Here is a 57671-nt window from a genome sequence, read left to right as displayed (position 1 = left end):
CGGCAACTGGCAGCGCGAGGCGGAACGGTTCGCCCCCGACCTGCGGGTGTGGGTGCATCACGGCGTGGGCCGGCGAGCCGGGGCCGAACTCGACGAGACGGTCGCCGCCGCGGATCTGGTGGTCACCACCTACGCGCTGCTGGCGCGCGACGCCGAGGAACTGGGCAGGCAGCACTGGGACCGCGTCGTCCTGGACGAAGCGCAGCACATCAAGAACGCCGGTACGCGGCAGGCGCGGGCGGCGCGGTCGTTGCGCGCGCGGCATCGGCTGGCGCTCACCGGCACCCCGGTGGAGAACCGGCTGGAAGAGCTGCGCTCCATCATGGATTTCGCGGTGCCGAAGGTGCTGGGCAGCCCGCAGTCCTTCCGGGCCCGTTTCGCGGTCCCCATCGAACGCGAGCGCGACCAGAACGCGATCAGCCGGCTGCGCTGGCTCACCCAGCCGTTCGTGCTGCGCCGGGTGAAGACCGACCCCACGGTGATCAGCGATCTGCCCGAGAAGCTCGAGATGACCGTGCGGGCCAATCTCACCGTCGAGCAGGCCGCCCTCTACCAGGCGGTCGTGGATGACATGCTGGCGAAAATCAAGGACGCGAAGGGCATGGCGCGCAAGGGCGCCGTGCTCGGTGCGCTCACCCGGCTCAAGCAGGTGTGCAACCATCCCGCGCATTTCCTGGGTGACGGGTCGAGCGTGCTGCACCGCGGGGCGCACCGTTCCGGCAAGCTCGCTCTCGTCGAGGACGTCGTGGACGCGGTGCTGGCCGACGGCGAGAAAGCTCTGTTGTTCACGCAGTTCCGGGAATTCGGCGAGCTGGTTGCGCCCTACCTCACCGAGCGGTTCGGCGCCGAGATCCCGTTCCTGCACGGTGGCGTGCCGAAGAAGAAGCGCGACGCGATGGTCACCCGTTTCCAGACGCCGGACGGCCCGCCGCTGATGTTGTTGTCGCTCAAGGCCGGTGGCACCGGCCTCAACCTCACCGCCGCCAATCACGTGGTGCACCTGGACCGCTGGTGGAATCCCGCCGTGGAGAACCAGGCCACCGACCGAGCCTTCCGGATCGGCCAGCGGCGCAACGTCCAGGTGCGCAAGCTGGTCTGCGTGGACACGATCGAGGAGCGGATCGACGAGATGATCAACGGCAAGCGGCAACTCGCCGATCTGGCCGTCGGCGCGGGGGAGAACTGGATCACCGAGCTGAGCACCGACGAATTGCGCGACCTGTTCACCCTCGGAGCGGCGGCGGTGGGCGAATGAGTCCATTCGTCGACTACTCGGAGTACGGGAAGAAGCTGCCGGTGCGCGGCGGTGTGGAGGCACGTAGCAGGCGCGGCGGGTTCGGGCGCACCTGGTGGGGCAAGGCGCTGGTGGAATCGGTCGAGCGGATGGCGGAGCCGGGCCGGTTGACGCGCGGCCGCAACTACGCCAGATCCGGTCAGGTGGTGAACTACCGGATCGAGCCGGGCGCGGTGACGGCGGAAGTGCAAGGCAGCCAACCGAAGCCCTTCACGGCGGTGTTCACCGTGCGCCCGTTGCGCGAGGACGAACTCGAGGTGCTCATCGAGACCATCCGCGCGGCTCCCGGCATGCTCGCCGAGATCGCCTCGGGCGCGTTGCCGACCGGACTCGGGCCGCTGCTGCTGCCGAGCACCGCGGCCGACCTCGATTTCACCTGCACCTGCCCTGATCCCGGTTGGCCGTGCAAGCATGTGGCGGCGGTCTGCTACCTGCTGGCCGAGCGGCTCGACGAACGCCCACGCGAGATCCTGACCTTGCGCGGACTCGACCTGGACACCTTGATCGGCGGCATCGAACGCGAGCCGAGCCCCGCCGTCGATGACGACCCGTACGGCGAGAACATCGCCTTGCCGGCTCTGCCCTCCGTCGAATTCCGTGCGGCTCCGGAGGATCTGGATCCGATGCTGCTGCGCAGGGCGCTGCGGATGACCTCGGCCGACGAGACCACCGCCGCGACCGGCCTGCGCGAACTCACCGCCCTCTATCGGCTGTTGGACCGGTGACGTTGGTCGGCACCCAGCATCGGGGCTGTCGGTTACCGCCGGTCTGTCGGGGCGGGATCGATACCGGCGGAGCGAAGGGACCGGAGACTTCCCGACGCCGGGTGCCGCTATCCAGTCTCGCGCCGCGCGACCCGATGCGGAACTGCCCCAGTAACGCCCGGACGCTGCCCTTGCGCCGAACTTGGCGAACCGGCACCCCGCACCGCCGGATCGTCGCACCCAGCTCCGCCGAGTCGAGATAAGCGATCCGACCTGCGCGAACCTGCTGTTATAGGCTGACAGCGTGGCAGGAAGGAGCCCAACGGCCGGGTCGCCCCGCGACGACCTCGGTACTCCGGTGGAACTGCGAACACCCCCGCGCCGGGTGGTGTCGCTCGTTCCGTCGCTGACCGAGGCGGTGGCGTGCACGTGTCCGGAAGTCTTGGTCGCCGCCACGCAATGGTGTACGCATCCAGCCGATCTGGCGGTCGAACGGGTCCGTGGCACAAAGAATCCGGATGTCCGCCGCATCGTAGAACTCGCCCCCGACCTGGTGTTGTGCAACAAAGAGGAGAACCGCCGCCTCGACGTCGAACGTCTGCGCACGGCGGGAATCCCGGTGTGGGTGACCGAGATCGAGACCGTCGAGCAGGCCATGGTTTCGCTCGCCCGGCTGTGCGTGGAGGCGCTCGGCGTCGACATCCCGGCTTGGCTCACCGAGGCCCGGTCCGCTTGGTCGGCACCGCCTCCTGAACCGGCGCGCGCCGCCGTCATCCCGGTCTGGCGGAATCCGTGGATGGTGGTCGGACGCAATACTTTCACCGGCGACATCGCGCACCGCCTGGGCCTGCGCTTGGTGCACGACGATCGTCCCGATCGCTATCCGCGCGTCACGGAGGCCGAGCTGATCGAAGGCGTCGAGCTCGCGGTGCTCCCCGACGAACCCTATGTCTTCACTGAAAGCGATGGACCGGAAGCATTTCCGGATATCCCGGTCGCTTTGGTCGAAGGCCGCGCCCTCACCTGGTACGGGCCGTCATTGGCGACCGCCCGCGAGACGCTCACCGCGCAACTGGCCCGCGCGACTCACAATTCGTAGTCGAACCACATGTGGTGTGTGCCGTCGGCGTCCACATGCAGTCCGCCCGTGCCCGTGATGCCCGCGAGGTCGCCGGTGCCGCTGCCGGGCACGATCACGCAGAATTCGTTCGTACGGTCGGCCCCGCTGGTGCTCGCGACGTGCAGGAAATTGAAGGTGCCCGCGACGCCGTCGAGCGTGCCCTCGAACGACTCCATCGCGGTGTAGCTGCCCACACCGGTGGCCTGGTCGAACGCGGCGGTGAACACGGTGGACGAGCGGCCTTCGATCGCGCCGCTGAATTGCTTGGCGATGAGGGCGACGCCGACCGGCAACGCGGTGGTGATCGTGGGATCGGGCACCACCTCGGTCGGGACGAAGGAACTCACGGAGAACGTGCCGGTGGCTTTCACGCGGCGAATGCTAGCCGCGGGCACCGACAACCGGGTCAGTCCGCGATCCGGTACACGCGCTGCGCGGTGGTGCGGAAGACCTGCTCGAGTTCCGTCCGTCCGCCGCCGTGGCCGGTGACGGCGGTCGCGATCACCTCGATGCTGTTCGCGATGCTGGTGACCGGCTTGTCCACCGGGAAGTTGGAACCCCAGATGAGACGGTCCGCGCCGAAGACGTCCACGGCGTGTTCGACCAGCGGGCCGATCCGGTCGAGCAGCTGCGGCACCGGCGTCGGTGTGCCCCGCGGCGGGATCGGATGGCCGAGAATCGGCATCATCAGCCCGCTCACCTTCGCGATCACGTTCGGGCGCGCGGCCAGTGCGGCGAGATCGTCGCGCCACCGCACCAGGAGCTCCCTGCGTAGTCCCGGATTGCCGCCGGTGTGTTTGCCCACCGCGCCGAAGATCCCCGCGGGCGTGCCGAGGTGGTTCAGCACGATCGGCACTTCGGGATACCGTTCGGCCAGCGCGGTGACGTCGGGGATGGCGTGCGAGTACACCCACGCCTCGAACGACAGGCCGCGCTCGGCCAGGTGCGCGAAGCCGTCCAGGAAGTCCTTGGTGGCGAGTTTGCCGGGGGCGTCGGTGAACGATCGCACGCCGGGATCGGGATGGTGCGCGACCATGGTCCGAATACCGCGCAGCAGCGGTGAGGCGGCCGCGTGTGCGTCGAGCAGCTCCGCGAACCCGGGGTCCGCCGGGTCGCCGCCCGCGAGGATCGCGCCGAGCCGTGGCGCCGCCTCCAGCGGCAGTCCGGCCACCCAGGCGGTCTCCCCGGCTTTACCCAGGGGTCCCGGCTGCGACCATTCGACCTCGATGTGCGCGATCACCTCGATCGGCGCGTTCCCGGCATCGGCGCGGTAGTCGAACGGCAGGTAGGGCCGCAAGTAGGCGACCGGATCGCCGACGAACTCGCGGTCCCGCCGCGGGGCCAGCCGCTTCGCCGCGTCCACCGGAACCGGCAGCAGCCGGAACAGTTTCGCCAGCGTGCTGAAATCCCGCGGTGTGGTGAACGGGTCCCACTGGTGGATGTGTGCGTCGATGATCCGAATACCCGAGAGGTCCATACCTGTCATCCCAACCGCGCCGAAGGTTTGCTCGGCGATTGTCACATGTCCGCGCGCAGCGGGCGGGGAACCCGCGGCGACCGTCTCGCTCGGCGATCCGTGCCGCGGGCCCGGCTCGCGAGCGCGGCCGGGCCGCGCCGGGACGCCGACCGAGCCTGCTGCGGAAGGTTCTGCTCACACGTTGCGGCGGTACTGCCCGCCGACGGTGAAGAACGTGTCGGTGATCTGCTGCAACGTGCACACCCGAGCCGCCTCCATGAGCACCTCGAAGATGTTGTCGTCGGTGCGGGCGACCGCTTCGAGCCGGGCGAGCGCGGCGTGGGCGGCGTCCCGGTTGCGCTGCTGGAATTCGCGCACCCGCCGCAGCTGGGACTGCTTCTCCGCTTCGGTGCCGCGCGCGAGCCGCAGCTCCCGGTGCGGCTCGTCGTGGGAGTTGCGGAAGGTGTTCACGCCGATGATCGGCAGCGAACCGTCGTGCTTGCGCTGTTCGTAGCGCATCGATTCGTCCTGGATCTTGCCGCGCTGGTAGCCGGTCTCCATCGCGCCGAGCACTCCGCCGCGTTCGCTGATCCGCTCGAACTCGGCCAGCACCGCCTCCTCGACCAGATCGGTGAGTTCGTCGACGAGAAAGCTGCCTTGCAAGGGGTTCTCGTTCATCGCGACCCCCCACTCCCGGTTGATGATGAGCTGGATGGCGAGCGCGCGTCGCACCGATTCCTCGGTCGGGGTGGTGACCGCCTCGTCGTAGGCGTTGGTGTGCAGGCTGTTGCAGTTGTCGTAGATCGCGATCAGCGCCTGCAGCGTGGTGCGGATGTCGTTGAAGTTCATCTCCTGCGCGTGCAGCGACCGCCCGGAGGTCTGGATGTGGTACTTCAGCTTCTGCGACCGCTCGTCGGCGCCGTAGCGATCGCGCATGGCGACCGCCCAGATGCGGCGCGCCACCCGGCCGATCACCGAATACTCCGGATCCATCCCGTTGGAGAAGAAGAACGACAGGTTCGGCGCGAAGTCGTCGATGTGCATACCCCGCGCGAGATAGGCCTCCACGTAGGTGAATCCGTTGGCCAGGGTGAAGGCCAGTTGGCTGATCGGGTTCGCACCCGCCTCGGCGATGTGGTAGCCGGAGATCGACACCGAGTAGAAATTGCGCACGCCGTTGCGCACGAACCATTCCTGGATGTCGGCCATCATGCGCAGGCTGAATTCGGTGGAGAAGATGCAGGTGTTCTGGCCCTGGTCTTCCTTGAGAATGTCGGCCTGCACCGTGCCGCGCACCGTGGCCAGCGTGCGGGCGCGCAGATCGGCGGCCTCGGCGTCGGTCGGCGGCCGTCCCTGCTCGGCCGCGAAGCGGTCCAGCGCCTGGTCGATCGCGGTGTTCAGGAAATAGGCCAGGATGGTCGGCGCGGGGCCGTTGATCGTCATCGACACCGACGTGCTCGGTGCGGTCAGATCGAATCCGTCGTAGAGCACCTTCATGTCGTCGAGCGAGGCGATCGATACGCCCGAGGTGCCGACTTTGCCGTAGATGTCGGGCCGCTCGGCGGGGTCGTGGCCGTAGAGCGTCACCGAATCGAACGCCGTGGACAGTCTTTTCGCGTCGGAATGCTCGCTGAGCACTTTGAACCGGCGATTGGTGCGGAACGGGTCGCCCTCGCCGGCGAACATGCGCGCCGGATCCTCGTTGTCCCGTTTGAACGGGAAAACCCCGGCGGTGAACGGAAACCGTCCGGGCAGGTGCTCGGCGCGCAGAAAGCGCAGGAGCTCACCGTGGTCGGTGAAGCGGGGCAGGGCGACACGCGGAATGGAATTGCCGGACAGCGTCTCCCGGCGCAGCCGGGTGCGCATCTCCCGGTCGCGCACCCGGACCACTTGTTCTTCCCCGCGGTAGGACTCGGCGAGCGCGGGCCACTCGGCCAGCAGCGCGGCGTTCGCGGGCGTCAGGTCGGCGCGGGCGCGTTCGGCGAGCTCGGCGACCGCGGTGTCGTCGGGCAGCTCGGCCGCGACTTGCTCGAGGCGTTGCAGCCGTTGCGCGGCGGCGACCTGGGCGGTGGTCTCGGCGTGGTAGCCGCGCACGGTCTCGGCGATCTCGGCGAGGTAGCGCACCCGTGCGGGTGGGATGAGCTGGGCGAAACGCGTGGACGTGCGGGTGTCCACTCTGGGCAGCGCGCCGGGCTCCAGCCGCAGGCCGTGTCCGGCCAGCAACCCGGTCAGGTGCTGGTAGAGCGCTGTCACCCCGTCGTCGTTGAAGGTGGCCGCGCTGGTGCCGAAGACCGGCATGTCCTCCGGCGCGGCGTGGAACTCCTCGCGGTTGCGGATCAGCTGCCTGGCCACGTCGCGCAGCGCGTCCGCGGCCCCGCGGCGCTCGAACTTGTTGATGGCCACCACGTCCGCGTAGTCCAGCATGTCGATCTTCTCCAGCTGGGAGGCGGCGCCGAACTCGGGCGTCATCACGTACATCGACACGTCGACGTGGTCGGTCACCGCGGCGTCGCCCTGCCCGATGCCGGGCGTTTCCAAGACGACCAGGTCGTATCCCGCTGCCTTGCAGGCGGCCACGATGAGATCGATGTTGTCCGGCAATTCGTGTCCACCGCGGGTGGCCAGCGAACGGAAGAAGACGTGCTCGCCGTCGAGTGCGTTCATCCGGATGCGATCGCCGAGCAGCGCGCCGCCCCCGCGCCGCCGGGTCGGGTCGACGGCGAGGATCGCGACGCGCACTTTATCCTGCTGGTCCGATCGCAACCTGCGCACCAATTCGTCGGTGAGCGAGGATTTTCCGGAACCACCCGTGCCGGTGATGCCGAGCACCGGCACGGTTCGCGCCGCCGCGGCCTCGGCCAGCTTCCGCCGATCGGCCTCGGGCAGCGCGTCCGCCTGCAGGCAGGTGATGACGCGCGCCAAGGCGGCGCGCTCGCCGGCGAGCACCGCGTCCGCCGCGGGCGGCTCGGCCGCGAGGTCGATGTCGCAGGCGCGGATCAGCTGGTTGATCATGCCGGGCAGGCCGAGCCGCTGGCCGTCCTCGGGGGAGAAGATGGTCACGCCGGATTCGGCCAGTCGCGCGATCTCCTCCGCCACGATCACGCCACCGCCGCCGCCGAAGATCCGCACGTGCCCGGCCCCGGCCGTGCGCAGCGCGTCGGCGAGGTATTCGAAGTACTCGACATGGCCGCCCTGATAGGAGCTGACCGCGACGCCCTGGGCGTCCTCGGTGAGCACGGCGTCGACCACCTCGCTGACCGAGCGATTGTGGCCGAGATGGATCACTTCCGCGCCCTGGCTCTGCAGGATGCGGCGCATGATGTTGATCGCCGCGTCGTGCCCGTCGAACAGGGCCGCCGAGGTGACGAAGCGAACGGGGTGGGCGGGCGTGTAGAGCGCGCTGTTGTCGGCCACGGGACTCCTCCGGGGGATTCCATTGGCGCCCGATACTAGGACGTCAAACTAATCGTACGGTGACTGTCATCACATCGCCAGCGGTCGCCGCCGGGTGGTTCGCGTCGCTGCCGCGGTGCCGGTTCCGGATGACGGCTTTCGGTAGCGATCGACCTCGCAGGCGCGCACCGAGTTCTGGCGCGCGCCTCGGCGTGACGAGTAGACGGCGGTTGTTCGTGCGGCTTCCGCGCTCCGGCCGATTGTGTTGTCATGGCGGCCGACTCGGACATACTGGGCCCATGGTGAGCGACGACAGGGCGGAAGCCGCGATAGGGCGGTTGGTCGCCGAGCGCGTGCTGAACCGTGACCAAGCCGACGCGGTGCTCGCGGCGCTCGCCGTGGAGCGGGCGGCGGCGGTGGCGCGCGGGAAGGTGCTCGCCGAGATCGCCTCGTATGTCGGCGCCGGTTTGCTGTTCGGTGGGATCGCCCTGGTCGCGGCGTCGTCCTGGGACGCGCTCGACCGGCCGCTCCGGGTGGGAGTGCTCGCCGTCGTGTCGGCTGGTCTGCTGCTCGGGGGCGTTCTGCTCGCACGGGTGCCGACCGGTCGCGCGAGCGCGAACAGTGCCAGGGCGAGGCTGGCGGCCGTGCTCTTCGCGCTCGGATCCGTCGCGCTCGCCGGGTCTGTCGGCACCGCGCTCGAGCATGCGAGCACCGATGCCGCGTGGGTATTCGCCTGTGCGGCGGGAGCGGTGATCGCCGTACTCGGTTACCTGGCGCTGCCTACAGTGATCGGAATGCTGGTCTGCGCTTGCTTCGTGCCCGCTGCCGTGGCGGGGCTGGCGACCGAGGTGTTCGGTCTCGACGACAGCTGGGGAAGTGTGGCGGTGCTGGTGCTCGGCGGGATGTGGTTCGCGCTGACTCGGGTCGGCGCGTTGATCGACGTCCGGGTCGGCTACCTGATCGCGATCGTCACGTCCGTCGCGGCCGCGCAGACTCTCGACATCGACGGCCGGATCTGGGCCTACGGGATCACGGCGCTCATCGCCGTGGTCTGCTTCGCGCTGTACGCGACCCAGCGGTCGGCGGTGCTCGTCGTCGGCGGCGGTGTGGCCATCGCGGTGGCGGCGGGGGAGGCGGTCTCGGACTGGACCGGCGACTCGCTCGGCGCGGCGGCGGTGGTCGTGGCGATCGGCGCGATCACGCTGACGTTGGGCGCGTTCCGTTTGGCGCGACCGCGGCGGGAGAAAGAAGGCGATCCGGCCGTTCCCGTGCCGAAGCCGTAGGGGGCGGACGAGCCGATGGCTCCGCCGATCGCGCAGGCGGCCATCGGGCGGTGGCGCCGGATCGGTGACATCAGGCTCGGCTACCGCTGGCTCGATCGGGAAATCCGAAGGTCGTGATCCACGGGCCCCTGGGTACGCTCCGCCGCTGGGCCGCCTGGGTACGCCCCGCCTGTGGATCGTCTGGGCAGGCTGTGCCGCTGAGCCGCCTGGGCGGGCCGGAGGCGCATCGGAACCTTCACCTGGGGAAGGCGTGGGATGAATCACATCGACCCCGGGGCATTGCTGATACTTGGACGTCCAACTATAGGATGACCGCATACCGCATTGCGGTGACCCGATCGCTACGAGAACAGGACTGGCATGGTTCGCGAACTCACCCATTTCATCGGCGGGCAGCATGTGCCGGGCACGTCCGGCAACTTCGGCGACGTCTTCGATCCCAATCTCGGCCAGGTCCAGGCGCGGGTGCCGCTGGCGAGCAAGGCCGAGGTCGAGGCGGTCATCGCCGATGCCGAGGCGGCGCAGCCGGTGTGGGCCGCGTTCAACCCGCAGAAGCGGGCGCGCGTGCTGATGAAGTTCCTGACCTTGGTGCAGGACGAGATGGACTCCCTGGCCGCCCTGCTGTCCTCCGAGCACGGCAAGACCATCGCCGACGCCAAGGGTGACATCCAGCGCGGCCTGGAGGTCATCGAATTCGCCACCGGCATCCCGCACCTGCTCAAGGGCGAGTACACCGAGGGCGCGGGCACCGGCATCGACGTGTACTCGATGCGCCAGCCGCTCGGCGTCGTCGCGGGCATCACCCCGTTCAACTTCCCGGCCATGATCCCGCTGTGGAAGGCCGGTCCCGCGCTGGCCACCGGTAACGCGTTCGTGCTCAAGCCCTCCGAGCGCGACCCCTCGGTGCCGCTGCGGCTGGCCGAGCTGTTCCTCGAGGCCGGTCTGCCCCCCGGTGTGTTCAACGTGGTCAACGGCGGCAAGGAGGCCGTCGACACGCTGCTGCGCGATCCGCGGATCAAGGCCGTCGGCTTCGTCGGCTCCACCCCGATCGCGCAGTACATCTACGAGACCGCGACCGCGAACGGCAAACGCGCCCAGTGCTTCGGCGGCGCGAAGAACCACGCGATCGTCATGCCGGACGCCGACCTCGACGACGTCGCCGACCAATTGATCGGCGCGGGCTACGGGTCCGCGGGCGAGCGCTGCATGGCCATCTCGGTGGCCGTCCCGGTCGGCGAGGAGACCGCCGACCGCCTGGTGGCCAAACTGACCGAGCGGGTGCACAAGCTCAACGTCGGCCGGTCCGACGACCCGGGCGCGGATTACGGCCCGCTGGTCGGGCGCGACGGTGTGGACCGGGTGAACAACTATGTCCAGATCGGCGTCGATGAGGGCGCCGAACTGGTGGTGGACGGCCGCGGCTTGGTCGTGGACGGCGCCGAGGACGGCTACTTCGTGGGCGCGACGCTGTTCGACAAGGTGACCCCGCAGATGCGGATCTACCGCGAGGAGATCTTCGGCCCGGTGCTCAGCGTGGTTCGCGCCGAGGACTACGAAGAGGGTCTGCGGCTGGCCAACGAGCACGAGTACGGCAACGGTGTCGCGATCTTCACCCGCGACGGCGACACCGCCCGCGACTTCGCCGCGCGCGTGCAGGTCGGCATGGTCGGCATCAACGTGCCGATCCCGGTGCCGATCGCGTACTACACCTTCGGCGGGTGGAAGCGTTCCGGCTTCGGCGACCTGAACCAGCACGGCCCGGACTCGATCCGCTTCTACACCAAGACCAAGACGGTGACGCAGCGCTGGCCCGCGGGGCTCAAGGAGAGCAACGCGTTCGTCATCCCGACGATGGACTGACGCGGATGTTCGCACTCGACGACGACGAGAAGGCGATCCGCGACACCGCGCGCGGCTTCGCCGACGAATTCCTCGCCCCGAACGCGCTGGAATGGGACGAGCAGAAGCATTTCCCGGTGGACGTGCTGCGCAAGGCGGGCCCGCTCGGCCTGGGCGGCATCTACGTGCGCGAGGACGTGGGCGGCTCCGGGCTGCGCAGGCTCGACGCCGTGCGCATCTTCGAGCAACTGGCCACCGGCTGCCCCGCCATCGCCGCCTATATCTCCATCCACAACATGGCGACGTGGATGATCGACCGCTACGGCGACGACGAGCAGCGCCACCGCTGGCTGCCCCGGCTGACCGCGATGGAACTGCTGGCCAGCTACGCGCTCACCGAGCCGAGCGTCGGCTCCGACGCGGCGGCGTTGAGCACCAAAGCCGTTCGCGATGGGGACGACTACGTCTTCAACGGCGCCAAGCAGTTCATCTCCGGCGCGGGCGCCACCGACGTCTACGTCGTCATGGCGCGGACCGGTGACGCGGGGGCGCGCGGGATCTCGGCGTTCATCGTGCCCGCCGACACCCCTGGCGTCTCCGTCGGCGCCAACGAGAAGAAGATGGGCTGGAACGCGCAACCGACCCGTCAGGTGATCTTCACCGATGCCCGGGTCCCGGCGGCCAACCTGCTCGGCGCGGAGGGCGACGGGTTCCGCATCGCGATGAACGGGCTCAACGGCGGCCGGCTCAACATCGCCGCGTGCTCGGTCGGCGGCGCGCAGGCGGCACTGGACAAGACGGTGCCGTACCTCGCCGAGCGGCACGCGTTCGGCAAACCGCTGTTGCGCAACCAGGCGCTGCAATTCGACCTCGCCGACATGCGCATCGAATTGGAGGCCGCCCGCACGCTGTTGTGGCGGGCCGCCGCGGCACTGGACGCCGACGCGCCGGACAAGGTGGAGCTGTGCGCGATGGCGAAACGCTTCGCCACCGACGCGGGCTTCGAGGTGGCCAACAAGGCCCTGCAACTGCACGGCGGCTACGGCTACCTGGCGGAGTACGGCTTGGAGAAAATCGTCCGGGATCTGCGCGTGCACCAGATCCTCGAAGGCACCAACGAGATCATGCGGGTGGTCGTCGCCCGCGCACTGGTAGGAGCGGCATGAGCGGTCAGGCCCGGAGGCGGCAGCGCAGCGTGACCACGCAGGGCCCCGCTCATGCCGGAATCGGACACGGCATGAGCGGTCAGGCCCGGAGGCGGCAGCGCAGCGTGACCACGCAGGGGTCCGCTCATGCCGGAAAGGACACAGCATGAACGAAGCGGAAGTTCTGCTCGAACGGCGCGACGGGCTCGGCCTGATCACGCTGAACCGGCCCAAGGCCATCAACGCGCTGAATCACTCGATGGCTCTGGCCATCACCGAGGCGCTGCGCGAGTGGGCCGAGGACGACGCGGTGCGCACCGTCGTGGTCACCGGCGCGGGGGAGCGCGGCCTGTGCGCGGGCGGCGACATCGTCGCGATCCACGCCGACGCGAAAAGCGGCGCGAATACGGCGGATTCGGCCACCGGGCGGTTCTGGCGCGACGAGTACGTCCTCAACGCCTTGATCGGCCGCTATCCCAAGCCGTACGTGGTGATCATGGACGGCATCGTGATGGGCGGCGGCGTCGGGCTCTCCGGGCACGGCAGCCACCGCATCGTCACCGAGCGGTCCAAGATCGGCATGCCCGAAGTCGGCATCGGTTTCGTCCCCGACGTCGGCGGCACCTACCTGCTCGCCCGCACGCCCGGCGAGATCGGCACGCACGTCGCGTTGACCACCGCCCGCATGGGCGCGGGCGACGCCATCGCGGCGGGCTTCGCCGACTACTTCGTCGCGTCGGCGGATCTGCCCGCCCTGCTGGAGACGCTGCGCTCGGAGAGCGCCGACATCGCGATCGCCAAGTTCGCCACGGACGCACCGGAATCCGCGCTCGCGGCCGGGCAGAGCTGGATCGACGAGTGCTACGGAGCCGATTCCGTCGAGGAGATCCTCGCGCGGCTGCAGGCGCACGAGTCGCCCGAGGCGCAGGCGGCGGCCACCGAGATCCTGGCGAAATCCCCGGTCGCGCTGAAGGTCACGCTGCGCTCGTTGCGTGCGGCGCGCACCGCGCCGAGTCTGGAGGCGGTGCTGAACGAGGAGTACCGGGTCTCCATCGCGTCCCTGTCGTCGCACGATCTGGTCGAGGGCATCCGCGCGCAGGTGATCGACAAGGATCGCAACCCGCAATGGTCGCCCGCGACGCTCGAGGCGGTGACGGACGCGCAGGTGGACGCATACTTCGCCGAGCTGGGCGATCGAGAGCTGGGTCTGGCGACCCCGGAGGTGGCGTGATGAGCAAGCGAATCGGATTCCTCGGCCTCGGCCACATGGGCGGGCCGATGGCGGCCAACCTGGTGCGGGCGGGCTACGAGGTGCTCGCCTTCGACCCGGTGCCCGCGGCGCGGGAACAGGCGGAGCGCGACGGCGCGACGGTGGCCGGTTCGGCCGCCGAGGCGGCCGCGGCGGACACCGTGATCACCATGCTGCCCAACGGCAAACTCGTCCTCGACGTGTACGCCGAGCTGCTTCCGGCCGCCGCGCCGGGCACGCTGTTCATCGACTGCTCCACCATCGACGTGGCCGACGCCAAGGTCGCGGCCGAACGCGCCACCGCCGCCGGGCACCGCGCACTGGACGCACCGGTCTCCGGCGGGGTCGCCGGTGCGGCGGCGGGCACGTTGACCTTCATGGTCGGCGGCGCCGCCGAGGACTTCGCCGCCGCGCTGCCGGTGCTCGAGGTGATGGGCGGCAAGGTGGTGCACTGCGGCGGCTCCGGCGTCGGCCAGGCGGCGAAGATCTGCAACAACATGCTGCTGGGCGTGTCGATGATCGCGCTGTCGGAGGCGCTGGTGCTGGCCGAGAAGCTGGGCCTGAGCCATCAGTCCTTCTTCGACGTGGTCTCCACGGCTTCCGGCCAGAGCTGGGCGCTGACCAGCTACTGCCCGGTCCCGGGCCCGGTGCCGACCAGTCCGGCCAACAACGACTACCAGCCCGGTTTCGCGACGGCGCTGATGTCGAAGGACCTGGGTCTGGCCGCGAACGCGCTGCGCGAGAACAACGTCGACGGGCAGCTCGGATTGCTCGCCGCCACGATCTACGACCGCTTCAACCAGACGGACGCCGGACGGGACTTCTCGGCTATCGTCACCGATATCCGTAACCGTTCCGACCAAGAGGGTGCTGAAGAATTGAGCGCATCGCAGAGCGATTCCGTGGGGGGCGGCGGCCGGGCGACCGGCGGGCGTGACTTCGAGACGATTCTGCTGGAACGCAAGGGCCGGGTCGGGTGGATCACGCTGAACCGCCCGAAGGCGCTGAACGCACTGAACGCGCAGGTCCTCGACGACGTCATCGCCGCGCTCGACGAGCTCGAGCACGACGACGAGATCGGGGCCATCGTGATCACCGGCTCGGAGCGCGCCTTCGCGGCGGGCGCCGACATCAAGGAGATGCAGCCCAAGTCGTACATGGACATGTTCATGGACGACTACTTCGCCCGCTGGGACCGGCTGGCGCAGTTCCGCAAGCCGACCATCGCCGCGGTGGCCGGCTACGCGCTGGGCGGCGGCTGCGAGCTGGCCATGATCTGTGACCTCCTGCTCGCGGCCGACACCGCGAAGTTCGGACAGCCGGAGATCAAGCTGGGCGTCATCCCCGGCATCGGCGGCTCGCAGCGCCTGACCCGCGCGATCGGCAAGGCGAAAGCCATGGACCTGGTGCTCACCGGCCGCAACATGGATGCCGAGGAGGCCGAGCGGGCGGGGTTGGTCTCGCGGATCGTGCCCGCCGCGCAACTGCTGGACACCGCCCTCGAGGTCGCCGAGACCATCGCGTCGATGTCGCTGCCGGTCGCCATGATCGCCAAGGAAGCGGTGAACCGCTCGTTCGAGACCACCCTCGCCGAGGGCTTGCGCTTCGAACGCCGAGTCTTCCACTCCCTGTTCGCGATCGAGGACCAGAAGGAAGGCATGAGCGCCTTCGTCGAGAAGCGTCCGGCGAAGTTCACCAACCGCTGACCTCGTGATTCCGCCCGGCCCGGTCCGTCCGGCCGGGCGGAATCGTCGCGTTATCCGAAGGCTCCGGGCGTGGGCACGACGATCTCCGCGGGCGGGGGTCCCTTGTCGCCTTCCGGCCGGGGCGCCTCCTTGCTCGTGGCGAGCAGTCCGGCGATGGTGGCGCCCAGCGCGAGAGTGACCGCGGCCGCCGCGATGAGCTTGCGCCGGTCGACGCCCACCGGGACCAGGGTGGCTCCGGCGCGCAACCGCGCCATCCGCACGTCGCCGCTGCGGCGTTCGGCGGCCAGCAGCACCGCGCCGCGCGCGGAGACGATCTCGGGTTCCGGGTCGTAGACGATCGGCAGGTCGATCAGCTCGGCCAGCTCGGCGCGAATGCTGGGACTGCGGGTGCACCCGCCGAGCAGCACCATGGCTTCCGGTCGCACTCCGGTCTCGTCGATGACCTGCCGCACGAACGACACCGAGTGGTGGATACCCGCCGCGCAGAGTTCGGCCAGGTCGCTGCGGGTGACCACGGCCCGGTCGCCGGTGCCGTCGTCGATCGCCGTGACCACCCTGGCCTCGCTGAGTTCCTCGCGGTGGCGGCGGATGGTCGAGGTGTCGGTGAGCACGCCGTCGCGGGCCAGCCGCCAGCGCAGCAGCGCGTCGTAGCCGTCGCCGCCGAGCACCGTGCTGCGCTTGCTGGACAGAATCGTGTCGGTGCGGCAGTCGGCATGGGTGATGGTGAGCCCCGAGCTGCCGAGGTCGTAGAGGATCACCGAGCCGCTGTCCGGCAGTTGCCCGGTGAAGCGCAGATAGCGCAGCTGGGCGAGCGGCTCATCGACGATGGTGACGCCGCGGCCGCGCACGCCCGCGCGGATGGCGTCGGCGTGCAGCGGACAGCGGCAGGTCACCGCCGTGCCCGAGATCAGCTCGTCGCGCCGGTCGGCGGCGCCGTTCATCCGGCGGATCGCCTCGAAGACCGACTCCTCGACACCACCGCCCGCCCGCCGCGGCACTTCGCAGCGATCGATCGGGGGTAGGTGTGGCTGATCGGAGTGTGTCAGCATCGCGTGGGCGCCGCCAGCGCCCGCCGATACCCCCAAGACCAGCACCATGTTCTCCATGGTGGACCTTTTCGCCTCCGCTGCCAAGACGGCGTGCCCGGCAATTCGCCGGATGGATGCCCGATTGTCACCCGCCGATCGGTCGAGTGCGGTATGCGACCGACCGGTACGCCGAATCAGTCTGTGGCCGTGGCCGACCAGCGCGCCGTTCCCTCCGCCGTCTCGAAGTCGCCCGCGGCATGTCGGAATTCGGCGAGTAGTTGCAGGAGCGTGTGCAGCCGCTCCGGTGGGAGACCGGGCAGCGCGAAAACTTTCGCGTTGAGTTCCTCGGTGGCTCTGGCCACCAATTCCCGTCCCGCGTCGGTGATTTCGATCAGAGTAGCGCGGCGGTCGCTGGGGTGCGGCACGCGCTCGACGAGCTTCGCCGCTTCGAGCCGGTCCACGGTGTTGGTGACGCTGGTGGGATGGACCTGCAAGCGGGCGCTGGCCTTCGCCATCGGCAGCGCGCCGGTCTTGCTGAAGTTCAGCAGCATGAGCAACTCGTAGCGGGAAAAGGTCAATCCGGTGGGCTTGAGCGCCTCGTCCACCCGGGCCATCACGATTTGCTGGGCCCGGACCAGCGACGTCACCGCGGCCATGCCGTCGGCGACATCGCCCCAGCCGTGGCCGACCCACTGGCGGTGGGCTTCCTCGATCGGGTCGTTCGGAAGCGGGCGTGGCCGAGACATGTTCCGATCATTCCATGTCACCACGGGCGGACGGGGACATCCGACCAGCCTTCGGATCACCGTGAGCGCAATGGTAGGCGGGGCCTACCCGCCCCGGGCACTATCTAGTGCGAGGCGGGCGTGGCTGAGTGGTTTAGGCAACGGTCTGCAAAGCCGTTAACGCGGGTTCGATTCCCGCCGCTCGCTCCAAGCCCTCGATGCCCGGCTCGGTGTACGCCACCGCCGAGCCGGGCATTTCGAGGCACACCATCGAGCGTCGCTTCAGGCGGCGTCGTTCGGTTCGGCGTACGCCACGGCCGTGCCGACCACTTCGAGGCGCACCCGCTGCCCGGTCACCGGGGCGGCGACGCTGGCGCGGCGTACCCGGATGGGGGCGCTCGCGCCGTCCAAGTCGATCGTCAGGACGACATCGGCGCCGCGGAAATCGACGCCACGAACCCGGCCGGTCTCCGACTCGTCCTCCGAAGCGATATGCGCGACAAGCTGTTCCGGGCGCAGCATGACGGTGGCCGGTCCGCCCGCAGCGCCGCGCTGCACCGGAATCCGGCCCAGCGCGCATTTGGCCACGTCGGCCTCCACCACCGCGTCCAGCAGAACGCAATCGCCGAGGAACCGCGCGGTGAACAGGTCCTTCGGCGTCGCGTACACCTCCTCCGGCGTGCCGACCTGGGTGAAGCGTCCCTCCCGCATCACCGCCACCTGGTCGGCGAAACTCAGCGCCTCCTCCTGGTCGTGCGTCACCAAGATGCTGGTCATGCCCGCCTCGCGCAGCGTGTCGGCCACTGCCTGCCTGGTCGTCGCGCGCAGGCCCGCGTCCAGTGCGCTGAACGGCTCGTCCAGCAGCATCACCGACGGCTTGCGCGCCAGTGCGCGGGCCAGCGCGACGCGCTGCTGCTGACCGCCGGAGAGTTGATGCGGCCTGCGGTCGGCGTAGGACGCGTCCAGCGACACCATCTCCAGCAGCTCCTGCACCCGCCCGCGGCTGCGGCGCCCCGAGCCGGGCAGGCCGTAGGCGATGTTCCGGCCGACAGTCAGATGCGGGAACAGCGCCCCGTCCTGGGCGACGTAACCGATGTTGCGGCGCTGCGGCGGCACCGAGATACGCTCGCCGACAACGGTTTGCGTTCCGATCGAGACCGATCCCGCGTCCGGTGACTCGAATCCGGCGATCACGCGCAACAGCGTGGTCTTGCCGCACCCGGACGATCCGACCACGGCGGTCGCGGTGTGATCCGGCACGTCGAGGCTGATCCCGCCGAGCACCCGGGTGTGCCCGAAGGTCTTCGACACCTCGGCGACGACAACGCGACTCATATCCCGGCCGCCTTCCGCGAATTGGTGAACAGCAGGTAGGTCACCGGCACCGCGGCGACGATCATGATCAGGGCGTACGGTGCGGCGGCCGCGTAGTCCAGTTCGCCGGACAAGCCCCAGAACCGCATCGCCAGCGTGCGAGTTCCGTTGGGCGCCAGCAGCAGCGTCGCGGTCAGCTCGGTCGCTACGGCGACGAACACCAGTGCGGCCGCGGCGGCCGCGGCCGGCGCGGCGAGCCGCAGGGTGACCAGGAAGAACGTCGCGGGCGCCGATTTGCCCAGCGAACGGGACGCCTCCTCCAGGCCCACCGGCACCTGCGCCAGCCCGGCCCGCACGCTGACCAGGGCCCGGGGCAGGAACAACAGCAGATAGGCGGCGATCACCATGCCCGCCGTCTGGTAGAGCGCGGGCGCCCACCGGATGGTCACGGTCACCATGGCCAGCGCGATCACGATGCCGGGCAACGAACTGGTGATGTAGTTGGCGCCCTCGATCAACCGCGCGAACGCCGAGGTGGAACGGACCGCGATCCAGGCGACCGGGAACGCGCACAGCGTGGTGAGCAGCGCGGCGACGGCTGCCAGGGCCACCGTCTGCCCGAGCGCGTTGCCGATGTCGGTGAGGTCCCACACCGCCGTTCCGCCGATGCGCAGCCAGCGCCCGATGGTCCACAGCGGCACGCCCAGCGCACCCACTGTCACCGCGACGAGCGCCGCCAGCACCGGTACCGTGGCGAGGCGCAATCGGATCGGGGTCGCGGCGCGCGGCGCCCCGCTGCCGATCCGCGCGTAGCGCGCCCGGCCGCGCAGCCCGGCTTCCGCGCCGAGCAGCGCCAGGCAGCACAGCACGAGCACACCGGCCAGCATGCTGCCCGCCGGACCGGCGAAGCTGGACTGATACTGCTCGAAGATCGCCGTGGTGAACGTGTCGAACCGGACCATCACGAAGGCGCCGTACTCGGCGAGCAGATGCAGCCCGATGAGCAGCCCGCCCCCGAGGATCGCCAAGCGCAACTGCGGCAGCACGATCCGGGCGAACGCCGCCACCGGCCCCGAGCCCAGCGCCCGCGCCGACTCCTCCACCGCCGGGTCCAAGCGGCGCAACGTGGCCGCCGCGGGCAGATAGACCAGCGGGAAGTAGGACATCGTAGAGATCACCACACCGGCCCACAGGCCGTGCATGGTCGGGAAGACGCTGACCCAGGCATAGCTGTTGACGAATGCCGGAACTGCCAGCGGGGCCACGAAAACCGGCCCCCACCACGACTTGCCCGGCACGTCGGTGCGTTCGACCACCCAGGCCAGCCCGACACCGAGCGCCACGCAGATCGGCACGGTGCACAGCACCAGCGCGGCCGTGTTGCTCAGCAGCTCACCCACCCTCGGCCGGAACACCAGCTCCGCCGCCTGCTCGAAGCCCGTGGCGAAGACCGTCGAGACGATGTATCCGAGCGGCACGAACGTCGCCGCCACCAGCAACAGCGCGACGCCCGTGACCAGCGGCCCGGGTCTGCCGACCCGGGGCGCGGCGACAACGGTCCGCAGTGCCACGGCTACAGCAAGCCCGCTTCGGTCATCAGCTGCGTGACCTTCTTCGAGTCCAGCTTCGACGGGTCGACCGCAGGCGCCTGGAGATCGGTCAGCGGCGGCAGCGCCGGGTTCGCGGCCACGCCCGCGGCCACCGGGTACTCCAGCGACGTGCCGTCGCGCAGCACCTCTTGTCCGGTCTTGCCGACGATGAACGCCAGGAACTTCTGTGCCGCCTCCTGTTTCTTGCTCGCCTTCAGCACGCCACCGCCGGAGACGCTGACGAACGCGCCCGGGTCCTGGTTCTTGAAGTAGTGCAGGGCGGTGTCGGCGCTGCTCTCCTTGGTGTTCGCCTGGTCGCGGTACCAGTAGTAGTGGTAGATGACGCCGCCGTCCGGGCTGCCGGAGTTGACCGCCTTCATGGTGGCGACGTTGTTCGGGAAGGGCGTCGCGTTCTCCTTCATGCCCTTCAGCCAGGTACGGGTGACGTCCTCACCCTTCAGTGCGAGCAGGGCCGCCACGATGGCCTGGAAGTCGGCGCCGGAAACGCCCGCGCCCCAGCGTCCTTTCCACTGCGGCTGCGCCAGATCCAGCAGCGAGGCAGGCAGCTGACCCGGCTGCACTTTGTTCTTGTTGTAGACGAAGACGGTCGAGCGTGCGGCGACGCCGGTCCACTTGCCGGTGGACGGGCGGTACTGCGCGGGCACCTGCTCCAGGGTCTCGGCGTCGACGTCGGCGAACAGGCCCGCGTTCTCCACCAGCGCCATGGCGGGGGAGTTCTCGGTGAGGAAGACGTCGGCGGGCGAGGCCGCGCCCTCGGCGACCAGCTGGTTGCCCAGCGCCGTGTCCCCGCCTTGGCGCAAGGTCACCTTGATGCCGGTCTCCTTGGTGAACGCGTCGGCCCATTCCTTGGTGAGCGACTCGTGCTGCGCGTTGTAGACGGTGATCTCGTTCGCGTCGTCGGAGGAATTCGAGCACGCCGTGCTGCCGAGCGCCGTCATCGCGAGGACCAATCCAGCGGCAATCGTCTTCCATCTGACCGGCTTCATCCTCGTCCTTCCGACGCTCTCGCATGCCTATGTTGAGGCTTACCTAAGGAAGATACCGCGTCCGACGTGCGCAAACGTTCTCGGATGTGAAGAACCCTCTCGTTCGCTACCGCAGCCCCGAGAAATCGCGCAGCACAACGTGATTGCGGTCCGCGCAGGTGCCGAGCGTGTAGTCGGGAAGCAGCCCGAAGTACTCGCCGCGGGTGAGCGCGCTCCAGCGCCGCGCGTCCTCGGTGCGAGTCTTGTAGAAATTGACCATGTAGCCGCCCTCGTAGACGCGCAGCAGGCTGTAGCCGCCCGGATACTCCTTGACGGCGGCGACCTCGAGGAATTCCACCGCGCACGGCGCGTCCGGCCTGGTGCGGCGATTGCGGTGCGTGTGGCCGCTGTGCTGCAGGAAGACCCCGGGGCTGTGGGTGTAGAGCGCTTGCAACTCGGCGCTGTCGCGTCCGTCGAGCACGAATCCCGGACCCGCGAGGTTGGTCAACCCGGACTCGGCCGTGACCGGATGATGGCCGAACAGCAGTGTCGGGCGGTCCGGGTCGGCGCGCAGGCGTTCGGTCAGGTGATCGAACTGCGGACGTTCGATGGAACCGCCCGCGCCGTCGAGCCTGCTGGTGTCCACGCCCAGCACCCGCAGGCCGCCGATCTCGTGTTCGACCAGTTCCTGCCGTGCGGAGAAGACATCGGCCCAGCAGTCGTGATGGTCGGCGGGCGCGGGTGCGCAACCGGCGTACTCGCCGCCCGGGTGCGGGCGGTCGTGGTTGCCGCGCACGGCCAGGTAGTCGTGGCCGAGCGCGCCCCACGCGTCGAGGCGGGCCCGCACCGTGCGAGTGTCGGATTCCGAGGCTTCGGCGGTCAGGTCCCCGGCGAGCAGCAGGAGTTCGGCCGCGCGGTCGGGGCGGCGCAGGTCGTCCAGGACCGCCGCCAGCATGACCTCGGGATAGGGCGCGAGACCGGGGCCCTGCCGGACGCCGGGCGGCAGGTCGCCTGCGATCAGCCCGCTGACCTGCTCGCCGTAGTGCACGTCGTTGGCCAGCGCCACGGTCCGCAGCCGGCGGCCCGGCGGTGGAACGAGGGTGGTGAACTCGCCGCGCGCTTCCGGCGCGGCGGGGTCGGCGGTGGTGAGCGACAGCGCGGGCGTGGCGCGCAGACCCGCCGACCACGCTTCGAAGCGGTAGGCGCGGCCCGGTTCGAGTCCGCCGATCTCGGCGTAGTGGAAGGGGGTCGGGCGGTCGTCGGTGAAGACCGGCAGCGGTGCGCGCGCGGAATCGGCGGGACCTATCCGCACCTGGGTGTCCGCGTCGACGGGGATCAGCCGTCCGCTCGGGTCGGGCGCGAGCGTGGTCCACGTGAGGATCACCGAGGTATCGGTGATCGTCACCACTTCGAGATCGGTCGCGACGATCGTATTCGGTTGTGCCGAGGATTTTTCGGTGCGGCCGGCGAAGGGGAGGAGGGTGGCGAGGGCGAGTGCCCCGAGAACGGTTCTGCGGCTCGGTCCGCAGCAGCTCATGCGCGGGTGCATGCGATCAGCGCGTGCCCTCCGCGGAGCAGATCTTCCACTTGCCGTCTTCCTTCTTCAGATGCTCGGTCGTGCTGGTCTCCGTATCGGGTTGCCGTCCGGGCACCTCGACGGTGAGCTTGCCGGTGACCTTCGCGGTAGCCGTGTCGTCGATGACGACGATGTCCTCGATCCTATCGATCGTGACCGACACCGAGGTGCTGTCGAATTCGCTCTTCTCCTGTTCGGTCATCGCCTCGAAAGTGGCGCGTTCCCGCGCGCACGCCAGCTCGGCCGCGGCGCGGAAGCCGCGCGAGTCCAACGTCTCGTAGAAATCGCGGATCGCCAGTTCGATCCTCTTCTCGTCCGTGGCGAGCGGACCCCGTCCCTGCGAGGTCAGGAAGAATCCGGCGATCACCGCGCCCGCGATCACCAGGGCCACGATCACCACCAGGGCGACGATCAAGCCGGTATTGCTTTTCCTGGGCGGTGGTGGGTAGCCCCACGGCGGGTACCCGGGTGGCGGATAACCCGGGCCCGGTGGTGGCACGGGCTGTCCTGGTCCGGGGTAGCCAGGCGACGGCTGCTGCGGGTGGTGCGGTCGATCATCCGGCGGTTGCCCGCCCGGCGGATAAGCCATCTCGTCCTCCGGTCTACCCCCGGGTGCCAGGATCGTGTACGGCAAAGGCGTGCCCGGGTGACCGGAAACCAAACCAGGCCGGATAGCCGCGACGGGTGGTGCCGCCGAGGGAGAGCGTGCCCTCCGGCCGGCGGACGGTCTTTCAGGCCGCCAATGCGGCGTGCCAGCGTGCGGTGTCGGTGTACTGGTGCAGCCGCGTGATGCGGCCGTCGTCGTCGACCTGCCACAAGTGCACGAATTCGGCGTCGTACTCGCGGCCGGTGGCCCGCGCCGCGCCGCGATAGTGACCGGTCACCACGATGGTGCCGTCGGTGGTCTCCTGCCAGGTCTCGTCGTACGGCGCGGTGTCGAACTCCCGGGCGACCGCGCCCCAGACGCGCGCCAGCACCGTGAGCGGGCCGTGGAAGACGCCGCCCGCGCCGCACGGCAGGCCCGGCGCGGTGCGCGCTTCGAACTCCGGATGCAGCAGGGCCAGGATTCCGGGTCCGTCACCGGTCTGTGTCGCGGCGTAGAAACCCTTGACGACCTCGAACTTCGCGGACATTTCCACTCCTTCTAGTATGTTCCTTCTAGAAGGATCATACTAGAAGGAGTGCTCCGTGGCGGTGTGGTCGTCGTCATGTCATCCACTTTGCGCCCGGGTTGCCTGGTGCTTGCCGCATATGTCCGGCTAACATTCGAACATGGGTTCGATCAGCGATGAAACGCCGCGAACCGAAGGAACGGAACCCGAGCTGGTCTACCCCAACCGGACCGGCCACTACTACCGCACCTTGACCTACCCGCCGCGGCCGGTGTGGGTGCGCCTGGACGCGATCCTGGTCCGCGACCCCGGGACTCCGCGCCATGTGAACGGCGCGGGAGTCATCATGCGCGGCGAGCGCCCCGGAACCTTGACGCATTGGTTGCCCACGGTCGACGGGGACTGGATGGGGCGGGTGACCTACAGCATCCAGTTCGCCGACGGGCGTCCCGACCTGCACGTGCGCGACCAACTCGTCCCGGCCTACGCCCTGCGTCCGCGTCGCGCCGAGCAAACCGAACCGGAGCCGACCTGATCGGCGGTCTGCCGCGTAGGCGGGGTGTTCTCGCGTGGCGGCTCGGCAGGCGGGCGATCGGAATCGGAGCCGATCTGGTGGGCGGTCTGCCGCGCTGGCTGGGTTTCCTTCGCGGCAGGCAGGCGATCTGAACCGGAGCCGATCCGGGTCGGCGGTCCGTCACCAGGCGGAGTGTTCTCGCTTGGTGGCCCGGCGTGCGGGCGATCCGAATCGGAGGCGATTCGGTCCGCGGTCCGCCGCCCAGGCCGGGTGTTCTTCGCGTGGCGGCTCTGGGTGTGAGCGCATCGGACCGGACCGACCTGGTCGGCAGTCCACCGCTCAGGCGTGCCGTACGCGGCCGGAGTCGTAGTCGCGCTGACTCCCGGCGTGCCGGGGACTCTGGACCGAGTCTGTTGCGCAAAATCCGGCAGGTGGAACGCTGCGCCGGGCCGGGTCTCATTGCTGCGCATTTGCCGTTTATTCGTGCATCTGCGAGACCCCTGTGAGGAGCCCTTCCGTCCTGGTTTGCCAGGACGGCCAGGCGTGGCGCGGCGGGTTGTCCGGCCGGTTGCCGATCGGTTGTCGCGGTGGGGGGCCGGTGATACGTTGCCCGGCATGGGATTTCAGTTGCCGCATCCCGAGGTGCTGTGGGCGCGCGTGACCGTCTTGGACGTGATCACCGCCGCTACCCACACCGATCGGGCCGCGAGCGGACAAGAGATCGGGCAGACGGCCGGAGTGGAAGGCGGCCGGCTGATCAACGACGACGGTGAGGGCAATTGGTACTCGTTGGTCAGATATCCCGGCGACCGTGCGCTGCTATTCGGAAGGGATGAGGACAACGAGGTCGCCGGGACCTCCTACGATCCGCTGGGCGCGGCGCCGGCCTGGGTGCGCTCGGTGGAACCGACGACGAAGCTGCCCGCCGGCGTCGAAGGCCTGGTGAGCTTCGTGCGCTGGTGGGAGTTCGGCCGCTGGCAGCACACGCCGACCGACCTGGACGACGGCCTGGAACTCGGCCTCAGCGCCGCCTCCAGCCGGGAGGACTTCACCGGCAGCGTCATGAGCGCCGCCATCCACGCGAAGTGGGTGGAGATGGACTACGAGGCGGGCAAGCTCACCGCGCTCACCGTCGACCCCACCGCCCTGCACGCCTTGTGCGACGCCGCCGAGAACGGCACCGTCACCAAGGCCCACTTCTACTTCCTCCAGCCCGGCTTCACCGCCCCCGCCTTCACCTACCTCACCAAGGCGGGCGTGCTCAGCGCCACCGACAAGCCCACCGAACCCTTGCCGTGACCCTCTGATCGCACACCCAACCATTCGAGAAGGGCTCCGGCTTCCGGAGCCCTTCGCTCATATGACGGCGGCATTCGAGAGATCCCTTGTCCACGTCCCAACGCCATCGGCTGGTCGATCGCCGGATTCGACGTTCGGGAGGATGGCCTTGCCGCGACGGTCGGTCGGCTGGGTGTGGTGGCTGTGCCGTGACGGTCGGCGGGCTGAGTGTGGTGGGCGTGCCGTGCGAGCGGACGTCGCTTCGTTGGGCCGAGTCATTGCGCATCGCCGCGAAGCCGACCGGCTGACAGCGGATCAGATCGCGTACATGCCGATCACCGGCTTCCTCGACGGCTCGAGCGTGGCCAGCAGCGTGCGCATCACGTCATCGCCCACCGCGACGCACCCTGCGGTCGGCCTGCCCGCCTCGACGTGGACGAAGAAGGCCGAGCCCCGCTGCGGCACGACCGGAAACCGGTTGTAGTCGATGACCAGCGCGTAGTTGTATTGCGGGTCGGTCCGGCCGAGATTCTCGCTGACGGTGGTGTCGAACGGGCACTCGCCCTCGGCGCAGCGATATTTCTGGTTGTACAGCGGGCTCTCCGTGTCCGACACCCACCACCAGGTATTCGACGGATCCACCGACAGGTAGGGAAGCTTCGCGCCCGCGTGCGGTAACCGGCCGAAGCCCTCGGTCAACGCGAACGTGCCCTCCGGCGTATACGCCGCCCCCTCCCGCGCCTCCCGGGAAATCCCCGCCTTGCCCACCCAGGCGGGCACCGCCAACGTCCGCTCCCATCGCCTGAACCGGTTCCGCTGCCACAATTCCAACGTCCCCCGATCGGCTCCCGCGGGGGCCGTCACCCAGACGACTTGAGTGCCCGGCACCACGTCCGGATCGAACGGCGGCCTACTCCCGCTGATCCCGGCCACCACGACGATCCCGACCACCGCGACCGCCACCAGAACCCCAGTCACGCCCCAGCGCACTACCCACCCGCGCCGGGTCCCAGCGTCAGCCAATCCTGTTCACGCTCCTCCGCGTACCCATACGCCCGCCACCTCACACAGTGCCGACGCCATCGTATTCACCCCCGCCTCCAGCAGGTGAGTCGACGAGCGGCACATGGCTGCGGCAAACGTCGAGTAGACCTCTCCGTGGTGTGCCACTTGCGCTATCGGCGTGGGGCTGAGCGCGGCGGCCTCCCGCGGTCGGTCGAGCGCCCGTGCTTACCAGTTGTTAAGAATTTCTTCAGGCCGTCCTGTGAGGGTCGCGCGACAGTGATTCTTTCTCGCGCAGGAGTCTTGATGATCGCAACCCGTCTCACCCTCCTGGGACTTCCCCTGCTCGCGCTGGCCGCGACTGCTGGTCTGGCCACGGCTCCCACTGCCGTGGCGCAACCCCCGCTGCCGACCTATACCTGCAAGTACACGCCCATCACCACCTACCTCGAGGTATTCAGCTCGATGCGAGCGCGCAAGTGCGTCGCGTCTCGGGGCGCTCCGCTGGACGGCAATTACTTCTATCCGGTCCGGATGGAGAACAGCGTCACCGGTGAGAAATGGGAATGCGGTGGCGCGTTCCCGCACCTCGGCAAGCCGATCCATCCGGAAATGGGATCTTACGAGGCGGAGGCGGTGCTCAACGCCGGTGTGGACGCGAGCAACTGTCGTCCGATCTGACCGCGCGGTGCGCGCGACAGCTGCTGATGAGTGCCGAGAAGTATTGATTTCTATTTCGAACAGGAACCGCGATGAACACAACCCGCACAGTCCGACTCGGGCTGCCGATACTGCTGCTGGCCGCTACCGCCGGTCTGGTGGCGGCCCCCGCCGCGGAGGCCCGATCTCTGCCGACCTACACCTGCGGCTACACGCTCGATCAACCGCAGTTCGACTCGGTCAGAGGTCGCGAATGCACGGCCTCGGCCGGCGCTCCATTGATCGGCCACCACTGGATCACCTTCCAGATGCGAAACAGTGGATCGGGTGAGACATGGGTGTGCAACAGCGTCGAGGCGGCTCTCGTCCCGTATTACCTGGACAACAAAATAGATCCGGACTATGCGGACTTCGAACGGGCATACGGTCGCGGCGCGGACGCGAGCGTCTGTCACCGGCTATTGGACTGACGCGGCATCGAAAGCACAGCCGGGGGTGGGGGGTTTCGCCCGTACGCTTCCTCCGTACCAACATCGGGGTATGGTCGACCCTGGCCGGTGACTCGACGCCCGTACCTGGGCGCTGTCGAATCTCCGGCCTGCTCCTGTCGCCTCGATGGAGGCGTGGGTGCACGCTTTACTGTCGCTAGAAAGGATCTGCCGGTGATTTCGGCAATTACATCCACCGCCCCGCGCCGGATATTGGCCCGCGCAATCGTCGCTGGAGCGATCGCCGCTGTTCCGCTGACAATATCGACGATTCCGGCCTCGGCCGCTCCGGCGACGTCCGCCGCGGTCGGCACGGAAATCGGGCACGACCGCTGGGACGACCGTCTCGACTTCCGAGGCAAAGACTGGCCGGGCGATCACGACAACGGTCGCGGCAATGATCCGCTCTGGCGTCTGCTCCACGGCGTCCTACCGAATGGCGTGTTCGGCAGCAGCTGAGCGCGGCCGAAGGCTTGCACGGCGATGGCTCCTGACCAGAGGAATCCGGTCGGGAGCCGTTGTGTGGCGTGCCCTCGGCAACCGGCGGCCTGCTGCCCCGGAGGCAGGTCGCAGGCGGAATTCGGCAACACCTCGCGCAACGCGCGTGGCGACGGCCGAGCGGTATCGCTAGCTGTGCTCCAAGATCGAGAGATACAAGCGCGTTGCTACGGCTTCGGCATCCTCGGTCATGGGGTCGGAGTACGTTCGTGCTCCTGGAAGGTCGGCGGCGTGCGACCGGGCGGCAGTCGCGAGGACGGACATCAGGCCGGACGAACGCTGGATCGGTGACTTCACCGCCCAGGCGAGATGCTTCACTCCCGATGGAAGCTGTTCTTCACAGGCCAGGCGAAGGGCGAGTTTGTCCACGGTCATGCCGTCACGAATCGCGAAAAGTGATGAAGGGGCGAATCGTTCGGCGATCTGCCACCATCGCACGGTCTGGAATACGTGGACCAGCCGATCGGCGTACTCATCCAGTAGGGCTGGATAGAAATGTGGGACGAGCCGTTCGTATCTGAAGTTCGCGGCCGACTCCGTTCGAATGATTCGGTCGAGCTCGTCTCCGGCGTCGAGCGATGCCACTGGATGGGTGAGTCGCTTGCCGCCACCGAGGATCGCATCCGCGCCGCTACCGTTCAAGATCGGGCCCAGTTGTGCGATCTTGTCGAAACCGCTACGAGCGGCGAGTATCGGGATGCCTGCGGTTACCTCCCACAGTTCCGATGTGCCGAGTCGCCGCATCGTGTCACGAGACAGTTGGCTGACCTCCTGTGGTGTCAGGCGGATGAGGTCATGCCTTAGATCCAGGGCTGCGGCCGCGGTTGCTGCGTTCTGTTCGTCTGATTGGCCTTCGGTCGAGATCGTGATCGCTGTCGGTTTCGCGCCCAGTGCGACCGCGACGGCCGCGACGTAGATCGAATCGACGCCGCCGCTCAGCAGCACGACCGGCGTTCCTCCGAACTTGTCGAGAACGGCAGTGATCCGCGACCGGGTTTCTTCGGCAATGAGGTGAGCGGCCTCGCGCGGATCGGTAAGTGTTCGCAAGTCGGGTCGAGGGCGTCCGATGTCTCCAAGCAGGTCGGTGACGAACTGGAGCGGTTCGGAAGTCTGCGGGGCCAGGCGGGTTGGGTCGGTCATGTCCACCGTTCCAGATGCGTTGTGTAGGTCCGGCGTCCGTGGGTGGTTCGATCACTGAAGCGGACCGTCGAAACGACGTCGAAAGTCTGGACTACGCGATCGAACGGAAGTTGTTGGCGCATAACGTGGCTCGGGCAATCAAACCGAAGGCGGGCAAGAAGCGCAAGCCGCTGACCTACACGCCGGAGGAAGTGTCGAAGCTGTTGGCCGGTCTCGAGGCGGATCGGGACGGGCGTCTGTGGTCCTGGCGCGGTGCGGCCTGCGGCGGAGTGAACTCGGCGGGTTGCGCTGGAGCGGAGTGGATCTCGAGCGCAAGACGCTCGTGATGCGCATCGGGCGTGCGTCGGCCGGTGGCGAGGCGGTGGAGGGCGACCCGAAGACGGAGGCGTCGGTACGTACCCCGCCGATGGATGACGAGAGGGGGGAGGTTCTTCGGCGGGCGCATCGTCGGCAAGCGGCCGATCGGTTGCAGCTCGGGGATGCGTACGGGGACGGTGACTCCGTCGCGTGCAACGAGGACGGCGCGCCGTACCATCCGCACACCCTGACGCATCGGTGGGCGAAGGCGGTCGAGAAGGCCGGCGTCCGGCACATCCGATTGCATGATGCCCGTCACACCTGCGGCGCGACCATGCACCTGCGCAAGGTGCCGCTCGCGGTGATCGCTGCCTGGCTGGGCCATGCCGACGCCTGTGTCACGTCGAGGATCTACACCCATTCCCAGGACGAAGCGCTGAGGGAGGCGGCGAGGATTTTCGGCGAGGTTGTGTCGTCTCGTGTCATCGAGGCGGGCTGACCGTGGGGACGAGAAAGGCCCCAGCCAGCTAGTGTGCTGGTCATGGGGCCTTTGTCGTGCGTGCCCTCGGCAGGATTCGAACCTGCGGCCTTCTGCTCCGGAGGCAGACGCTCTATCCCCTGAGCTACGAGGGCGGGATAGGGCTCGGTCGGGGCCTGGATGGCGGTCCGATCGGGCTGGGTCAGCCTATCGTATCGGCGGCCGTCCGCCAAAAAGGGCAGACGGCGGGAGGGTTTCGGGTCAGGGGAGTGGGGCGGCTCCGCGCGCGGTGAGCATGGTGGTCATCAAGTCGGATTCACCGCGCTGGGTGGTGGCCATGGTTTCGGCGAGGGTGCGCACCGCTGTGGTGTCGGCGTGCTGAGCGGCGTAATCGATCATCGGCAGGCCGCCCTGGTGGTGGCGCAGCATGAGCTGCAGGAACGTCGTGTCCAGCTTGGGTCCGGTGGCTTGGCGCAGCGCGGCTAGTTCGGCGGGCGTGGCCATGCCGGGCATGGTGGAGACCGGCCCGGAGTGGTGCGGCATATCGGCTCCGGAATGGTCGTGGCCGCCCATCGGCTCGCTCATCCAGCCCATGAAACCGTCCACGCCCTGCGCGGGTTCGCCCCACAACTGCAACCAGCCCTGCATGCGCCCGATCTGGCTCTGCTGGGTGGTGAGGATGTCGTAGGCCAGCCGCCGTACCTCGGTGTCGGTGGAACGAACCAGCACCACGCCCGCCATTTCGACGGCCTGCGCGTGATGGGCCGACATGTCCTGGCTGAAGCCTGTGTCGACCGGGCCCGGCTCCGGCTCCTTCGCACCGTCCAGCGGAATCCTGGCGAGCACGCCGATCGCGAAGCCGATGAGCATGGCGCCGATGATGCCGAGAGCCAGCAGTGCCGTGCGTTGGCGGCGCAACTGTCCACCGAAACCGGAATCGCCTGTCGCTTCGCCATCCGCTCCGGTGGCTCCGGAATCGCTGGATCCGGCAGCTGCCGCACGCGGGCCGGACGCGGCGGGTGCGTCGGCTTCGGCGCCTGGTTGCCGATCGAATCCGGCGGCTCCGTGCTTGCTGGACCCGACGGCGTCAACGCCGGACCGGGCGGTAGCTCCGCGCTCGTCGATCTCGGGAGTGTGGTGACCGGCCGAACCGGTGACTCCAGGCGCGCCGGATCCGGTCGGGGTCACGCCGTCATCGGACCCCGAAGCTTCGCGATTGCCGGACCCGGTCACCGCACGAGCCCCGGATCCGAGGGCTGCTGCGCGGCCGCCGGACTCGGAAGACGCGTCGCGACCGTCGGCCCCGGTGACCTCAGGGGTGCGGGACTCGTCGGACGCCGCGCGATCGTCGGATCCGGTGACTTCGCGATCGCCGGCACCCGCGGATGCTTCGCGCCCCGCTTCCCCCCGCTCGCCGGGCACTACTGCCCCGCGCCGGGTGCGGGCTGGGCAGGCGCGGGCTGCGCAGGCACCGGAGCGCCGGGCATGCCGGGGAGCCCCGGCAGACCGGGAACGCCCGGCACACCTGGCAGCCCGCCGGGCGCGCCACCGAGTTCGGACTGGTCCGGCTGCAGGCCCTTGCCGTCCATCGGCACCGCGTCGGGTCCGGGCGGCGTCGGGTCGAACGGCGGCGGGTTGTCGGTGTCGAAGACGATGGTCGAGCAGTCCGCGCCGACCTCGGGGTAGGTGTAGTTGTTCAGCCGCAGCGCGGTGATGAACTGGCCGACGCGCTTGTCGTCCGCGCTGTCCAGCTTCAACTGATGACCCCAGGACTGCAGCGACACCGGGGAGTCGAGACCGGGGTAGGGCGACATCATCGTGTACGGCTTGCCCTCGACTTTCGCCTTCAGCGTCGCGATGCCGTCGGCGTTCACCTTGTCCGGGTTGTAGGCGATCCACACCGCACCGTGCTCGAGGGAGTGCACCGCGTTCTCCACCCGGATCGGCTTGCTGTAGACCACGCCGGTGCAGGTCGCCCAGGACTGGTCGTGCGGGCCGCCGAACGGCGGCGCCTGGTCGTAGGCCACCCGCTGGTTCGCGCCGATGTGCAGACCGGCGGGGTATTCCTTCTTCACCACGCCCGGGATCCCGTCGGACGGGTCCTTCTTCTGCGCGCTCGGGGTGAACTTGTCCAGATCGGCCTTTTCCCGGTACTTGGGGACCAGGTTGTAAGCCAGGGCGCCGATCAATGCGATGATTACTACGGCCGCGCCGATGGCCAGCCAGGGGATCTGCCGGTTCTTCTTCGGAAGCTGTCCTTGTCTGCCCCGCTTGCGGGGAGCGGACAACTTCGCCGCGGCCTTGGCGGCCTTGGCCGATTTGGCGCTGGGACTGCTAGGCATCGCTCAGTGTGCTCTTTCGACGTTGATGGATCCGCTGGCTGCGCAGTGCCCACCCCGAGGTGTACACCCGCCAAGACCATAGGATAGAGACTCGTGACTCCAGCTGACCTTGCAGATCTCCTTCGCTCGACCGCGGCGAAGGTGCTTGTCGAACGCGGACTGGACCCCGCGGTCCTGCCCGACGAGGTCACCGTGGAGCGTCCCAGGAACCCCGAACACGGCGACTATGCCACGAACGTCGCGATGCAGGTGGCCAAGCGCGCCGGCACCAAACCGCGTGACCTCGCGACCTGGCTGGCCGACGCGCTCGCCGCCGACGACGGCATCGCCGCCGCGGAGGTCGCCGGGCCCGGCTTCCTGAACATCCGCCTCGCGGCTTCCGCACAGGGCGCGATCATCGAGCGGGTGCTCGCCGCCGGCGCCGCGTACGGCACCGCCGAGGCGCTGAAGGGCACCCGGATCAACCTGGAGTTCGTCTCGGCCAACCCGACCGGCCCGGTGCACCTGGGCGGTACCCGGTGGGCTTCGGTCGGCGACGCGCTGGGCCGCATCCTGGCCGCGCAGGGCGCGGACGTGGTGCGGGAGTACTACTTCAACGACCACGGCGCGCAGATCGATCGGTTCGCCGCCTCGCTGGCCGCGGCCGCCACCGGCGCGCCGACCCCGGAGAACGGCTACGCGGGCGCCTACATCGGCGAGATCGCCGACAAGATCGTGGCCGCGCACCCGGATGTGCTGAGCAAGCCGGAGCCAGAGCGCCTCGAGTTGTTCCGGGCCGAGGGCGTCGAGCTGATGTTCGCGCACATCAAGGAGTCGCTGCACGAGTTCGGCACCGATTTCGACGTCTACTTCAACGAGAGCTCGCTGTTCGCCTCGGGCGCGGTGGAGCAGGCCGTGGAGCGGCTGAAGAACTCCGGCGACCTGTACGAGAAGGACGGCGCCTGGTGGATCGCGAGCTCGGAATACGGTGACGATCAGGACCGGGTGGTCATCAAGAGCGACGGCAAGGCCGCCTACATCGCGGGCGACATCGCCTATTTCCAGGACAAGCGCGCCCGCGGCTTCGATCTGTGCATCTACATGCTCGGCGCCGACCACCACGGTTACATCGGCAGGCTGAAGGCCGCCGCGGCCGCCTTCGGCGACGACCCGGCGACCGTCGAAGTGCTCATCGGGCAGATGGTGAACCTGCTGCGCGACGGCGTGGCGGTGAAGATGAGCAAGCGCGCGGGCACCGTGGTGACGCTCGACGACCTGGTCGAGGCGATCGGCGTGGACGCGGCGCGGTACTCGCTGGTGCGTTCGTCGGTGAACTCGAGCATCGACATCGATCTGAACCTGTGGACCAGCCAGAGCAACGAGAACCCGGTCTACTACGTGCAGTACGCGCACGCGCGGACCGCGTCCATCGCGCGCAATGCCGCCGAGTTCGAATACGGTTCCGTCGCAGCGGATCTCGCGCTGCTGTCGGCCGAGGAGGAAGGCGAGTTGATCCGCACCCTCGGCGAATACCCGCGCGTGGTGGCGAGCGCGGCGAGCCTGCGCGAACCGCATCGGGTGGCCCGCTACCTGGAGGAGCTGGCAGGCGCGTACCACCGTTTCCAGACCAACAAGAACCTGCGCGTCCTGCCGCTGGGTGACGACCCGGTCTCCCCGACGAACGCCGCCCGGCTGGCTCTGGTCAACGCCACGCGCCAGGTCTTGGCCAACGGCTTGGGCCTGCTCGGCGTCAGCGCCCCGGAGCGCATGTGACCGGCCGGTCGACCCGAGGGAAGGAAACGACAGTGAGTGAGCGCAGCGAGGAGCGGAAATGAGCGCGCATCCCGCCGGTCCCCGGCACGCCGAGATCCCGCACGCGCCGAATCTGCCGGAGCGTCCGAGCGACCCGCGGCAGATGATCGACCTGCCCGCGAACGTGTGGCCGCGCAATGCCACGCGCGACGACGCGGGCGTGGTCAACTTCGCGGGCGTGCCGGTGTACGAGCTGGCCGAGCGATTCGGCACCCCGCTGTTCGTCGTCGACGAGGACGACTTCCGCTCCCGCTGCCGCGACATGGTCCGTGCTTTCGGGGCGAACGCGCGCGTGCACTACGCGTCGAAGGCGTTCCTGTGCGGCGAGGTCGCCCGCTGGATCCGGGACGAGGGCCTCTCGCTGGACGTGTGCTCGGGCGGCGAGCTCGCCATCGCGTTGCACGCGGGCTTCCCGGCCGAGCGAATCGCGTTGCACGGCAACAACAAGTCGGTCGCGGAACTGGAAGCCGCGGTGTCCGCGGGCGTCGGTCACGTGGTGGTCGACTCGCTCATCGAGATCGAGCGCCTGGAAGCCGTCGCGAGCCGCGCGGGCGTGGTGCAGGACGTCCTGGTCCGGGTCACCGTCGGTGTGGAAGCCCATACCCACGAATACATTTCGACCGCGCACGAGGACCAGAAATTCGGTTTCTCGATCGCGGGCGGCGACGCGATGGAGGCGCTCGCGCGCGTCTTCGACGCCGACAACCTGCGCCTGGTCGGCCTGCACAGCCACATCGGCTCGCAGATCTTCGAGATCGACGGCTTCGAGATCGCCGCGCGGCGCATGCTCGGCCTGCTCCGCGAGGCGATCGACAAGTTCGGCATCGAGCGCACCGCGCAGATCGCGACGCTGGATCTGGGTGGCGGACTCGGTATTTCCTATCTGCCGTCGGACGACCCGCCGCCGCTGGACCAGTTCGCGGCGAACCTGCGCGAACTGGTGGCGGCCGAAGCCGAACGCGCGGGGCTGCCCACGCCCACGATCGCGGTGGAGCCCGGCCGCGCCATCGCCGGTCCCGGCACGGTGACGCTCTACGAGGTGGGCACCATCAAGGACGTCTCGCTCGACGGCGGTCTGCGCCGCCGCTACGTGAGCGTCGACGGCGGCATGAGCGACAACATCCGGCCCGCGCTGTACCAGGCCGACTACGACTGCCGCCTGGTCTCGCGGTCGTCGCAGGCCGGTCCGGTGGTCGCGCGCGTCGTCGGAAAGCATTGCGAGAGCGGCGACATCGTCATCCGGGACACCTGGATGCCCGCCGACGTCGGCCCCGGCGACCTGGTCGCCGTCGCCGCCACCGGCGCGTACTGCTACTCGATGTCCAGCCGGTACAACCAGTTGACCCGCCCCGCGGTCGTCGCGGTGCGGGACGGACAGCCGCGCCTGATCCTGCGCCGGGAAACGGTGGCGGACCTGCTCAGCTTGGAGGTGGAAGCGTGACGGCCAGCGCGAAGAACGGCGTGTGGGGGACCGATCGCCCGATCGGGGTCGCGGTCCTCGGCATGGGCAATGTCGGCACCGAGGTGGTCCGCATCCTGCGCGAGCACGCCGAGGACCTGCGTTCCCGCGTCGGCGCACCGGTGGTGCTACGCGGGGTGGCCGTGCGCAGCCTCGACACCGACCGCGGCATCCCCGCGGATCTGCTGACCACCGACGCCGACGCCCTGGTCGCACGGGACGACGTGGACCTGGTGGTCGAGGTGATCGGCGGCATCGATCCGCCGCGCCGCTTGATCCTGGCCGCGCTGAACGCGGGCAAATCCGTGGTGACCGCGAACAAGGCGCTGCTGGCCGACTACACCGGCGAACTCGCCGCCGCCGCCGAGCGCAGCCGCGCCGACCTGTACTTCGAGGCCGCCGTCGCGGGCGCGATCCCCGTGGTGCGCCCGCTGATCCAGTCGCTGGCGGGCGATCGGGTGAACCGGGTCGTCGGCATCGTCAACGGCACCACCAACTTCATCCTCTCCGCGATGGACGAGACCGGCGCCGACTACTCGCAGACGCTGGCCGAAGCCACCCGGCTGGGCTACGCCGAATCCGATCCGACCGCCGACGTGGAGGGTTACGATGCCGCGGCCAAGGCCGCCATCCTCGCCTCGCTGGCGTTCCACACCCGGGTCACCGCCGCCGACGTGTACCGCGAGGGCATCTCGCGCATCTCCGCGGAGGATCTGGAAACCGCCTCGGCGCTCGACTGCACGGTCAAACTGCTGGCCATCTGTGAGCGCGTGGACGCGGGTCCCGGCGAGCCGGGCCCGGAGGACGGCGGCAAGGAGCGCGTCTCGGTGCGCGTCTACCCGGCGCTGATTCCCCGTAAGCATCCGTTGGCCGCGGTGAACGGGGCGTTCAACGCGGTGGTCGTCGAGGCGGAGAACGCCGGACGGCTGATGTTCTACGGGCAGGGTGCGGGTGGCGCGCCGACCGCGTCGGCCGTCCTCGGCGATCTGGTGATGGCGGCCCGGAACAAGTTCTACGGGGGTCGCGCTCCGGGCGAATCGGTTTATGCTGAGCTACCGATCGCGCCGATCGGCGATACGCCCACCCGCTATCACGTGAACCTGCAGGTCGAGGACCGTCCTGGAGTCCTGGCCGCGGTGGCGGGCGAATTCGCCGCACATGGGGTGAGCATTTCGACCGTCCGTCAAGAAGGGCACGGCTCGGGTGCGCGCCTGGTCGTGGTGACCCACCACGCCGTGGAGTCGGCGCTCGCGGACACCGTGGCCGCCCTGGCGGAAATGGCATCCGTCACATCTGTGACCAGCGTTCTGAGATTGGAAGGCACCGAAGAATGACCACAGCGTCGCGCAGCGACTCCATGAGGGGCGGCGGCCGGGAGCCGGAGGGCCATACGTCGGGTGTCGCGCCCCAGGCGGGAGTGCACTCCCGCTGGCCGGGCCTGATCGCGGCCTACCGCGACCGGCTCGCGGGCGCGGCCGACTGGGAGCCGGTCACGCTGTACGAGGGCGGTACGCCGCTGGTGCCCGCGGCGCACCTGTCCGAGATCACCGGTTGCGAGGTGTACCTGAAGGTCGAGGGCCTGAACCCGACCGGCTCGTTCAAGGACCGCGGCATGACGATGGCGATGACCGACGCCAAGTACCGCGGCCAGCAAGCGGTCCTGTGCGCGTCCACCGGCAACACCTCGGCCTCCGCGGCGGCGTACGCCACCCGCGCGGGCATGAGCTGTGCCGTGCTGATTCCGCAGGGCAAGATCGCGATGGGCAAGCTGGCCCAGGCCGTCATGCTCGGCGCGAAGATCATCCAGGTGCAGGGCAACTTCGACGACTGCCTCGAGCTCGCCCGCAAGGTCACCGCCGATTTCCCCAGCATAGGCCTGGTCAACTCGGTGAACCCGGCGCGTATCGAGGGGCAGAAGACCGCCGCCTTCGAGATCTGCGACGTGCTCGGCAAGGCGCCCGACGTGCACGCCCTTCCCGTCGGCAACGCGGGCAACATCACCGCGTACTGGCGTGGCTACCGCGAGTACTACGCCGACGGCGTCACCGGCGCGCTGCCGCGCATGCTCGGCGTGCAGGCCGCGGGCGCCGCCCCGCTGGTCAACGGCGCCCCGGTGAAGGATCCGGAGACCATCGCCACGGCGATCCGGATCGGCGCGCCCGCCTCCTGGAACGGCGCCGTCGAGGCGAAGGAACAGTCCGGTGGCGCGTTCCGCGCCGCCACCGACGAGGAGATCCTCGACGCGTATCGCCTGGTCGCCGCGACCGAGGGCGTATTCGTGGAGCCCGCGTCGGCGGCCAGCGTGGCCGGCCTGCTCGCCGCCCGCAAGGAGGGCTGGCTGGATTCCGGGCTCACCGTGGTGTGCACGGTGACCGGCAACGGTCTGAAGGATCCCGACACCGCGCTGTCGGGCATGCCGCAGGTGCAGCCGATCTCCGTCGACCCGGTCGCGGTCGCCGCCGAACTGGAACTGGCCTGACTTGAGTTCGCGCGACGGCCAGCTCATGAGCGCGACGCTGCCCGCCGGTCTGACCGTGACCGTGCGGGTACCCGCGTCCACCGCGAACCTCGGTCCCGGGTTCGACTCGCTCGGCATGGCATTGGGGATCTACGACGAGATCGAAGTGCGCACCACCGATTCCGGTCTCACCATCCGGGTCGAGGGCGAGGGCGCCGACGATGTCCCTTGGGGCCCTTCGCATCTGGTGGTCCGCGCGATCGAGCGCGGCCTGGAGTCGGCCGGGGTGTGGGCCGACGGACTGGATGTGGTGTGCCGCAACGTGATTCCGCATTCGCGTGGGCTCGGCTCCTCGGCCTCCGCCGCGGTCGGCGGACTGGCGGCGGGCTGTGCCCTCGCCGCGAAGCTGGATCCGGCGCTGGCCACTTCGGCGGACCGAATGGTCCAGCTGGCGGCCGAATTCGAGGGTCATCCCGACAATGCGGCGGCCAGTGTGCTCGGCGGGATCGTGGTGTCGTGGACCGAGAGCGATCGCCCCGCCGACGAGGCTCCGGCCACGGAGTATCACGGCCGCGTGTACCGCGCGGTGCGGCTCGACGCGCATCCCGCGCTGCGCCCGGTGGTGCTGATCCCCGAGGAGCGCTCGTCCACCGCGCACACCCGCGGCCTGCTGCCCGACGTCGTGCCGCACGGCGACGCCGCGTTCAACGTCAGCCGCGCCGCGCTGGCAGTCGTGGCGCTCACCCAGCGCCCCGACCTGTTGCTGCCCGCTACCGCGGACCGCTTGCATCAGGCCCAGCGTGCTCCCGCGCTACCGTTGACCACCGCGTGGATCACCCGCCTGCGCACGGCGGGCATCGCGGCCACCGTCTCCGGGGCGGGACCGACCATCCTGGCCCTCGGTACCAGCGAATTCCCGGCAGAACTCCGTGAACTGGCGGCGGCCGACGGCCTGCGCGTGGTGGAGCCGGGAATCGCCGAGGGCGTCCTGGTCGACTGACGGCGAGTCTGTCTTGCCGAGATTCGCAATGGACAGCTATTCTGGGCAAGTCCGTACATCGTGCGCATCAGACGCCGGTGCTTCATCAGGGCAATCGCTCCAGCAGGCTCCAGGCTCGAGCCTCCAGGCCATGGGGGTGCTGCGTAGCTGCGCAACTGGAATGATCTCTCCCCACCTTTCACCATTGGTGGAGAAGCCGCCGGTCCGGCGGGGCAGGTGATACGGCACACAGCGCCCGGACGGACGCATCCCAGTCCGGCAGAATGCCCGGGCTGCGGGACGAACCCTCGAAACAGCACACGGCGATCGAGGGAAGGAAAGGATTTCCGTGACAGATACGGACCTGCTCGCGACACCCGGCGTGGAATCGAACCCGACGGGCGAGCGCGAAAGTGAATCCGGACAGATTTCGAAGATGAGCGAACACACCGACGTCGCACGATCGGGGCTGACTGGAATGTTGTTGCCGCAGTTGCGCGCGCTTGCGGGGGAGCTCGGTATCCGAGGCACCTCCGGAATGCGCAAGGGCGATCTGATCGCCGCCATCAAGGAGAATCAGGCCGCCGGAAAGGCGGCGAAGGTGGAGAAGCCCGCCAAAGGCGAGGCCAAGTCCGCGGTAACCGCCAAGGCCGATGCCCCCGCGAAGGCCGACACCCCCGCCAAGACCGCCGCTGCGGCGCAGCCGGCGCCGGCCAAGGCCGAGCAGGCGACCCTCGACGTGACGCCCGCGGCTTCGGCCGCGCCCGGCGAGGCTCCCGCCCCGGCGAAGACGGCCCCCGCCGACGCCGCGTCCGAGTCGGCGCAGGCCACCGAGACCACCGAGGAGTCCGGCCGGGAGAGCGGCCAGCGTGGCCGGGGTCGGCAGCGGCGCGGCCGTGACCAGGCGCGATCCGCCACCGAGACCGCGCCCGCCGAGACCCGTGCCGACGAGTCCAAGCAGGACGCCGAACAGGGCGGCGAGCGCCGCCGCGAGCGTGGGGGCGATCGGCAGAGCGAGCGTGGCCAGGGGGAGCGGCAGAGCGAGCGTGGCCAGGGCGAGCGTGGGGGCGACCGGCAGAGCGAGCGTGCCCAGGGCGAACGTGGCCAGGGCCAGAACCAGAACGGCAGCGCGGGCGGCCGCGGCGGCGACGACGAAGAGGGCGGTCGCGGACGGCGTGGACGCCGCTTCCGGGAGCGTCGTCGCGGGCGTGACCGCGAGAGCGGCGGCGGCGGCGAGTCCCGCGAGCTGGAGATCCGCGAGGACGACGTGCTCCAGCCGGTCGCGGGCATCCTCGACGTGCTGGACAACTACGCCTTCGTCCGCACGTCGGGCTACCTGGCCGGGCCGAACGACGTCTACGTGTCGATGAACCTGGTCCGCAAGAACGGGCTGCGCCGCGGTGACGCGATCACCGGCGCGGTGCGCGCTCCGCGCGACGGCGAACAGTCCAACCAGCGCCAGAAGTTCGATCCGCTGGTGCGGCTGGACACGGTCAACGGCGGCGACGTCGAGGCGGCCAAGCGGCGTCCCGAGTTCGGCAAGCTCACTCCGCTGTACCCCAACCAGCGCCTGCGCCTGGAGACCCAGCCGAACAAGCTGACCACCCGCGTGATCGACCTGATCATGCCGATCGGCAAGGGCCAGCGCGCCCTGATCGTGTCGCCGCCGAAGGCCGGTAAGACCACGATCCTGCAGGACATCGCGAACGCGATCGCGACCAACAACCCCGAGTGCTACCTCATGGTGGTGCTGGTCGACGAGCGTCCGGAAGAGGTCACCGACATGCAGCGCTCGGTGAAGGGCGAGGTCATCGCCTCGACCTTCGACCGGCCGCCGTCGGACCACACCTCCGTCGCCGAACTCGCCATCGAGCGCGCCAAGCGCCTGGTGGAGATGGGCAAGGACGTCGTCGTGCTGCTCGACTCGATCACCCGCCTCGGGCGCGCGTACAACAACTCCTCGCCCGCTTCGGGTCGAATCCTCTCCGGTGGTGTGGATTCCACCGCGCTGTACCCGCCCAAGCGGTTCCTCGGCGCGGCGCGCAACATCGAGAACGGCGGCTCGCTGACGATCATCGCCACCGCGATGGTCGAGACGGGTTCGACCGGTGACACGGTGATCTTCGAGGAGTTCAAGGGCACCGGCAACGCCGAGCTCAAGCTGGACCGCAAGATCGCCGAGCGCCGGGTGTTCCCCGCGGTGGACGTCAACCCGTCCGGTACCCGCAAGGACGAGCTACTGCTCAGCCCCGACGAGGCGGCGGTACTGCACAAACTGCGCCGCGTACTGTCCGGCCTGGACTCGCACCAGGCGATCGACCTGCTGATCGACCGTCTGAAGAAGTCCAAGAACAACCTCGAGTTCTTGATGCAGGTGAGCAAGACCGCGCCGGGCGCGCTCGACGAATAGGGTTGTCCGCCTCTCCGGGTATTCAGGCCGTACAGGCTTGGAGCCGCGAGAGTAGCGCTCAGGGGCGGCGGTCAGCGCCTCGAGTTCTGGGCGTGCCCGACGAGTTCCCCATGTGCTCGCGAAATCAGTTGTCGTCAGGTCAACGGCCGAGAGGGTCCCGCTGGTGCGGGACCCTCTCGGCGTTCGTGGGGTGAAGAAGGCGAGTCCGATCGTGGCAGCGCCACAGATCAGGACACCGAGGATCAGCGCACACGGCTCGGGATCGGGGGCATGGTCGGGTTCGGAAGTCTGGATGTACACGGCGTTCGCCGGCGCCGGATAGTGTGCGTCTTCGGGGAGGGCGGACAAACCGACGGCGACCGCGAGAGTCAGCAGAACGAGAATCGCGGACGCGATCCGGATGTTCACGGGGTCTCCTTCCTGTCTCGGCACGCCGATGTGCACCAGGTACGCAACTCTATGAACGAATTTGTTCGCATTCCTGAGTAGCGGACTACCCGACTTCAGCGTCCCGGAGGCGGCGCGGATTCGCGTGCCCGGACTTCCAGGGGCGCGAACGGCAGGGGAGTACGCGGGGCGGGAACAAACCACGCGCCGGGGGTGTTTTGGGAGCGTAACGGCAGTTCTGGCATACTGAACGGTCGTTGCGTCTGCTCAGGTGAGCAGAGCTCCCGCCTAGTCGGTTCCGGTTCACGCTTCGCGCGTTCGCGCAGGCGACCCGGCGACCACAATCGAGAGGACATCCATGAAGGCAGGAATTCACCCGACGTATGTCGACACCACGGTCGTCTGTGGTTGCGGCAACACCTTCCAGACTCGCAGCACCAAGGAGTTGGGACACATCACCGTCGAGGTCTGCTCGCAGTGCCACCCGTTCTACACCGGCAAGCAGAAGATCCTCGACACCGGTGGCCGCGTGGCCCGCTTCGAGGCCCGCTACGGCAAGCGTGCCGGCAAGAAGGCCGACGCCAAGTAGCTTCCTCGCCGACGCCCGGTCCTGCTGCGCAGGCCGGGCGTCGGTGTTTTGTATGGACAGGGACCAGGAGAAGGAAGCACCGTGACGCAACCGTCCGCCATCGACGACATTCTGGCCGAGTACGCGGGCCTGGAGACGCAGCTGGCCGATCCGTCGCTGCACAACGATGCGGGCGCCGCACGCCGGGTCGGCAAGCGGTTCGCCGAGCTGGCCCCGGTCATGGCCACCTACCGCAAGCTCGAGACGGCGCGCGACGACCTTTCGGCCGCCGAGGAGCTCGCCGCCGACGACGCCGCGTTCGCCGCGGAGATCCCGGAGTTGAAAAGCCAGGTCGAGGAGCTGGAACAGGCCCTCGCCGACCTGCTGGCCCCCCGCGACCCGCACGACGGCGACGACGTCGTGCTGGAAGTGAAGTCCGGGGAGGGCGGCGAGGAGTCCGCGCTGTTCGCCGCCGACCTGGCCCGCATGTACGTGCGGTACGCCGAGCGCCGCGGCTGGAAGGTCGAGATCCTCGACGCCGCCCTGTCGGACCTCGGCGGCTACAAAGAGGCGACGCTGTCGATCAAGAGCCGCGACGCGGCGCGCGATGGTGTCTGGTCGCGCTTCAAGTTCGAGGGCGGTGTGCACCGGGTGCAGCGCGTCCCGGTGACCGAATCGCAGGGCCGCATCCACACGTCGGCGGCCGGCGTGCTGATCTACCCGGAGCCCGACGAGATCGAAGAGGTGCAGATCGACGAGTCGGATCTGCGCATCGACGTCTACCGCTCCTCCGGCAAGGGTGGGCAGGGCGTCAACACCACCGACTCCGCGGTGCGCATCACCCATCTGCCCTCCGGCATCGTGGTGACCTGCCAGAACGAGCGTTCCCAGTTGCAGAACAAGGCCCGCGCCATGCAGGTGCTCGCGGCCCGCTTGCAGGCGCTGGCGGAAGAACAGGCCGATCAGGAGGCGGCGGCGGGCCGCGCCAGCCAGATCCGCACGGTGGACCGCTCCGAGCGGATTCGCACCTACAACTTCCCGGAGAACCGCATCACCGACCACCGGATCGGTTTCAAGGCGCACAACCTCGACGCCGTGCTCGACGGGGACCTCGACGCGCTGCTCGACGCGCTCGGGAAGGCGGATCGCGAAGCGCGTATGGCCGCGGAGTAGTTACCTTTCGGGCAGAGTCGCTGTCATGTCTACGACCCGAGTCGCGCTGCGCCCCGTCCTCAACGACGCCATCGAGACGTTACGGACCGCCGGGGTGCACAGTCCCCGCGCCGACGCCGAGCACTTGGCTGCGCACGTTCTCGGCGTGGAGCGGACCAGGCTGGCGCTGAGCCCGCTCGTATCGCCGGACGAGCTGGACGAGTTCCGTGCGCTGGTCGACCGCCGGGCGCGGCGGATACCGTTGCAGCACTTGACCGGAACGGCCGTGATGGGCGCGCTCGACCTCGCGGTCGGCCCCGGCGTCTTCGTGCCGCGCCCGGAGACCGAGTTGCTGTACGCGTGGGCGCTGGCGCAGTTGGAAGCGCTGCCGCACGATCACGCGCCGATCGTCGTCGATCTGTGCACCGGGTCGGGCGCGCTCGGCCTCGCCCTCGCCCATGCGCGCCCCGACGCCGAGGTGCACGCCGTCGAACTCGATGCCGCCGCCCTGGTCTGGGCGCGACGCAACGCCGACGACCGCATCGCCGCCGGCGACACCCCCATCACGCTCTACGCCGACGACGCCACCGATCCCACCCTGCTCACCGACCTGAACGGCCGGGTGGACGTGGTGGTGTCCAACCCGCCCTACATCCCGGAGGGGGCACGCCTCGACCCCGAGGTGGCCGAGCACGACCCGTCCGTCGCCCTGTTCGGCGGCCCCGACGGCCTGGCCGTCATCCGCGAGATGATCCCGAACATCACCAGATTGCTGCGCCCCGGCGGCGCCACCGCCATCGAGCACGACGACACCAACGGCTCCGGCGTGGCCGCCCTCCTCACCGCCACCGGCGCCTTCACCGACGTCGTCGAACACCCCGACCTGGCAGGCAAACCCCGCTTCGTCGCCGCCACCCGCACCTGACCCGGCGAAGCCGCACCCCAGGTGACGACTGATTTCGCGAGCACATGGGTAACTCACCGACCACGCCGAGAACTCGCTCGGCACCCGACGCAAGACCTGAACGCAACTCTCGTTTCCCCCACTAGTACGGCCTGAGTTCTCGGAGAGGCGGCCCAGCATGCCAGGATGGTTGCCGTGAGTACCGTCTACGACTGCGCGGATCCCGACTCGCGCGCCGCCGGACTGTCCGCAGCCACCAGCGCTCTGAAATCCGGACGGCTGGTCGTGCTGCCCACCGACACCCTGTACGGGCTGGGCGCCGACGCGTTCGATTCGACCGCGGTGAGTGCGCTGCTGGCGGCCAAGCGCCGCGGCCGGGACATGCCGGTGCCGGTGCTCGTCGGTTCCTGGCACACCATCGACGGCCTGGTGTTCTCGGTGCGCCCGCAGGCGCGCGAGCTGATCCAGGCGTTCTGGCCCGGCGGTCTGAGTCTCGTTGTCCAGCAAGCGCCTTCGCTCGCCTGGGATCTCGGTGACACCCGTGGGACGGTGATGCTGCGGATGCCGCTGCACCCGGTCGCCCTCGAATTGTTGCGTGAGGTGGGTCCGCTGGCGGTGTCCAGCGCCAACGTGTCCGGGCAGCCGCCGGCGAAGACCGCGCCCGAGGCCCGCGATCAGCTCGGTGAGCTGGTGAGCGTGTACCTCGACGGCGGCCCGGCCGAGCACGCGGTGGCCTCCACCATCGTCGACCTGACCGCCGACCAGCCGCGCGTCCTGCGCGTGGGCGCGGTGTCCGTCGCCGACATCGCCGAGGTGCTCGGCATGTCGCCGGAAGCGCTCACCGGCGCCGCGCAGCTCGGATGATGGGTTCGAGCGCTGTCGTTCCGCTCCGGGAGCTGCTCGTCGTGCTGCTCATCTCGGCGGTGGTGACCTTCCTGGCCACCGGCGGGGTGCGGGTGCTGGCGATCGGCTTCGGCGCGGTCGCCGTGCCGCGTGACCGGGACGTGCACGTCAAACCGATTCCGCGGATGGGCGGTGTCGGCATGTACATCGGCGTGGTCGCCGCGGTGCTGTTCGCCCATCAACTGCCCGCGCTGCGCAGCGGCTTCGACTACAAACCCAACATTCCGATCGCCGTGCTGGTGGCCGCAACGGTCATCGTGCTGGTCGGGATCGTGGACGATCGCTGGGGGCTCGACGCGCTGACGAAGTTCGCCGGCCAGGTGACGGCGGCCGGGGTGATGGCCGTCATGGGATTGGGCTGGTACGTCATCTACAACCCGTTCAGCAACACCACGGTCGTGCTGGACGGATTGCAGGGCGGACTTGTCACGGTCGCCGTCACCGTCACCTTGGTCAACGCCATGAATTTCGTCGACGGCCTCGACGGCCTCGCGGCGGGACTGGGCTTGATCGCCGCGCTGGCCGTCTTCGTGTTCTGCCTGGGCCTGATGAACGAGCAAGGCGGCTCGGTGGACACCTATCCGCCTGCGTTGCTGGCCGCCGCGCTCGCCGGCGGATGCCTCGGATTCCTGCCGCACAATTTCCAGCCCGCGCGCATATTCATGGGCGACTCGGGCTCGATGCTGATCGGATTGATGCTCGCCGCGGTGTCGACCGGCGCGTCGGGGCGAATTCCGCTGCAGGGTTACGGCCCGCGCGACATCGTCGGTCTGCTTTCCCCGTTGTTGCTGGTCGGCGCGGTGATGTTCATTCCGGTGCTCGACCTGTTGCTCGCCATTGTGCGCCGGGTTCGCGCGGGTGTGAGTTTCTCGACGCCGGACAAGATGCACTTGCATCATCGTCTGCTGCAGATCGGTCATTCCCATCGCCGCGTGGTGTTGCTGATCTATTTGTGGGTCGGTGTGCTCGCCTTCGGCGCGGTCGGCACGTCGCTGATGGATCGCAGGCTGGTCGTCTTGCTGATGGCGGGCGGGCTGGTTTTCGCGTTGGTGATCACCGCCATTCCGGGGCTGCGGCGTGGGGACCCGGCGGGCGACGGATCGGCGTCCGGGTAAAGTCGGCGGCTGTGAGCTTCACACCCCGACCCGTTCCCGGCCCCGACGCGCCGCTGCGCGCCGCGCTGCGCTACGGGCTGATCGGCCTGGGCGTGCTGGTGGTTCTGGCCGTCGCGCTCGGCGCCGCCGTCTCGGGTGTCGCCGGCGTGTGGGGTGCGGTGCTGGGCGCCGCGATCGGCGGCGGCTTCATCCTGACCACCGCCGCCGTCGTGCTGTTCGGCGCGAAACTGCCGCCGAGCACCGCCGGTCTTGTCATGCTGGTCAGCTGGGTGCTCAAGATCCTGGTGGCGCTGATCGTCGTTGCGGTCCTGCAGCGATTCGACTTCTACGACCGGGTCGTGTTGTTCCTGACCGTGGTCGGGGCCTTGATCATCGTGCTCGGCGCGGAGACGTACGGCGTTGTCCGCCAGAAGGTTCCGTACGTGACGACGACGGACTCGGAGCCCGCGTCCGGTACTCGGGAGTAACGAAAACCCCCACCCCCTACACGCTGTCGTAGATGACTTGGTAAAGTATTGGTAAGCAAGCGACCAAGTCGGGGATCAGTGAGGGGTCACCGCCGAGATCCCCTGCATGGGCCGCTATGCTTACTGCCGTGCCGGGCTCCGAGGGGTGTTCCGGTTCTGCATGTCGACGAATGTCGCCGACACACGTACAGACGCCGGGTGGATGCGAACCACCGCACAGCTGCTGACGAACTTCGAGCCGACCTGAGTCGACCCAAATTGATCGTCAATGTCCGATCGAACCGCGGGAATGACCGTACCCGCGGCCCGAACACGGGAGAGAACGCTGAGCGTCACCACTCTGGCGGCCGAGTTCCATGCGCCGTCGCTTACCGACTTCTTCCCTCCAGCTGTGCTGTTCGAGGGAACGCCGTTCGAACTCGATCGATTGATGCTGATCCGCATTCTGATGACGGCCGTTCTCGCCGTCGTGATGGTGCTGGCATTCCGCTCGCCCCGGATCGTTCCGCGCGGCCTGCAGAATGTCGCCGAAATCGGCCTGGTCTTCGTCAAGGAGCAGATCTGTGACGAGGTCCTCGGGAAGGAATCGGGACGGAAGTTCTTCCCGCTGATCGCGACGATCTTCTTCACGGTCCTCTTTCTGAACTTCTCGGGTGTCGTTCCGGGGTTGAACATCTCCTCGAACGCCCGAATCGGCATGCCGCTGGTGCTGGCCGTCATCGCGTACCTGACGTTCAACTACGTCGGTATCCGGAAGTACGGATTCCTCAACTACATGCGCAGCAGCATCGTCGTTCCGAACGTTCCCGCCGCACTGCACGTGCTGCTGATTCCGATCGAGTTCGTCTCCACCTTCATCCTGCGCCCGTTCACGCTGACCGTCCGACTCATGGCGAACATGCTGGCCGGCCACATCATGCTGGTGCTGTTCTTCAGCGCGACCTGGTTCTTCCTGTTCGACGCCGCCGCGTGGATGAAGGTGTTCTCGCCGTTCTCGCTGCTCGCGGGACTCGGTTTCACGCTCTTCGAGCTGTTGGTCATCTTCCTGCAGGCCTACGTGTTTGCGCTGCTGACCGCCGTATACATCGGACTCGCACAGCACGCGGCCGATCACTGACCTGACCGACACAAATACCGGAAACCTGCTACACCACGCCGACCGGCGGGTGAGCAACAGAAAGGGAATGGAAGACTCATGAGCCTCGCTTACCTGGCCCAGGAAGCCGCCACGAACGAGAGCACCTTCAAGGGCCTGGGCGCCGTCGGCTACGGTCTCGCCGCGATCGGCCCCGGCATCGGCGTCGGCATCGTCGTCGGTAAGGCCATCGAGGGCATCGCGCGTCAGCCTGAGCTGCAGGGCACCATCCGGACCAACATGTTCCTCGGTATCGCGTTCACCGAGGCGCTGGCCCTCATCGGTCTCGTCGCCGGCTTCATTTTCTGATTCCGATGTACGAGTCAGTTTTGCTCGCGGCGGCGGAGGGAGAGGAAGTGAATCCTCTCGTCCCCGAAACGTACGACATCGTCTGGTCGATCGTCTGCGTCGTCATCATCGGGATCTTGTTCTACAAGTACGTGATCCCGCGCCTGATGAAGACGCTCGACGAGCGCTCCGAGAAGATCGAAGGCGGCATCGCTCGCGCGGAAGCCGCGCAGGAAGAAGCTCAGCTCACCCTGCAGCAGTACCAGCAGCAACTGGCCGACGCCCGGCTCGAGGCGGCGCGTATCCGTGAGGACGCGCGCACCCAGGGCCAGGAGATCCTCGCCCAGATGCGCTCGGAGGCCCAGGCCGAGGCCGACCGCATCATCGCGGCGGGCCACACCCAGCTGGAAGCCCAGCGCCAGCAGATCCTGACCGAGCTGCGCCACGAAGTCGGCCGCACGGCCGTCGACCTGGCCGAGAAGATCATCGGGCAGTCGGTGTCCGACGAGGCCAAGCAGGCGGCCTCGATCGACCGGTTCCTCGACGAGCTCGACCAGACCGACGCAGGCATCGGGGTCGGAAGGTAACGACGCGAAAGTGAGAAGCATGTACGCAGCGAGCCGCGAGGCCAGTGCCCGGTCTCGGGAGGCGCTTCGGGCCGCTCTGACCGGAAGCGACAGTGCTGCGGCCACGACGGGCTCGGAACTGTTCGCCGTTGTCGCCGTGCTGGACGACCAGCGTTCGCTGCGTGTGGCGCTCGCGGACGTGTCGGTGCCGGGTTCCGCGCGTGCGGAACTCTGTGAGCGGGTCTTCGGCGGCAAGGTCAGCGCTGCCACGCTGGCAGTGCTGACCACCGCGGTGGCCGAGAACTGGTCGCGCACTTCCGATCTGGTGGACACCCTGGTGCTGCTCGGTCAAGAGGCGTTGCTGGAGTCGGCGGCCCAGCGTGGCCGGATCGAGGCGGTCGAGGACGAACTGTTCCGGCTCGGCCGGATCATCGGCGACAACCCCGACTTGGAGCAGGCGCTGTCGGATCGTTCGCAGCAGGCTTCGGCCAAGAGCGAACTGATCCAACGGTTGCTCGCAGGCAAGACGGAGCCCATCACCTCGACCCTCGCGGAGCAGGTGGTGACCAGGCAGCGGTCGGGCATCAGCGCCGCCTTCGACGAGCTGTCCGACCTCGCGGCCGCGCGCCGCGATCAGATCGTCGCGCACGTGCGCGCCGCGATCGGGCTCACCGAGCAGCAGCGCGACCGGCTGGCCGCCTCGCTGCGGCGCATCTACGGCAAGGCGACCACGGTGCACATCCAGGTCGACCCGAGTTTGCTGAGCGGAGTCGTGGTGCGCGTCGGTGACGACGTGATCGACGGCAGCGCCCTCGGCCGACTGGAGAAGATGCGCCGGGCCCTCACCTAGCGCGCTTCCACCACCCCCGACATTCAGACCCAGACAGCGAGAGCAGGAAGAACATGGCGGAGCTGACGATCTCCTCCGACGAGATCCGTAGCGCGATCGAGAGCTACACCAAGAGCTACACCCCCGAGACCTCCATCGAAGAAGTCGGTGTGGTCACCGACACCAGTGACGGCATCGCGCACGTCAGCGGCCTGCCTTCGGCGATGGCCAACGAGCTGCTCGAGTTCCCGGGCGGCGTGCTCGGCGTCGCGCTGAACCTCGAGGACCGCGAGATCGGTGCGGTCATCCTCGGCGAGTTCGCCGAGATCGAGGAGGGCCAGGAGGTCCGCCGGACCGGTGACGTGCTCTCGGTTCCGGTCGGCGACAAGTTCCTCGGCCGCGTGGTGAACCCGCTGGGCCAGCCGATCGACGGCCTCGGCGAGATCGAGTCCGAAGAACAGCGCGTGCTCGAGCTGCAGGCCGCGACCGTGCTGGAGCGCCAGCCGGTCGAGGAGCCGCTGGCCACCGGCATCACCGCGATCGACGCGCTGACCGCCATCGGCCGCGGCCAGCGTCAGCTGATCATCGGCGACCGCAAGACCGGCAAGACCGCGGTCTGCATCGACGCGATCCTGAACCAGAAGGCCAACTGGGAGACCGGCGACCCGACCAAGCAGGTGCGCTGCATCTACGTCGCCATCGGCCAGAAGGGCTCCACCATCGCGGGCGTGAAGGCCGCGCTGGAGCAGCACGGCGCGCTGGAGTACACCACCATCGTCGCCGCCCCGGCCTCCGACTCCGCCGGCTTCAAGTGGCTGGCCCCCTACACCGGTTCGGCCATCGGCCAGCACTGGATGTACCAGGGCAAGCACGTGCTCATCGTGTTCGACGACCTGACCAAGCAGGCCGAGGCCTACCGCGCCATCTCGCTGCTGCTGCGTCGCCCGCCGGGCCGCGAGGCCTACCCCGGTGACGTCTTCTACCTGCACTCCCGGCTGCTGGAGCGTTGCGCGAAGCTGTCCGACGAACTGGGCGCGGGCTCGATGACCGGTCTGCCGATCATCGAGACCAAGGCCAACGACATCTCGGCGTTCATCCCCACCAACGTCATCTCCATCACCGACGGCCAGGTCTTCCTCGAGTCCGACCTGTTCAACAAGGGCGTCCGCCCCGCGATCAACGTCGGTACCTCGGTCTCCCGCGTCGGTGGCGCCGCCCAGACCAAGGGCATGAAGAAGGTGGCCGGTTCGCTGCGCCTGGAGCTGGCGCAGTACCGCGAGCTGGAGGCGTTCTCCGCGTTCGCCTCCGACCTCGACGCGGCCTCGCTGGCCCAGCTCGAGCGCGGCGCCCGCTGGGTGGAGCTGCTCAAGCAGGACCAGTACTCGCCGGTGCCCGTCGAAGACCAGATCATCTCGATCTACCTGGTCGACCGCGGCCACTACGACTTGATTCCGGTCGCCGACATCCGCCGCTTCAACGCCGAACTGCTCGAGGAGCTGCACCGCAGCGCCGCCGACGCGTTCAAGGCGATCGAGGGCGGCAAGGTGCTCGACGGCGAGGCGGCCGAGCAGGTCGAGGCGGCCACCAAGAAGTTCCTCGGGACCTTCCTCACCTCCGACGGCACCCCCGTGGTGAACGAGGCCGAGGCGGGCCAGCTCGACCACGAAGAGGTCGAGTCGCTGTCGGTGACCCGCAAGCACGTCGAGAAGTAACGCGAGCCGGCAAATGCGCTATTCGATCCGCGGTATGCGCGACGGGCACGAAGGAGGACGCGTGCGCGACCTCCTCGTGCCCCGCGGATGCCGCCCATTCCACGCAGCGAATGAAGGGAGTGTGAACCGCTGATGGCAAGCTTGCGTGAATTGCGCTCCCGCATTCGTGGTGTGAATTCGATCAAGAAGATCACCAAGGCCCAAGAGCTGATCGCGACCTCGCGTATCTCCAAGGCCCAGGCCAGGGTCGCGGCCGCGAAGCCGTACGCGGAGGAGATCACCAAGGTCCTCAGCGAGCTGGCGAGCGCGTCGAAGAACCTGTCGCACCCGCTGCTGACCGAGCGCCCCAACCCGCGCCGGGCGGCCGTGCTGGTGATCACCAGTGACAGCGGCATGTGCGGTGGCTACAACTCCAACGTGCTCAAACGCGCCGAAGAGCTGATGACCACCCTGCGTGACGAGGGCAAGGAGCCGGTGCTCTACGTCATGGGCAACAAGGGCCTGACGTACTACGCGTTCCGCAACCGCTCGTACGTGTCGGCCTGGACCGGGTTCTCGCAGCAGCCGAAGTACACCGATGCTTCGTCCGCCTGCCACCACCTGGTCGACGCCTTCATGGCCGGCTCCGACGGAGCGGTCCCCGCTCCGAACGGGACGGGTGACATCGCCGGTGTCGATGAGCTGCACGTCGTGTACACCCGCTTCGTCTCGATGCTGACGCAGACCCCGGAGGTGCGCCGGCTGGCGCCGATCCAGGTGAGCTACGTCGACGAGAACTTCGACCTGGGTGAGGACATCGTGTCGGATTCACCGACCGCGGACGTCCACGCGCAGTACGAATTCGAGCCCGACGCCGATGTGCTGCTGGCGGCGCTGCTGCCGAAGTACGTCAACACGCGCATCTACGCGTCGTTGCTCGAGGCAGCGGCATCCGAGTCAGCGGCTCGGCGCACCGCAATGAAGGCCGCCACCGACAACGCCAACGAGCTCGCGAGCGTGCTCCAGCGCGAGGCCAACTCGGTGCGCCAGGCCCAGATCACGCAGGAAATCAGCGAAATCGTCGGCGGCGTGAACGCGCTGGCGTCGAGCTCGGACCGCGACTAAAGCGCCACGCGGCCTGAGCGACGGGCACGAAGGGCCCCTCGAAGGCCGCACATCGACACGGAGAGAACCAACACCAATGACCGCAGCTGTCACTCAAGACAACACGAGCCGGACCGGCGGCGCCGCAGGCCGCGTCGTCCGGGTCATCGGCCCCGTCGTGGACGTCGAGTTCCCGCGCGGAGCCATCCCCGAGCTGTTCAACGCTCTGCACGCCGAGATCACCCTGACCTCGGTGGCCAAGACCCTGACCCTCGAGGTCGCCCAGCACCTCGGCGACAACATCGTGCGCACCATCTCGATGCAGCCGACCGACGGCCTGGTCCGCGGCGCCACCGTCACCGACACCGGCAAGCCGATCTCGGTGCCGGTCGGTGACATCGTCAAGGGGCACGTCTTCAACGCGCTCGGCGACTGCCTGGACACCCCCGGCCTGGGCCGGGACGGCGAGCAGTGGGGCATCCACCGCAAGCCGCCGTCGTTCGACCAGCTCGAGGGCAAGACCGAGATCCTGGAGACAGGCATCAAGGTCATCGACCTGCTCACCCCGTACGTGAAGGGTGGAAAGATCGGTCTGTTCGGTGGCGCCGGTGTCGGCAAGACCGTTCTGATCCAGGAGATGATCACCCGTATCGCGCGGGAGTTCTCCGGTACCTCCGTGTTCGCCGGCGTCGGCGAGCGCACCCGTGAGGGCACCGACCTGCGCCTGGAGATGGAGGAGATGGGCGTCCTCCCGGACACCGCCCTCGTCTTCGGCCAGATGGATGAGCCGCCGGGCACCCGTATGCGCGTCGCCCTCTCGGCGCTGACCATGGCCGAGTACTTCCGCGACGTGCAGCACCAGGACGTTCTGCTGTTCATCGACAACATCTTCCGGTTCACCCAGGCCGGTTCCGAGGTGTCGACCCTGCTCGGCCGCATGCCCTCCGCCGTCGGTTACCAGCCCACGCTGGCCGACGAGATGGGTGAGCTGCAGGAGCGCATCACCTCGACCCGTGGTCGGTCGATCACCTCGCTGCAGGCCATCTACGTGCCCGCCGACGACTACACCGACCCGGCTCCGGCGACCACCTTCGCCCACCTCGACGCGACGACCGAGCTCTCCCGCCCGATCTCGCAGAAGGGCATCTACCCGGCCGTCGACCCGCTGACCTCGACCTCCCGCATCCTGGAGGCCTCGATCGTCGGCGACCGGCACTTCCGGGTGGCCAACGAGGTCAAGCGGATCCTGCAGAAGTACAAGGAGCTGCAGGACATCATCGCCATCCTCGGTATGGACGAGCTGTCGGAAGAGGACAAGGTCCTCGTCGGCCGCGCCCGTCGTCTGGAGAAGTTCCTCGGCCAGAACTTCATCGTGGCCGAGAAGTTCACCGGCCAGGTGGGTTCGGTCGTGCCGCTCGAGCAGACCATCGACGACTTCGACCGTGTCTGCAAGGGCGAGTTCGACAGCTACCCCGAGCAGGCCTTCAACAGCTGCGGTGGTCTCGACGACGTCGAGAAGGCCGCCAAGAAGATCCTCGGGAAGTAGTCACCGATGGCGGAAATGTCAGTCGATCTCGTCGCGGTCGAACGACTGCTCTGGTCCGGCCAGGCAACGTTCGTCAGCGCGCAGACCACCGAAGGCCAGATCGGCATCATGGCCGGCCACGAGCCGCTGCTGGGCCAGCTGGTCGAGGGCGGCACCGTGACGATCGTGGATACCGACGGTCAGCGCGTCGTCGCCGCGGTGCACGGCGGCTTCTTCTCGGTCACCGCGAACTCGGTTCGGGTGCTGGCCGAGTCGGCGGAATTCGCCGACGAGGTGGACGTCGAGGAGGCCCGCCGGGTGCTGGCCGACTCCGACGCCAGCGAGGAGCAGCAGCGGGCCGCTCAGGCTCGGGTGCGCGCGGTCGAGCAGACCGCGAACGCGTAATCCACAACCTCTCATCGAGAACAACTGCTGTCGGCGGTGAAGCGTTTCTTCACCGCCGACAGCGTCTTTCAGGCGAGTCGGACACGGCCGGGCCATTTGTAAACTCGGGGCCGTGATTGAATGGCCGCACGCGATGTGAGCATCGGGCTCGACGGCGCAAGCCGGAAAGCCTGTACACATCGCCGATCGATTGCCGTGTGCACGACACGGCGGCGGAGCGAAGGGACGTACGGCATTGCAAACCGGGATGGTTCTGCTGATCATTCTGGTGCTCACGCTCGTGTTCCTCGCGCTCGCCTCGACTTATCGCCTGATCATGCTGCGACGTGGCGGAACTGCCGCGCTCCTGCGTGTCCTCCCCGCTCGCGGTGGCCAGGGGTGGCGGCACGGATTGATGCGTTACGACGAGGATCGTCTCGTCTTCTTCAAACTCACCAGCCTGAAGCTCGGCCCGGACTCCACCATTCGGCGTCAGGGCATCGAGATCGGTGATCGCCGCGGCCCGCGCGGCGACGAGTACGACATCATGACCGACGACATCGCCGTGATCGCGGTGTCGGACCGCGCGGGCGACTTCGAATTGGCGCTGGACCGCGACTCCCTGACCGCCTTTCTCTCCTGGGTGGAATCCCGCCCGTCCGACCGCACCCGTCGGATGCCGGGCCTCTAGCACGCACCTGGGCCGACGGCCGGGTCCGGCCGCGCCCGCTAGGGTTGTGCTGTGAGCGTGCATTTGACCCGGATCTACACCCGGACCGGCGATGACGGGACCACGGGATTGAGCGACTTCTACCGGGTCGCGAAGACCGACCCACGCTTGGTCGCCTACGCCGACTGCGACGAGACGAATGCCGCCGTCGGTGTCGCGATCGCGCTCGGCGGGCCGGACGAAACAATGCTCGCCGTGCTGCGGCAGATACAGAACGATCTGTTCGACGCCGGGGCCGACCTCTCGACACCTGTGGTGGCGGAGCCCAAGTATCCGCCCCTGCGAGTCACTCAGCCTTACATCGATCGGCTCGAGGCATGGTGCGACGAGTTCAACGCAGGCCTGCCCGCGCTCGACTCGTTCATCCTCCCCGGCGGTACGCCGCTGGCGGCATTGCTGCACACCGCCCGTACGGTCGCTCGCCGTGCGGAGCGTTCGGCATGGGCGGCGGTCGAAGCGCATCCGGAGGACACCGAAGTCTTGCCGGCCAAGTACCTCAATCGCCTCTCCGACCTGCTGTTCATCCTGGGCCGGGTGGCCAATCCCGGCGGCGATATCCTGTGGAAACCCGGCGGGGAACGGTCGAACGCCTGAACGCCCGGCAGTCCCGGGCGAGTACCGGAGCGATCACGGGGTATGGCAGGCAGGGTGGCGTGGTCACCCTCGTTCACCGCAGAACGCCCATCTCGCGGCACTCGCTCCAACGGCGAATACGTCCGGCGGCGAGGGGAGTCGTGGAGAGGCGGCACCGTAGTGCGCCGCCCCAACTATCCTTGCACCAACAGTGCGCCGAATACGCGGAGAGGCGGCATGGAACGGTTTTTGGTTACCGGCGGAAATCGACTCGTCGGTGAGGTCACGGTGGGGGGCGCCAAGAACAGCGTCCTCAAACTGATGGCCGCTGCGTTGCTCGCCGAGGGCACCACCACGATCACGAACTGCCCGGACATCCTCGACGTGCCGCTGATGGGCGATGTGCTGCGTGGCCTCGGCTGTGACGTGGCCATCGACGGCGGCGTGGTCAGCATCACCACCCCCGCCGAACCGAAGTACCACGCGGACTTCCCCGCGGTGACACAGTTCCGCGCGTCGGTGTGTGTGCTGGGTCCGCTGATGGCGCGGTGCAAGCGCGCCGTCGTCGCGCTGCCCGGCGGTGACGCCATCGGTTCTCGCCCGCTCGATATGCACCAAGCCGGACTGCGCCTGCTCGGTGCGACCAGCGAGATCGAGCACGGCTGTGTGGTGGCCAGGGCCGACGAGCTGCAAGGCGCCCGGATCCGCCTCGACTTCCCCTCGGTCGGCGCGACCGAGAACATCCTCATGGCCGCGGTGCTCGCCGAGGGCGAGACGGTGATCGACAACGCCGCCCGCGAACCCGACATCGTCGACCTGTGCAACATGCTCGTCCGGATGGGCGCGCGGATCAGTGGTGCGGGCACCTCGGTGCTCACCATCCAGGGGGTCGAGCGCCTCGCGCCGACCACGCACCGCGTGATCGGCGATCGCATCGTCGCCGCGACATGGGGCATCGCCGCGGCGATGACCCTCGGGGACATCCGCGTCACCGGCGTGAACCCCAAGCATCTGTCGCTGGTGCTGGACAAGCTGCGGTCGGCCGGCGCGCGCATCTCATTCGAGCAGGACGGCTTCCGAGTGGTCCAGGCCGAGCGCCCGCGCGCGGTGAACTTCTCGACCCTGCCGTTCCCCGGGTTCCCGACCGACCTGCAGCCGATGGCCATCGGGCTCGCGTCCATCGCGGACGGCACGTCGATGATCACCGAGAACATCTTCGAGGCGCGCTTCCGATTCGTGGAAGAGATGATCCGGCTCGGCGCCGACGCACGCACCGACGGGCACCACGCGGTGGTGCGCGGTATTCCGCGGTTGTCGAGCGCTCCGGTGTGGTCGTCGGACATCCGGGCCGGCGCGGGCCTGGTCCTCGCGGGCCTGGTCGCCGATGGCACCACCGAAGTGCACGACGTCTTCCATATCGACCGCGGGTACCCGAATTTCGTCGAGCAGCTGCAGGCGCTGGGTGGCGATGTCACGCGCGTCGGCGTGACGGATTGAGTGCCGCCGCGTTCTCGCCGCGGCGGCACGTAACAAACGTGTTCGCGAAAACGTGTGCTGACCAGGCGATTTGACATGATGCACGCAGACACGTAACTTATTCCAAGTCAGAGCGACACGGACACCGACCCGGGGCCCAGGAGCTCAGCGGAAACGCTGAGTGAGAGGTCAGGGAAACGAGGTAGGACGAGGAGCGCCTGACGATCACACTAGCTCGAACGAGACTCCAGTTTGCAACTGGGTTCAAGGCTGAGCTAAGCTGGAAAAGTTGCTTCACCGGTCAATCGGTTCAAACCGAGCGATGGTGTGTGCGTGTGTTCTTTGAGAACTCAATAGTGTGTCGATGAATGTCAGTGCCAAATATTATTTTGGTTCCGGCTCTTCCGCTCCCCGTGTGGAGGGTCGGACATTTTTTGTCAGCTAATTTTCCGGTTGGCGATTGTTTTGCTAGGTTTTCGGACTCTAGTTTTTGATCTGATTGCATCCTTCGGGGTGTGATTGTGAGTCTTCAACGGAGAGTTTGATCCTGGCTCAGGACGA

53 protein-coding genes, 2 tRNA genes and 1 pseudogene (1 of these 56 running past the window's edge) are annotated in these 57671 nt (G+C 68.5%); 40 read left to right on the top strand and 16 right to left on the bottom strand.

Annotated features, from left to right (window positions below; all coding sequences use genetic code 11):
- From GVY64_RS05080 to GVY64_RS05070, 3 genes are all read left to right on the top strand, one after another.
- On the top strand, positions 1–1255 hold the end of the coding sequence (locus GVY64_RS05080) for a DEAD/DEAH box helicase (RefSeq protein ID WP_159839280.1). It extends 1562 nt beyond the left edge of the window; 1255 of the gene's 2817 nt are visible here — the last part of the coding sequence; its start codon lies beyond the left edge, outside the window; its stop codon occupies positions 1253–1255.
- Positions 1252–2019: an SWIM zinc finger family protein gene (locus GVY64_RS05075; protein WP_159839278.1), complete on the top strand. Its 768-nt coding sequence runs from the start codon at positions 1252–1254 to the stop codon at positions 2017–2019. Before GVY64_RS05080 ends, GVY64_RS05075 begins: the two co-directional genes overlap by 4 nt.
- Before the next feature lie 283 nt (positions 2020–2302).
- Positions 2303–3097, top strand: coding sequence for a helical backbone metal receptor (locus tag GVY64_RS05070; RefSeq protein WP_159839276.1), 795 nt, complete (start codon positions 2303–2305; stop codon positions 3095–3097).
- On the opposite strand, the gene GVY64_RS05065 is transcribed toward GVY64_RS05070, so the two are convergent.
- The 3 genes from GVY64_RS05065 to icmF all read right to left on the bottom strand — a co-directional run bounded on the left by GVY64_RS05065 (position 3085) and on the right by icmF (position 7988).
- Positions 3085–3489 carry a DUF3224 domain-containing protein gene (locus tag GVY64_RS05065; protein ID WP_159839274.1) on the bottom strand — a complete coding sequence of 135 codons (405 nt, stop codon included), beginning with the start codon at positions 3487–3489 and terminating at the stop codon, positions 3085–3087. The genes GVY64_RS05070 and GVY64_RS05065 overlap by 13 nt on opposite strands.
- Positions 3490–3524: 35 nt before the next feature.
- Positions 3525–4595 carry an amidohydrolase family protein gene (locus GVY64_RS05060; RefSeq protein ID WP_159839272.1) on the bottom strand — a complete coding sequence of 357 codons (1071 nt, stop codon included), beginning with the start codon at positions 4593–4595 and terminating at the stop codon, positions 3525–3527.
- 174 nt (positions 4596–4769) lie between these two features.
- The gene (icmF, locus tag GVY64_RS05055) at positions 4770–7988 is read right to left on the bottom strand and encodes a fused isobutyryl-CoA mutase/GTPase IcmF (RefSeq protein ID WP_159839270.1); all 3219 of its coding nucleotides are present in this window, start codon (positions 7986–7988) and stop codon (positions 4770–4772) included.
- A gap of 278 nt (positions 7989–8266) precedes the next feature.
- Here icmF and GVY64_RS05050 point away from each other — a divergent pair, with 278 nt between their 5' ends.
- From GVY64_RS05050 to GVY64_RS05025, 6 genes and pseudogenes are all read left to right on the top strand, one after another.
- Entirely contained in the window at positions 8267–9250 is a 984-nt protein-coding gene (locus tag GVY64_RS05050; RefSeq protein ID WP_159839268.1) for a DUF2157 domain-containing protein, read from the top strand.
- Positions 9251–9610: 360 nt separating this feature from the next.
- On the top strand, positions 9611–11110 hold the full coding sequence (locus GVY64_RS05045) for a CoA-acylating methylmalonate-semialdehyde dehydrogenase (RefSeq protein WP_159839266.1): 1500 nt from the start codon (positions 9611–9613) through the stop codon (positions 11108–11110).
- Positions 11111–11115: 5 nt separating this feature from the next.
- Positions 11116–12255: an acyl-CoA dehydrogenase family protein gene (locus GVY64_RS05040; protein WP_159839264.1), complete on the top strand. Its 1140-nt coding sequence runs from the start codon at positions 11116–11118 to the stop codon at positions 12253–12255.
- Positions 12256–12400: 145 nt separating this feature from the next.
- Positions 12401–13465, top strand: coding sequence for an enoyl-CoA hydratase/isomerase family protein (locus GVY64_RS05035; protein WP_159839262.1), 1065 nt, complete (start codon positions 12401–12403; stop codon positions 13463–13465).
- Positions 13465–14349, top strand: a pseudogene (gene mmsB / locus GVY64_RS05030) (3-hydroxyisobutyrate dehydrogenase); the annotation flags it as partial. The gene GVY64_RS05035 and the pseudogene mmsB, both read left to right, overlap by 1 nt.
- Positions 14350–14385: 36 nt before the next feature.
- Positions 14386–15189 (top strand): enoyl-CoA hydratase, encoded by an 804-nt coding sequence (locus GVY64_RS05025; protein WP_159839370.1) that lies wholly within the window; start codon positions 14386–14388, stop codon positions 15187–15189.
- 50 nt (positions 15190–15239) lie between these two features.
- On the opposite strand, the gene GVY64_RS05020 is transcribed toward GVY64_RS05025, so the two are convergent.
- A complete protein-coding gene (locus GVY64_RS05020; RefSeq protein WP_159839260.1) occupies positions 15240–16286 on the bottom strand; it encodes an Hsp70 family protein in 1047 nt (348 codons plus the stop codon).
- 125 nt (positions 16287–16411) lie between these two features.
- Positions 16412–16963 carry a MarR family winged helix-turn-helix transcriptional regulator gene (locus GVY64_RS05015; RefSeq protein WP_159839258.1) on the bottom strand — a complete coding sequence of 184 codons (552 nt, stop codon included), beginning with the start codon at positions 16961–16963 and terminating at the stop codon, positions 16412–16414.
- A 114-nt stretch (positions 16964–17077) separates the two neighbouring features.
- Between GVY64_RS05015 and GVY64_RS05010 the strand changes: the two genes are divergently transcribed.
- Positions 17078–17152 (top strand) — tRNA-Cys (locus GVY64_RS05010).
- Between the two features lie 72 nt (positions 17153–17224).
- Here the strand turns inward: GVY64_RS05010 and GVY64_RS05005 are convergent.
- From GVY64_RS05005 to GVY64_RS04980, 6 genes are all read right to left on the bottom strand, one after another.
- Positions 17225–18277 (bottom strand): ABC transporter ATP-binding protein, encoded by a 1053-nt coding sequence (locus GVY64_RS05005; RefSeq protein ID WP_159839256.1) that lies wholly within the window; start codon positions 18275–18277, stop codon positions 17225–17227.
- Positions 18274–19827: an ABC transporter permease gene (locus tag GVY64_RS05000; RefSeq protein ID WP_159839254.1), complete on the bottom strand. Its 1554-nt coding sequence runs from the start codon at positions 19825–19827 to the stop codon at positions 18274–18276. The genes GVY64_RS05005 and GVY64_RS05000 overlap by 4 nt, the downstream gene beginning before the upstream one ends.
- A 2-nt stretch (positions 19828–19829) precedes the next feature.
- Positions 19830–20852 (bottom strand): iron ABC transporter substrate-binding protein, encoded by a 1023-nt coding sequence (locus GVY64_RS04995; protein WP_159839252.1) that lies wholly within the window; start codon positions 20850–20852, stop codon positions 19830–19832.
- Between the two features lie 106 nt (positions 20853–20958).
- Positions 20959–22236 (bottom strand): metallophosphoesterase, encoded by a 1278-nt coding sequence (locus tag GVY64_RS04990; RefSeq protein ID WP_236566629.1) that lies wholly within the window; start codon positions 22234–22236, stop codon positions 20959–20961.
- A gap of 148 nt (positions 22237–22384) precedes the next feature.
- On the bottom strand, positions 22385–22822 hold the full coding sequence (locus GVY64_RS04985; protein WP_159839248.1) for an Rv0361 family membrane protein: 438 nt from the start codon (positions 22820–22822) through the stop codon (positions 22385–22387).
- A 316-nt stretch (positions 22823–23138) separates the two neighbouring features.
- Positions 23139–23540: a nuclear transport factor 2 family protein gene (locus GVY64_RS04980; RefSeq protein WP_159839246.1), complete on the bottom strand. Its 402-nt coding sequence runs from the start codon at positions 23538–23540 to the stop codon at positions 23139–23141.
- A 139-nt stretch (positions 23541–23679) separates the two neighbouring features.
- Here GVY64_RS04980 and GVY64_RS04975 point away from each other — a divergent pair, with 139 nt between their 5' ends.
- The gene (locus tag GVY64_RS04975) at positions 23680–24054 is read left to right on the top strand and encodes a hypothetical protein (RefSeq protein ID WP_159839244.1); all 375 of its coding nucleotides are present in this window, start codon (positions 23680–23682) and stop codon (positions 24052–24054) included.
- A gap of 594 nt (positions 24055–24648) precedes the next feature.
- Complete coding sequence (locus tag GVY64_RS04970; RefSeq protein ID WP_159839242.1) at positions 24649–25332, top strand: hypothetical protein; 684 nt, start codon at positions 24649–24651, stop codon at positions 25330–25332.
- 294 nt (positions 25333–25626) lie between these two features.
- On the opposite strand, the gene GVY64_RS04965 is transcribed toward GVY64_RS04970, so the two are convergent.
- Complete coding sequence (locus tag GVY64_RS04965; protein WP_159839240.1) at positions 25627–26289, bottom strand: L,D-transpeptidase family protein; 663 nt, start codon at positions 26287–26289, stop codon at positions 25627–25629.
- A gap of 330 nt (positions 26290–26619) precedes the next feature.
- Between GVY64_RS04965 and GVY64_RS04960 the strand changes: the two genes are divergently transcribed.
- From GVY64_RS04960 to GVY64_RS04950, 3 genes are all read left to right on the top strand, one after another.
- Positions 26620–26994 carry a hypothetical protein gene (locus GVY64_RS04960; protein WP_159839238.1) on the top strand — a complete coding sequence of 125 codons (375 nt, stop codon included), beginning with the start codon at positions 26620–26622 and terminating at the stop codon, positions 26992–26994.
- A 71-nt stretch (positions 26995–27065) separates the two neighbouring features.
- The gene (locus tag GVY64_RS04955; protein ID WP_159839236.1) at positions 27066–27443 is read left to right on the top strand and encodes a hypothetical protein; all 378 of its coding nucleotides are present in this window, start codon (positions 27066–27068) and stop codon (positions 27441–27443) included.
- Between the two features lie 153 nt (positions 27444–27596).
- Complete coding sequence (locus GVY64_RS04950) at positions 27597–27920, top strand: hypothetical protein (RefSeq protein ID WP_159839234.1); 324 nt, start codon at positions 27597–27599, stop codon at positions 27918–27920.
- Between the two features lie 168 nt (positions 27921–28088).
- On the opposite strand, the gene GVY64_RS04945 is transcribed toward GVY64_RS04950, so the two are convergent.
- Positions 28089–29099 carry an asparagine synthase-related protein gene (locus GVY64_RS04945; protein ID WP_159839232.1) on the bottom strand — a complete coding sequence of 337 codons (1011 nt, stop codon included), beginning with the start codon at positions 29097–29099 and terminating at the stop codon, positions 28089–28091.
- Between the two features lie 38 nt (positions 29100–29137).
- Here GVY64_RS04945 and GVY64_RS04940 point away from each other — a divergent pair, with 38 nt between their 5' ends.
- The gene (locus GVY64_RS04940) at positions 29138–29425 is read left to right on the top strand and encodes a hypothetical protein (protein WP_159839230.1); all 288 of its coding nucleotides are present in this window, start codon (positions 29138–29140) and stop codon (positions 29423–29425) included.
- A complete protein-coding gene (locus tag GVY64_RS04935) occupies positions 29398–29895 on the top strand; it encodes a tyrosine-type recombinase/integrase (RefSeq protein ID WP_236566628.1) in 498 nt (165 codons plus the stop codon). The genes GVY64_RS04940 and GVY64_RS04935 overlap by 28 nt, the downstream gene beginning before the upstream one ends.
- Before the next feature lie 61 nt (positions 29896–29956).
- Here the strand turns inward: GVY64_RS04935 and GVY64_RS04930 are convergent.
- From GVY64_RS04930 to GVY64_RS04920, 3 genes are all read right to left on the bottom strand, one after another.
- Positions 29957–30029 (bottom strand) — tRNA-Arg (locus GVY64_RS04930).
- A gap of 106 nt (positions 30030–30135) precedes the next feature.
- On the bottom strand, positions 30136–30792 hold the full coding sequence (locus GVY64_RS04925; protein WP_236566638.1) for a DUF305 domain-containing protein: 657 nt from the start codon (positions 30790–30792) through the stop codon (positions 30136–30138).
- Between the two features lie 503 nt (positions 30793–31295).
- Entirely contained in the window at positions 31296–32216 is a 921-nt protein-coding gene (locus GVY64_RS04920; protein WP_159839226.1) for a DUF3105 domain-containing protein, read from the bottom strand.
- Between the two features lie 93 nt (positions 32217–32309).
- On the opposite strand from GVY64_RS04920, the gene argS reads away from it, so the two are divergent.
- The 23 genes from argS (at position 32310) to murA (ending at position 57131) form a co-directional block, all read left to right on the top strand.
- Positions 32310–33968: an arginine--tRNA ligase gene (argS, locus tag GVY64_RS04915; protein WP_159839224.1), complete on the top strand. Its 1659-nt coding sequence runs from the start codon at positions 32310–32312 to the stop codon at positions 33966–33968.
- A gap of 58 nt (positions 33969–34026) precedes the next feature.
- Positions 34027–35448, top strand: coding sequence for a diaminopimelate decarboxylase (gene lysA, locus GVY64_RS04910; protein WP_159839222.1), 1422 nt, complete (start codon positions 34027–34029; stop codon positions 35446–35448).
- On the top strand, positions 35445–36800 hold the full coding sequence (locus GVY64_RS04905) for a homoserine dehydrogenase (RefSeq protein ID WP_159839220.1): 1356 nt from the start codon (positions 35445–35447) through the stop codon (positions 36798–36800). The genes lysA and GVY64_RS04905 overlap by 4 nt, the downstream gene beginning before the upstream one ends.
- Positions 36801–36823: 23 nt before the next feature.
- Complete coding sequence (thrC, locus tag GVY64_RS04900; RefSeq protein WP_159839366.1) at positions 36824–37945, top strand: threonine synthase; 1122 nt, start codon at positions 36824–36826, stop codon at positions 37943–37945.
- A 25-nt stretch (positions 37946–37970) separates the two neighbouring features.
- A complete protein-coding gene (gene thrB, locus GVY64_RS04895) occupies positions 37971–38924 on the top strand; it encodes a homoserine kinase (protein ID WP_159839364.1) in 954 nt (317 codons plus the stop codon).
- Positions 38925–39252: 328 nt separating this feature from the next.
- The gene (rho, locus tag GVY64_RS04890) at positions 39253–41313 is read left to right on the top strand and encodes a transcription termination factor Rho (protein WP_201297908.1); all 2061 of its coding nucleotides are present in this window, start codon (positions 39253–39255) and stop codon (positions 41311–41313) included.
- Between the two features lie 745 nt (positions 41314–42058).
- Entirely contained in the window at positions 42059–42289 is a 231-nt protein-coding gene (rpmE, locus tag GVY64_RS04885) for a 50S ribosomal protein L31 (RefSeq protein WP_159839216.1), read from the top strand.
- A gap of 81 nt (positions 42290–42370) precedes the next feature.
- Positions 42371–43441, top strand: coding sequence for a peptide chain release factor 1 (prfA, locus tag GVY64_RS04880; protein ID WP_159839214.1), 1071 nt, complete (start codon positions 42371–42373; stop codon positions 43439–43441).
- Positions 43442–43466: 25 nt separating this feature from the next.
- A complete protein-coding gene (prmC, locus tag GVY64_RS04875) occupies positions 43467–44345 on the top strand; it encodes a peptide chain release factor N(5)-glutamine methyltransferase (RefSeq protein WP_159839212.1) in 879 nt (292 codons plus the stop codon).
- Between the two features lie 174 nt (positions 44346–44519).
- Positions 44520–45188 carry an L-threonylcarbamoyladenylate synthase gene (locus GVY64_RS04870; RefSeq protein ID WP_159839210.1) on the top strand — a complete coding sequence of 223 codons (669 nt, stop codon included), beginning with the start codon at positions 44520–44522 and terminating at the stop codon, positions 45186–45188.
- Positions 45185–46342 carry a glycosyltransferase family 4 protein gene (locus tag GVY64_RS04865; RefSeq protein ID WP_063022915.1) on the top strand — a complete coding sequence of 386 codons (1158 nt, stop codon included), beginning with the start codon at positions 45185–45187 and terminating at the stop codon, positions 46340–46342. Before GVY64_RS04870 ends, GVY64_RS04865 begins: the two co-directional genes overlap by 4 nt.
- Positions 46343–46353: 11 nt before the next feature.
- Entirely contained in the window at positions 46354–46809 is a 456-nt protein-coding gene (locus GVY64_RS04860; RefSeq protein WP_159839208.1) for a hypothetical protein, read from the top strand.
- A 268-nt stretch (positions 46810–47077) separates the two neighbouring features.
- Positions 47078–47926, top strand: a complete 849-nt coding sequence (gene atpB / locus GVY64_RS04855; RefSeq protein ID WP_236566627.1) for a F0F1 ATP synthase subunit A — start codon at positions 47078–47080, stop codon at positions 47924–47926.
- A gap of 78 nt (positions 47927–48004) precedes the next feature.
- Positions 48005–48253 (top strand): ATP synthase F0 subunit C, encoded by a 249-nt coding sequence (locus GVY64_RS04850; RefSeq protein ID WP_039796339.1) that lies wholly within the window; start codon positions 48005–48007, stop codon positions 48251–48253.
- A 5-nt stretch (positions 48254–48258) separates the two neighbouring features.
- Positions 48259–48819, top strand: coding sequence for a F0F1 ATP synthase subunit B (locus GVY64_RS04845; protein ID WP_159839206.1), 561 nt, complete (start codon positions 48259–48261; stop codon positions 48817–48819).
- Between the two features lie 19 nt (positions 48820–48838).
- On the top strand, positions 48839–49648 hold the full coding sequence (locus tag GVY64_RS04840; RefSeq protein WP_159839204.1) for a F0F1 ATP synthase subunit delta: 810 nt from the start codon (positions 48839–48841) through the stop codon (positions 49646–49648).
- A 53-nt stretch (positions 49649–49701) separates the two neighbouring features.
- Positions 49702–51339 carry a F0F1 ATP synthase subunit alpha gene (gene atpA / locus GVY64_RS04835; RefSeq protein WP_159839202.1) on the top strand — a complete coding sequence of 546 codons (1638 nt, stop codon included), beginning with the start codon at positions 49702–49704 and terminating at the stop codon, positions 51337–51339.
- A 132-nt stretch (positions 51340–51471) separates the two neighbouring features.
- Complete coding sequence (locus GVY64_RS04830; protein ID WP_063022903.1) at positions 51472–52443, top strand: F0F1 ATP synthase subunit gamma; 972 nt, start codon at positions 51472–51474, stop codon at positions 52441–52443.
- 76 nt (positions 52444–52519) lie between these two features.
- Positions 52520–53968, top strand: coding sequence for a F0F1 ATP synthase subunit beta (gene atpD / locus GVY64_RS04825; RefSeq protein ID WP_159839200.1), 1449 nt, complete (start codon positions 52520–52522; stop codon positions 53966–53968).
- Positions 53969–53974: 6 nt separating this feature from the next.
- The gene (locus tag GVY64_RS04820) at positions 53975–54352 is read left to right on the top strand and encodes a F0F1 ATP synthase subunit epsilon (protein ID WP_159839198.1); all 378 of its coding nucleotides are present in this window, start codon (positions 53975–53977) and stop codon (positions 54350–54352) included.
- Positions 54353–54599: 247 nt separating this feature from the next.
- Positions 54600–55022 carry a DUF2550 domain-containing protein gene (locus GVY64_RS04815; RefSeq protein ID WP_195088340.1) on the top strand — a complete coding sequence of 141 codons (423 nt, stop codon included), beginning with the start codon at positions 54600–54602 and terminating at the stop codon, positions 55020–55022.
- A 51-nt stretch (positions 55023–55073) separates the two neighbouring features.
- Positions 55074–55655, top strand: a complete 582-nt coding sequence (locus GVY64_RS04810) for a cob(I)yrinic acid a,c-diamide adenosyltransferase (RefSeq protein WP_159839194.1) — start codon at positions 55074–55076, stop codon at positions 55653–55655.
- A 216-nt stretch (positions 55656–55871) separates the two neighbouring features.
- The gene (gene murA / locus GVY64_RS04805; RefSeq protein ID WP_159839192.1) at positions 55872–57131 is read left to right on the top strand and encodes a UDP-N-acetylglucosamine 1-carboxyvinyltransferase; all 1260 of its coding nucleotides are present in this window, start codon (positions 55872–55874) and stop codon (positions 57129–57131) included.
- The last annotated feature ends 540 nt before the right edge of the window (positions 57132–57671 follow it).

This window comes from Nocardia sp. CY41 (genome assembly GCF_009829325.1).
GTDB lineage: Bacteria > Actinomycetota > Actinomycetes > Mycobacteriales > Mycobacteriaceae > Nocardia.
Note: the sequence above shows the minus strand (reverse complement) of the source record. Positions and strands in the feature narration are given on the sequence as shown.

Bases quoted from the DNA above. Each gene is read 5' to 3' on its own strand.
- GVY64_RS05075 (WP_159839278.1), top strand. From the start codon at position 1,252: ATGAGTCCATTCGTCGACTACTCGGAGTACGGGAAGAAGCTGCCGGTG.
- GVY64_RS05060 (WP_159839272.1), bottom strand. From the start codon at position 4,595: ATGGACCTCTCGGGTATTCGGATCATCGACGCACACATCCACCAGTGG.
- GVY64_RS05050 (WP_159839268.1), top strand. From the start codon at position 8,267: ATGGTGAGCGACGACAGGGCGGAAGCCGCGATAGGGCGGTTGGTCGCC.
- GVY64_RS05045 (WP_159839266.1), top strand. From the start codon at position 9,611: ATGGTTCGCGAACTCACCCATTTCATCGGCGGGCAGCATGTGCCGGGC.
- GVY64_RS05040 (WP_159839264.1), top strand. From the start codon at position 11,116: ATGTTCGCACTCGACGACGACGAGAAGGCGATCCGCGACACCGCGCGC.
- GVY64_RS05035 (WP_159839262.1), top strand. From the start codon at position 12,401: ATGAACGAAGCGGAAGTTCTGCTCGAACGGCGCGACGGGCTCGGCCTG.
- GVY64_RS05020 (WP_159839260.1), bottom strand. From the start codon at position 16,286: ATGGTGCTGGTCTTGGGGGTATCGGCGGGCGCTGGCGGCGCCCACGCG.
- GVY64_RS05015 (WP_159839258.1), bottom strand. From the start codon at position 16,963: ATGTCTCGGCCACGCCCGCTTCCGAACGACCCGATCGAGGAAGCCCAC.
- GVY64_RS05005 (WP_159839256.1), bottom strand. From the start codon at position 18,277: ATGAGTCGCGTTGTCGTCGCCGAGGTGTCGAAGACCTTCGGGCACACC.
- GVY64_RS04995 (WP_159839252.1), bottom strand. From the start codon at position 20,852: ATGAAGCCGGTCAGATGGAAGACGATTGCCGCTGGATTGGTCCTCGCG.
- GVY64_RS04980 (WP_159839246.1), bottom strand. From the start codon at position 23,540: ATGTCCGCGAAGTTCGAGGTCGTCAAGGGTTTCTACGCCGCGACACAG.
- GVY64_RS04975 (WP_159839244.1), top strand. From the start codon at position 23,680: ATGGGTTCGATCAGCGATGAAACGCCGCGAACCGAAGGAACGGAACCC.
- GVY64_RS04970 (WP_159839242.1), top strand. From the start codon at position 24,649: ATGGGATTTCAGTTGCCGCATCCCGAGGTGCTGTGGGCGCGCGTGACC.
- GVY64_RS04960 (WP_159839238.1), top strand. From the start codon at position 26,620: ATGATCGCAACCCGTCTCACCCTCCTGGGACTTCCCCTGCTCGCGCTG.
- GVY64_RS04955 (WP_159839236.1), top strand. From the start codon at position 27,066: ATGAACACAACCCGCACAGTCCGACTCGGGCTGCCGATACTGCTGCTG.
- GVY64_RS04945 (WP_159839232.1), bottom strand. From the start codon at position 29,099: ATGACCGACCCAACCCGCCTGGCCCCGCAGACTTCCGAACCGCTCCAG.
- GVY64_RS04920 (WP_159839226.1), bottom strand. From the start codon at position 32,216: ATGCCTAGCAGTCCCAGCGCCAAATCGGCCAAGGCCGCCAAGGCCGCG.
- lysA (WP_159839222.1), top strand. From the start codon at position 34,027: ATGAGCGCGCATCCCGCCGGTCCCCGGCACGCCGAGATCCCGCACGCG.
- thrC (WP_159839366.1), top strand. From the start codon at position 36,824: ATGAGGGGCGGCGGCCGGGAGCCGGAGGGCCATACGTCGGGTGTCGCG.
- thrB (WP_159839364.1), top strand. From the start codon at position 37,971: ATGAGCGCGACGCTGCCCGCCGGTCTGACCGTGACCGTGCGGGTACCC.
- rpmE (WP_159839216.1), top strand. From the start codon at position 42,059: ATGAAGGCAGGAATTCACCCGACGTATGTCGACACCACGGTCGTCTGT.
- prmC (WP_159839212.1), top strand. From the start codon at position 43,467: ATGTCTACGACCCGAGTCGCGCTGCGCCCCGTCCTCAACGACGCCATC.
- GVY64_RS04865 (WP_063022915.1), top strand. From the start codon at position 45,185: ATGATGGGTTCGAGCGCTGTCGTTCCGCTCCGGGAGCTGCTCGTCGTG.
- atpB (WP_236566627.1), top strand. From the start codon at position 47,078: ATGTCCGATCGAACCGCGGGAATGACCGTACCCGCGGCCCGAACACGG.
- GVY64_RS04850 (WP_039796339.1), top strand. From the start codon at position 48,005: ATGAGCCTCGCTTACCTGGCCCAGGAAGCCGCCACGAACGAGAGCACC.
- GVY64_RS04845 (WP_159839206.1), top strand. From the start codon at position 48,259: ATGTACGAGTCAGTTTTGCTCGCGGCGGCGGAGGGAGAGGAAGTGAAT.
- GVY64_RS04840 (WP_159839204.1), top strand. From the start codon at position 48,839: ATGTACGCAGCGAGCCGCGAGGCCAGTGCCCGGTCTCGGGAGGCGCTT.
- atpA (WP_159839202.1), top strand. From the start codon at position 49,702: ATGGCGGAGCTGACGATCTCCTCCGACGAGATCCGTAGCGCGATCGAG.
- GVY64_RS04830 (WP_063022903.1), top strand. From the start codon at position 51,472: ATGGCAAGCTTGCGTGAATTGCGCTCCCGCATTCGTGGTGTGAATTCG.
- atpD (WP_159839200.1), top strand. From the start codon at position 52,520: ATGACCGCAGCTGTCACTCAAGACAACACGAGCCGGACCGGCGGCGCC.
- GVY64_RS04820 (WP_159839198.1), top strand. From the start codon at position 53,975: ATGGCGGAAATGTCAGTCGATCTCGTCGCGGTCGAACGACTGCTCTGG.
- GVY64_RS04815 (WP_195088340.1), top strand. From the start codon at position 54,600: ATGGTTCTGCTGATCATTCTGGTGCTCACGCTCGTGTTCCTCGCGCTC.
- murA (WP_159839192.1), top strand. From the start codon at position 55,872: ATGGAACGGTTTTTGGTTACCGGCGGAAATCGACTCGTCGGTGAGGTC.